Raw genomic sequence first — 57,423 nt, forward strand, 5'->3', positions numbered from 1 at the left:
AAGATTGATTTTCCAACATTTCAGGCCGACTTGATATGGTTCTATATTTTGTTCAAAGTGCTTAATAATATTGAGTGCTTCTTGGATTTCTGATTTTTTCTTTTTTAAAAAAACAAAATGAATGATTCCCGTCACGTAATTACAGATATTCAGCGTAAAATAATCCGAAAAGTTTACCGAGAGTTGCTTAGCTTCTGCCAGAATCTACCTTATGAATAATATTCGTACTATCTTTAAGAAGTAATTTAAAATATGAGCAGTGAGAAAAGGGAAAAGTCTTGTTACAGCTTAGTGACGAAAAATAGATTGAGACCAGAGTCTGGTTGAATTGTCAGTAAAAATATTAAAGTACACAGAGACTCTAGAGAATAAAAAACTAGTGCAGTATTATAAATTAAATAATCAAAATATACTACTCCGCCGAGCACTGTTATAAGAAAAGCAAAGATGAACCAGAATCGAACGCCGATGATGATTTTAAATGATGACGTATTAGTGGGATTTTTTGTTTACATGTTTTTGATGGTTCTAAAACATTCGGTGGGAAACAGAGTGATGTTTTACTTAAAGCACTTTCAATAGATGATAGCTATAAAAGATTAGGTATGGCTCTTGCGGCTATGAATCAAGTGCCAAGTTATGTGAGAAAAAAATTTTGCTTTGCTACTCGGATAATCTTGGTGGTAAATCATGCTAATTTTGCGGCTCAAGCATTATACCGCCGAGCTGGTTATCGGGATATTGGTCCACGAAGACAAGGAAAATCAGGAACACAGTTCATCTATGAATTTACACTGAAAGAGTTCAAAGTATTAGACGCCGATTGTTCCCGTTAAATTGTTAACTTCTTTTTTTACGTTTTGGGTAAAGGTCAAAAAAGAGTCTTTTTAAACACAAAGCTCCACGAAGATTAATTTAAACTTTAATTAATTTTCGCTCCAGGTAGCTGTTGACAGCGGCATCGATGGTCTTTGTAATCGAATATTTAGGCTGGTAATCAAGCAGTTGTTCAGCGTTGGTCAAACTATAATTACCACTGCGAGCAATATGGTAGTAAGTTTTTTCAATATCCGCAGGACTAGCAATCAGCTCTTTCCACTCAGGCCAAGGTAGAAATTGGATTTTAGCTTCAGTTCCGAAAAATTGATACATATGCTGGGCGTAGCCATAGAGGGTGATCGATTGTTTGCCAACAGCATGAAAGCTTTCGCCCAGGGCTTGATTACGGTGGGTGATCGCTGCCAAAAACATTTGGGCAACATCATCCGCATGAACGTGATGGAGGGTTTCCATCCCAAAATTAGGCAAGTGAATTGCTTGACCGCTAGCAATTAACTGGAAAGGTTGGAGACGTTCATTACCTTCAGGATTAATAATTGTCCATCCCGGTCCGGAAATTTGTCCGGGCATGATAATGGTGGCCGGAAAATCATGTTGACGATATTCTTCTTTTAGAAATAATTCACTGGCGTATTTTTCTTTGCCGTAATCGTCTAGAGGTTCTTTAATTGTATTTGGTTTGACTGGAAGGACGTCTGCGCGACCATGAGCCCAGATGGAAGAACAGAATAGATAGTGAGAACAATTAGTTTTTTTTAGAGTTTGGACTAGGGAAACTGTATTTTGCTTGGTAAAGCTAATTAAATCGACGACCACATCAGCATTAACGGCTGCGACTTTTTGGTTAAAATCAGCCTGCGAGCGATCCGCGGTGAGATGGACGACCTGCTTCCAAGCAAGACTAGTGGTGTAGGGATGTTGTGAACCGCGACTGACAGCGGTAACTTCCCAACCTTGTTGAATTAGTTTGGGAACCAAATAAGAACCAATATGACCATAGCCACCAAGGACAAGAATTTTCATGCTAGTAATCTCCTTACTTTTTGCATACGCTTTCTAAAAAGACCTCAAACAGCAGTGATATCGAAAATCAAATACCATTGCTGGGACGAAAAATATTAAAATTATTGGCAAAATATCTGGGAGACTAATCTTCTTCAGCCCACCAAAGCTTGATCAAGGCTTGGGTGCCGTCGTTGCCGCCATGATAATCTTTGACGAGTTTTTTATAAAGTTTCTTCGCTGTTTCGGTAGCGGGAAGATCAAGATCCATTTCGTCAGCAGAATCTAAAGCAATTCGCAGATCCTTTAAGAAGTGCTTGCTGAAAAAGCCCGGTTGCCAATCTTCTTTGAGGATCCGCGGACCATAATTAGCCAAACTCCAATTGGCGGCACTACCGGCCGAGATGGTGTCTAAAGTTTCTTGTAAATCTAAACCGGCCTTTTGCGCGTAGGCTAAAGATTCACACATTCCCGTCATGGTGCCCGCAATCATAATTTGGTTGGCCATTTTCGCGTTTTGTCCGGAACCAGCCGGCCCAAAGTAATTAGTTTTCGAACCAATGATTGCAAAAATTGGCTGGAGTTTTTCATAACTTGCTTGATCGCCGCCGACCATGATTGTCAGGCTGGCGTTTTTGGCACCCACATCGCCGCCAGAAACTGGGGCATCGACAACTTGAGCCCCCACTTCTTGGCCTTTTTGAAAAATCTGTTGGGCGAGTTTGGGCTTAGAAGTTGTCATATCAACTAGAATCTTATTTTGGACGTCAGCTGCAAAAATTCCGTGATCGTCGAAGTAGACTTCTTCAACATCTTTAGGGAAGCCGAGCATCGTAAAGACAAGATCACTGGCTTCGGCTACGGCTTGAGGATTTGGTTGCCATTGAGCACCTTGCGCGACTAAATTATCTGCTTTTTCAGGGGTCCGATTGTAGACTACCAGATCATATTCAGCGTTGATCAGGTTTTGCGCGATTGCGTTACCCATTACACCCGTGCCAATAAAACCAATTTTTACCATTATTTTTGCCTCCTCGAGAAGGACTCCCAACCACAATTGGCCAGGAGCTGGAAGATGCTTTCTTTTCCTAAGCTGAGGATACAACATTAAAAATCGAAATTAAAGTTTAATTTGCCGGTGTGGCCCGTTTTTGTAAATTGCTAATGACGAGAACGAGGATAATTAGGACGCTAACCACAATCATAGCGATGAAAGTTCCGGTCAGGGAGTTGGAGCTGAACAGTGGCGCCGTATATTTGAAAAACCAAGCGGAGAAGGCAAAACCCAGACTGGTGAGCGCGGAAAAACTGCCCATCACGATGGGATAAACGGTGGCCGAGGCCAAGTTAGAAAGCAGAAAAGGAATGGTGATCAAAGCGACGGAGCCGCCACTACCGATTAGAAAGGCTCCCAGAGCACTGGACCAAAAAGTATGGACACTTAAAAATAAACTTGCTCCCAGAACAATAGAGACAAACCCGGCCGCTAAAAGATAATTACCCAAGGCTTTACGATAGAAGCTAATCAAAACGCCCGCGACAATTGAGGCCGCACGAACAAAGAGCAGAGCTTGGCCCGCGGTGCTGGGACCACCAATTTGATATTGGTTTAAATAGAGGGCCATTTTGTTGGACATCACGGCAACCAGAACTTCGACGAAGAAAGAAATCAAAATTAAACTGATAATTAGCCACCAATGGTTAGCTTGATCTTGCTTACTTGTGGTCGCGGAATGGTCACTGGGTTTAACATTAGGCACAAAGAGGAGGGCCAAAAGCAGGGCGACCAAGGTGATTAAATAAACCAAGTAATTTTGGACCCAGCTGATGCTGGCCAGGAAACCACCAACGACAATCCAGACCATCGCAAAGCCGTCTTCTAAAGCAACGTTGAGACCAAATTGATTGGAGCGGCGGTTACCTTGGTAAAAGGCCGCTGATAAACTCGGTAAAACGGTTGTAATCGCCCCACTCCCTAAGCCAACGACTAGGGCAAAGAAGATCAACTGGCTAACACTTTGATGAATGAAAAGCGGCAATAGCCCCCCAGCCGCCAAAAGACTCAAACCAATAGTTGCTGCTTGCTTATAAGTCATTTTGGTCAAGAGAAAGCCAAAAATAAAGGAAGCAATCATCGAAGCGACATCCCCAATCGAAGCGATGGATTCAACTTGAGTCGGGTCGGCGTGGGGAAAAGATTGTTGAATTTTAACGATGGACGGGGCCATGACGGAGTCGAGGCGGGTTACCGTAGTTAAAGCAATAATTCCTACTAAAATTGTTAAATTCTGTTTTTTTTGCAAATTTCTAACCTCTTTTGCATCAAAAAAGGCCACCCCTCAAGGATAGCCTTTTTGGTGTTTCTTAATTATTATTATTACCAAAAATTGAAAGGATGCTAATTAAAATATTGATGAAATCTAAAATTAGATTGATTGAAGCCACTAGAGCGACCGCTCCTAAACTAGTAGCCGGAACATTTTGATAAATGCGCTTCAAGTTCTGAGAGTCAAAAGCGATATAACCCATGAAAATAATCACACTCAAAACGTTCATGATCAAAACCGCAACTGCGCTCTTGAAGAAGAACAAATTCAAGATAGAAACCGCAATGATGGCTATCAAACCAAGCATCAAAGTTTTACTCCAGCGCATCAAGTCGGACTTGGTCAGGTAACCGTAGCCCGCCATCACGATAAAAATTACCGAAGTTGTGGCCAAAGCTTGGACAATATTTTGAGTCGAATACATGTAGAACAACGGAATCCCTAATAAAGAGAAAGTAGCCAAAAAGGCTAAATAACATGCAAAGGTCAAAAAGTAGGAACGTTGGGCCAAAGAATTACATAGGTTAATTAAAATAATAGGAATTACTAACGCTACAATCAAGGCTAGGAAGGGATGACGGCTAGCAGCTCGTAACAAAGGCATCGAGAAAGCCTGATTCTTGGCTAAGGCCCAAGCACACAAAGTCCAAAAGGCAACTCCTAAACCGGTATATAAATAAACCAAAGCTGAAAAACGGGCTAAACCATTAGCGTCAGTTCGTTCGATGGTATTGTTCATTATTAATCATCTCCATATCTGTTAAAATTTTCTACTTCCCCTTAGCCTACAAGAAAAGTTTCCGAAACGCAAATTTGAAAATTAACCCCGCGAGATAAATTTTTTTCTAAAAGCACTTTTTCTAACGCTTAAGTACGCTAAAATAATTGTTTGGTGTTGCTTAGACGCCAACTCCAGTCGGAAGTAGGAAAAATGATTTTGAAGAAAAAAGTTTTGAGTTTACTAATCTTATTCAGTTCGGTAATTTTGTTACTGCTGTTTCCCATTTTACAAACGCAGCAGCACTCAGTTTCACCACAAGAATTGATGAATAGTAGTGCTCCCAAATAGATTTTGGAGCTGAGATTAGTTGAGTTCGGGGAATCATTATTGGTAAAATAAAAATTAAAGTTTCTAAGGACTAGCGTTTTTAGTCTTAAGAAAAATAATCGGGGGAGAATAATGCGGAAGCAAATTTTACGGGGTGGAATAAGCGCCCTCCTTTTAATTTTGGGGTTCCAAGTTAGTTTGTTTACTAGCCAAGCCGCAGTCGTTCATCCGCAAGTAGCCGCCCGGGCCGCCGTTTTGGTTGACCTTCAAACCGGGCAGGTAGTGGCCAGTCAAAATGACCGTCAGCGTTTGCCCATTGCTTCTTTGGCCAAGTTAGTCGTGATTTATTTAACGGAAGAAGCGATTGCGCAACAAAAATTGGCGCGGCAAAAAGCAGTCTCCATTCCGCCGGCTTTAGTGCAATTCAGTCAGGACCAAACGATTGCCAATGTTCCTTTAAATAGTAATCAAAAATACACAATTGAACAATTGGAGCAGGCTGCTTTACTAGCTTCCTCTAATTCTGCGGCCATGGTCTTAGCCCAGTTGGTGTCTGGTTCCCAAACGGCTTATTGTCAGCAGGCTGAAAAGTTATTAGCTGCTTGGGGAATCAAACAGGCTCATTTTTATTCGGCTTCGGGTTTAGAAAATGGCGCTTTGAAGAATTTTAAAAATCAACAAGTTCCTAGTCAAGCCCAGACCGAATTATCGGCCCGGGAAATCGCCTTGGTGGCGCGAAAATTAGTCCGGCGTTTTCCTCAGATTTTAAATCTGACTAGTCAACGCCAAGCCTTATTTCCCCAAGCGGGGACGACCGGGCAAAAGATCGTCAATACGAATGAATTACTAACTAATACCCAATATCACTTTCAGGGTCTAAAGACTGGAACCACCAGCAATCAGGGCCAAAATTTTATTGGCTATACCACTTTAAAAAATCGTCCGGTGCTCACCGTGGTTTTAAATACGCCTGATAAACAAACTTTTGCGGCGACGCTGCAACTTTTGCGCCAGACTGACCGACAAACCCAAGTGCTGGCAGTCCCGGCAGTTAAGCAAGCCAAGATTCTGCGAGCCAAGACACTTAATAGCCAAGTAGCCTTACGGAGAAAAGTGGTTCCTGAAGTTTTTGCCAGTCCCGAACAAACGGTGACCTTAGTGGGGACTTTACAAACGCGTTCGGCTCCGCTAGCACGCGAGGCAGTGGCCGCCACCCAAAAATTAGTCTTTCGCCAGACCGAGTTAAATGATTACCTTGACCTTCGGCCAACGGTCCGTTACTATCCACAAAAAGATATTGCTCGTTTATCTTTTTGGGACAGTTGCTGGCAGAAGATCAGTTCCTTGTGGCGCCGAAACTAAGAACTAAAATTAATTCAAAAAGGAGTTCTGCAATTTTTGCAGAACTCCTTTTTGAATTAATTTTAATATTTTTCTCCCGAAACGTCGATTTCTTCCAGGGGAATAATCTTCGTATGATGCTTCCATTTATAGCCGAGGTAGAGAATCAAGACTAGTGGTAAACCGATGTAGGTAACTCCGATTTGTTGCCAATCCCAATGAATGAAGGCATCGATATTTTGTCCCCCGATCACCACGATACATAAAATTAAAGCAATAATTGGACCCAAGGGGAAGAGCTTGGCGTGATATTTTAATTCGCTCAAATCGTGCCCCTGTTTAACAAAGGCCCGGCGAAAACGGTAATGACTCAAGGCAATTCCCACCCAAGCAATAAAGCCGGTTAAACCAGAAGCGGCAACTAACCACATGTAGATTTTTTGTCCAAAGATACTGGTGGCAAACGCTGCTAAGGAAACTAAGGTGGTGGCAATTAAAGAAAAGAGGGGAATCCCCTGCTTAGTAGTTCGCGCGAAGATTTTGGGAGCCCAGTGATCTTGGGCGAGAGCATAAAGCATGCGCGTTGAAGCATAGGCTCCGGAGTTGGCCGCGGATAAAACAGCGGTCAAGACAATGGCGTTCATCAAGCTGGCCGCAAAGGCTAGACCGGCGCGCTTAAAGACTAAAGTGAAAGGAGAAACAGCAATATTTCCAGCAGCAGCCCGTAATAAATTGGGACTGGTATAAGGAATCAAGGCGGCAATCACAAAAATCGATAAGATATAGAACAGCAAAATTCGCCAGAAAACATCGTTGATGGCTTTGGGAACGGCTTTTTCGGGATGACTGGATTCACCGGCAGTAACCCCGATCAATTCAGTCCCTTGGAAGGAAAAACCGGCAATCAAGAAAACGTTGATAATGGCCGGAATTCCGCCGACAAAAGGCGCTTGTTTAATGGTAAAGTTTTTCAAACCAACTGCCGGACCATTGAGGATTCCGAAAATCATGGCTAAACCAACGATTAAGAAAATAATAACGGTGACCACTTTAATAATCGAAAGCCAGTATTCAGTTTCGCCAAAAGTAGCGACCGTTAAAGCATTGATTAAAAAGATTAAGACTAAAATCAAGAGACTCCAGACCCAGCCGGGACTATCGGGGAGCCAAAATTTGATTAGTAAAGCGGCGGTAGAAATATCAACGGCCACGGTGATGGCCCAGTTGAACCAGTAGTTCCAGCCCATCGCGAAGCCTAAGGCTGGATCGACATAACGCCCATTGTAGGTCGCAAAAGAACCAGAAACGGGTAGATTAGTGGCCAGTTCGCCTAAGCTGGTCATTAAGAAATAAACCATTAATCCCATGGCGATGTAGGCGACCAGACCCCCACCAGGACCGGCAGTGGCAATGGTTGACCCAGAAGTCATGAATAGTCCAGTTCCAATACAGCCACCCAAAGCAATCATGGTAACATGGCGGGTTTTGAGCTTGCGCTGGACTTGATTTTTTTGGTTCGTCAAAACTTGTTCCTCCTCAAAATCGCAAGAAGAACTCTATGAACGATTAAAGGCCCCTTTAGCGTGATAATGTCCAAAGAGACCTACTAGGATTATTAATCGTAGATAGCGCCCCGTAGCTAAATTTTTGCTACGACAGTTCTAGACTTATGCAATCTAGACCCAATCACGACCTTTTGTAGTAGGAAGTAATTTCGGCTAAAGCTCTGTTTAACGCTGGTTAAAATTGCTACAACAACTCGCAACGTTGACTAGTAGATTTAGCAACCTCTTCTTTGATTGATATACTAAATGTTATTTTAAGTAAAATTTGCGTAAAGTCAATAGATGATGATCGCAGGAGCTTTAAAATCTTAACTACTTTGTAGTATAATTTAAATATAATTAGAATAATTCGAGGTTAAGGTTATGAAAAAAGCTCGACCCTATCGTTTGGCGATTCGAGCCCTCTTAATTGCTTTAGTTTTAGTTCAATCTGCCGTCCCTTTTTTGGGTTTTATTCCCTTGGGTGTGATCAATATTACAATTGTCCATTTGACTGTGATTGTCGCGGCCGTAGTCTTGGGTCCCAATGACGGAGCTTTACTGGGCTTAATTTGGGGTTTGGGAATTTGGTTTCGTTCTTTGGCGGCGCCAACAAGTTTGTTAGATACCTTAGTTTTTATCAATCCGGTAATTTCGGTTTTTCCCCGAATTCTAGTCGGCTATCTGGCCGGTTGGGTCAATCGGGTAATTAAAGAACACTTTTCTTGGCCACCAAGCATTCGCTTAATGCTGGCTGCTGCGGTCGGCTCTTTGTTAGATACTACGGTGGTTTTAGCTTTAATGCGCCTTTTAGCACCTGGTGGTTTAATGCGGGCTTATCATGTGTCCGCGGATTTATTGAATCAGGTGCTCTTAACAATTGTGGCGACCAATGGTTTGGCCGAACTGTTGCTGGCAGTTATTTTGGTTCCGATGATCAGTTTGGCGCTTTTACGGGCCAATAAATTTTTAGATAATTAAACTTTTTGCTAAAGGGGGCTTTTTGTGGAAATATTTTTAAATACGCTACTTTTAGTGACGGCAACAGTTGTCGCTAATATTGTCCATTCCCTTTATCCGAGTATTCCCTTAGCCTTTGATCAGATTGCGGCGGGTTTTGCTTTATCATGGTTTCCCCAATTTGATCATTTTCAATTAGATCCGGAATTATTCTTTTTAATGATTTTAGCACCCTTGATGTTTAATGAGGGTCAACAAACCAATTATACGAGTTTACGTAAAAATTTTCGTTCCACCCTTTCTTTGGCGGTGGTTTTAGCGGTCGTAACTATTGTGGCTAGTGGGCTGATGGCGCACTGGTTTTGGCCGGTCCTACCGGTTGCTTTACTCTTTTGTTTAGCCGCCATTGTCACGCCGACGGACGCCGTAGCGGTATCTTCAATCACTTCCAATATTGAAATGCCGGAACTTCTCATGGAAACCTTGGAAAATGAATCCTTATTTAATGATGCTTCGGGTTTAGTTGCCTTGAGTGTCGCTTTAACTGCCTTTCGAACGGGTCATTTTTCGCTATCTTTAGGTTTGGAAAGTTTCTTCGTTAGTTTTGTCGGGGGAGTTTGTTTAGGGGTCATTTTAGGTTTCTTATTTGTCCTAATTCAGATTTTCTTTCAGCGACGCTTATTTAACGCGGCCGCGATTATTTTACCCTTTAACTTGATTGCGCCTTTTTTGGCTTATTGGTTAGCAGAAGAATTCCACTTATCAGGAATTTTAGCCGTGGTCGCTTTAGGAATTGTTCATGGAATTTATCAAAAACGGCTCCGTTTGACTTCGACTTCTAATCAAGTCGTCTTGACGACCAGTTGGGAAATTTTATCCAGTCTTTTGAACGGCTTCGTTTTCGTCTTGTTGGGCGTAACCTTACCGCGAAATATGATCGAATTGTCGCAATCAAGTCAACTTCATTTATCGGTCCTTTTGGAACTTTCGATTGGTTTGTATGTTTTGATGTTTGTCTTTCGTTTTTTATGGACTTGGTTTGGTTTGGTCAAGATTCCTTTCCGGCATCAACGCGAGCGAGGAAAAAATGGCTTAATCGTTGCTTTGAGTGGGATGCACGGAACGATTAATTTAGCGATGGCTTTCTCCTTACCTCTAGTAGTCAAAAAGAATCTCTTACCTTTTCGGACGGATATGATCTTTATTTCTGAAGTGGTGATTGTTTTGAGTTTAGTGATTCCGACAATTTTTTTGCCGCGGATTTTGAAACCGAAACAGCGCTCTTTTACGATGCGCGAATTCAACCGAAATTTGGTGAAGATGGTAGATTACGCGACCCAGGAATTGCAAACTAATGACTATGATGACTATTTGGCCGCCAGTCGGGTGATTACCCTGCTTAATAGTCAGAGGGGACACCACGAACAGGCCAGTTTCAAACAAGTGGCGCAGATGTTAGAGCGGACGCAAAACTTGGAAGTGGCGATTATCAATGATTACGCCCGTAACGGTCAGATCAGTTACGAAAATGCGCGCCGTTACAACTGGAAACAATGGTCTTATCTCAAACACGCCAGTGTTAATCCCATCATTCGCTTGCGGGTGGGTTGGAAAATGATGCGGATGACTTTTTCCCACAAGAAACCAGCTCCCAAAAATCCGGGCTGGATTCCCCGGTATTTGCCGACGGCGATTGATCAAGTTGATGTCGATCAACACCAAATTTTTCGGCGGATGGAAAGTTGGGGCTATCGGGCAATTATGACTTATCTCCGCCGGATGCAGCGGCCAGAAAATAAGGCCGCAACTCGAGTTGTCCGCCATTACTATGAGATTCGTCACCAACGGATGAATCAAAAGCACACGAGCAGCGCGGTAGAAGAAGAGTTATTAATGAAGTCTTTTCAGTACGAGTATTCTTACATTCAACAAGCAGCGAAGACGGGCAAAATTACGCCCGAATTAGCCACCGCTTTGAATGAAAAAGTTTCGACCGATCAGTTCGTTTACCTGACTTCAGATGATTAGAATTATAAAGCTAGTAATCTACTTTTTTGGGAAAGTAGATTTTTTTAATTAAAAAACTAAGCTAAAAGGTAAGTTCATCGCCCACCGCTCTCCGACAAATCGACGTTATTATACGGAAGATCAGTATCAGACCTATCTTGATGATCAGCCTACGGCTAAGAAAGTTGTGGCGTATGCTCGTGTTTCAACGAGTGGATAGCAAGATAATCTGAGAGATCAAATTAAGTTCATTCAAACTTATGCTAATGCCAAGGGAATCCTAAGCCTGAGACGGGCAAGTATTCCGCCGTTGACGTCAATGTCGGTCATTTAAATTACACCGCCGGGGTCATTAATATCTTGCCTGAGTATTTAAAAAAGCTTTACCAACGCATTAAGTTTTATCAAAAGGTTGCTAATCTTCAGCACGATATTATGCAAAAATTCACAACGAAACTGGTGACGAATTACAACAAAATCGTGATCGAAGACTTAGCAGTTAAGGACATGCAAATGAGCCACGTTGCTTCAAAAGGACTCCAGCGGTCAATGTTTGGTTATTTCCAGCAAGTATTGTGTTATAAATGTGCATGGTACGGCAAAGAACTGATTCTTGCGGATAGATATTATCCATCAACTCAGCATTGCTCCAAATGCGGTCAGATTAAGTCTGGCAACGATAAAATCACCCTCCAAGGAAACGCCAAACACCAGATGAAGCATAAGGAATACGTTTGTTAGGCCTGTGGAACATTCCTCGATCGGGACGAGAACGCCGCGGCTAACTTGTTAGCCTTAATCTAAAAAACTCAAGGGGGCTGGCTAAGCCCTGATGCTGTCATAGTTGGTCAATGAGATTACTCCTTGATGGAATATCGGAATACTGGCGTCATAACGGCAGTAAGTAAAATAAAGAAAGGAAATATGCAACCTTTTTAAATATAGAAATCATTCGTGATTTACTATATTTCTCCATATTTTGCATAGCAGGTTCTTAATTTGTCTGTGGAAGCTGTGCGTCAATATTTAAAACCCTTTGGCTTAGAAGATCGGGTCCAAGAACATGAACAGCCAATTGATACGGTAACTCATGCGGCTCAAGTTTTGGCTTGCCAGGAGCGTCAGATTTTGAAATCAATGACCTTTTTGGTTCGTGAACAGCCAATCCTGATTGCCCTCGCCGGAGATGCTCGGGTAGATAATCGGAAGTTTAAGAACTGTTTTCAAAGTCGTGTGAAGATGATTCCTTTTGACCAAGTGGAAACCTCTATCGGTCATGCTCCAGGAGGAGTGACTCCTTTTGCGGTGAATTCGGGGGTTCAAGTCTATTTGGATGAATCTTTGCGCCGCTTTACGACCGTTTATGCTGCGGGAGGAAGTTTGCAGAGCACAATTGCGCGTTCAATTCCGGAACTAGAACAAGCAACTCAAGCTCAAGGTTGGGTTGATGTTGGCAAAGGCTGGCAGTTAGAAAATTCTAAATAAAAATAAGACTTATTTTGCCAATTAAAAAAGCGTAATTTCTAAACTGGAAATTACGCTTTTTGGTTAGAATTTAAATTTTAAGCGGCGTGCTTTTTTTGCCAAGTCATACCCAAGTAGAAAGGAATGGCAACTATCAGGGCTCCCAGACCGAAGAGTAGTTGGATCAGCGGAACCTGAATTAGCAACCAGCAACTAACTAAAATGGCAACTACCGGAATTACCGGACCCCAAGGAAGATGGAACTTTTGGGAGTCACGAGATTTTTGTCGGGCAAAAACTAAAATTGCCAAACAGGTTGGAATATATTGTGCAAAACGAGAGATAGCGCTAATTTGCGCCAAGAAACTGAAGGTTCCCGACCAAGCAATGGCGAGCGTTAAAACCATACTGGTCAAGATTGCCACCCAGGGAGCGTGATGTTGATTTCGCCAAGCTAAGATTTGCGGCATCATCTTATTTTCTGCCAAAGCGACCCCCGATCGAGGAGTAATATAACTGGAAGCGACCAATAAGCCCCCGGTGGAAAGCAAAGTTCCTGAAGCGACGACCGCGTTTCCTAAACGACCGCCAATTTGCGTAAAGGCGGCTTGAATCGGGGCGTTGCTGCTCCCTAATTTATTCCCCAAAATGCCGATACAAACAACTTGAATCAGGATGTAAAAACTAACGACAGTCAACATGATTAAAAGGAGCGCGCGGGGGAGATTCTTGGGAGCATCCTTGATATCTCCAGCAGCAACGACAATTCCTTCAAAACCGGTAAAGGCGTAGAAGAGAGTAATTGCTGCTTGGGCGAAATTACCGGAGTGATAACTGCCTCCGGGAAATAAAGGGGTAAAGTTTTGCGGTTGAATCCAAAAAATTCCAATAGCGATGAAGAGAACTAAAGGAATTAATTTGGAAATAGTAATAATATTGTTGACCACTTTCGCCAAACGGACGCCCGCAATATTCATCAAGGCTAGGCCAACAATCAAGCAAGTAATAACACTTACTTTGGCAGTTGCATTTTTAAGAGCGGGAAAAGTGGCCCCAAGGGCAGTGGTAAAAGCAACGGCCATTGTTGCTTCCGCGATAATCCGAACCGCCCAAGTTACAAAACCAACTTCAAAGCCGACAAATTTGCCAAAGGCAGCTTGCGCATAAAGATAAGGCCCACCATCGCGGTCGAAAAAGCTGGCAGCTTGGGCAAAAGAAAGGGCAATCGTAATCACTAAGAAAGCATCGAAGAGGAGAACGAAAATACTGGCCGGTCCCATTAATTTGGCCGCAGCTCCGGGAAGTAAGAAAATTCCCGAACCAATAATCCCGTTAATTCCGAACAAAAGAACACTAGCGAAGCCTAACTTATCTTTATTATTCATGGGGTTAATCCTTTTCTCTAAACACTTGCGCTCGATCAACTAATTTTTGAAAGGGAGCTAATTGCTGTCGATCTTGTGGCCACATATTTTCTGGATGCCATTGCAGGGCCAAAATTTGTTGCTGAGCTTGGTCCTCGACGGCTTCCACAATCCCATCGCTAGCTTGGGCAACAACCTTCAGTCCGGGTGCCAATTGCCGCACGGCTTGGTGATGGCGGGAATTAACATAAGCGCTGGAACCCATTAATTGCTCCAAGGTTGAACCCGCTTTAATTTGAATATGGTGGGTAGGATATTGTCCGGGAGCAGTTTGGGCGTGTTGGAGCTGCTCTGCCGGTCCTTGGGTCGCTAAGTCTTGGTAAAGACTACCGCCTAAAGTAACATTGAGAATTTGTAAACCGCGACAAATCGCGAGAATGGGTTTCCCCGCAGCAAGAGTGGCTTTGATTAAAGCTTGCTCAAATAAGTCTTTAGGGTAAGTAGTCCGACCTAAATGAGGTCGCGGTTCTTCATGGTAGAGAGTTGGATCGATATCAGGCCCTCCAGGAAGAACTAAACCGGAAAAGAGGGGCAGGACACTTTGGACCACGGCGGGAATTTGGCTCGGATCCTCGGGAAAGGGAACAATAATCGGAGTTCCCCCAACTTGTAAAAGAGCATTTTTAATCATTTGGGGAGCCATATCAGCGTAGTTCAAATTGATAATTGGTGATGGATCGACGAGGGAATCGCCGGTGACTGCAATAATTGGCCGCAAGCAGCGCAACTCCTTTCTAAATTAAAATTAGTTATTAATTCTAATTTTTTGATCATTAAACGTCAAGGAAAAATGATTAATATATTTTAGTTATTCTTACAGAAAGCATGATAAAGGGACGCGCGGATTTATAAATAGGCAGAAATAAGTTTGGCGATCGCCAAACAGCCGAGTGAGAGTTTTGAGTCTCATTCGGCTGCTGCTGGATGGCTAATTAGTTTTCGATTGTTGTTTTAAAAGGGTTTGCAGAGAAGGTTGCTGCTTTTCATCTACTTGATACTGCTGGCGATATTGAGCAATCTTTTCGGCCGGGAGAGTATCTTCGTTGACCGCGACAAAGCTAGTATCAATTGGATCAATATTTTGAATTTGGGCATCAATGACTACGGGGAGGGGATCATTTTGACTTTGGAATTTTTGAACTTGTTCAAAAGCTTGCCGGAGTTCAGATAGATTATGCACAGTAAAGCCATGAGCTCCCATATTTTGGGCGATTTGGCCCCAGTCGGCTTGATTTAAGGGGATACCATACATTGATTGGCCATTGACCAATTTTTCATGTTGAATGTAGCCAAAAGATTGATTGTCTAAGACGATATTCACGACAGGAAGTTGGTACTTCACTTCGGTGATTAAATCCGGCATGACCATCGCGAAACCACCATCACCAGAAATAGTCCAAACTTGCCGCTCAGGATAGCTTAATTGGGCAGCTAATCCGGCGGGCAAACCAAAGCCCATCGTTCCATACCAAGGAGACATGGCAAACTTTTGTTGCTGGTCAAAGGGCAGTTGGCGAATCGACCACTCGGTATTATTTCCAACGTCTAAACCATAAATCGCGTCTTTGTGGCTGTAATCTTTAACGGCTTGAATGACACCTTCAGCCCGGAGACCATCTTGGTCATCTTGAGCGCAAGTTTTTAACCACTGATCCCAATTAGCCTTATCTTTTTTAGCAGCTTGGAAGAAAGCTGTTGCGGGAATTTGGTCCGGAACTTGGGTTAAGGCTTCAAGGAAGGCCGAGGCATCAGCTAGGATCGCCTCTTGGGCCGAGAATTGCTTGCCTAAGTCGGCACCATTATTGTTTACTTGAATAAATTTCACCCCCTCAGGCAAGAAACGAGCGAAGGGATAGTTAGAACCAATCGATAAAATTAAATCACTAATTTGACTGACTTCAAAAGCGGGTTTAGTTCCCAGTCGGCCTCGCGAACCCATGAAGGCCGGGTGATTAGTGGGAAAGACTCCGGTTGCCGGAACGGTACTTAAAACTGGCAGGCTGAATTTTTCAGCGACGGCCACCGCGGCCTTTTGCGCTCCTTGAGCGCCCCGTCCCAGCCACATGATCGGTCTTTGGGCTTGTTTCAAAGCTTGAACAACGGTTTGAATTTGGTCGGCAGTCGCTTGAGGCTTGGGTTGCATAGTTGCGGCGGTTAAATTAGGGGTTGAAGCTAGGGTAAAATCAATCTCTTGTCCGGCTAAATCATCGGGGATAATTACGGCAGCGACGGTTTGGTGTTGGTAAGCGTAGCGAATCGCTTGGTCGATTACGTAAGGAATTTGATCGGCGGTGGTTACTTGTTGGTGGAAAGCAGCAACATCAGCCACAATCGGATCTTCATTCATTTCTTGGAAGAAGTTAGTGTTAATTAAGCCTGAAGCCACTTGACCGACAATGGCCAAAACGGGCACGTGATCCATTTTAGCTTCGTATAAACCATTGAGAAGATGAACCGCTCCCGGGCCAGCGGAGCCAAAGCAGACGCCAATTTGCTGAGTTAATTTGGCATCAGCAGCAGCGGCTAAAGCGCCGACTTCTTCATGGCGGACTTGAATATAACGCAAGTGTTCTCGTTCGTGATAGAGGCCTTCGACAGTATTGTTAATCGAATCCGCGGTAATTCCGTAGAGATGATCAACTTGCCAGTTAACTAAAACTTGGGCCAAGGCTTGGCCAGCAGTAATTTTTGCCATAATAAACACTCCTATTCTTGAAATAATTTAAAGATTTCTACCCTTATTGTAAAACTATTGTAAAACGAAAGTAAAAAAAACAACCGCAACTAGCTTGGGTCGGCGGTTGTTGAAGCTAAAATTTGTTTAACTAGTTCTTGAGCAATATTGAGATTTTTGAGCAACGGACCATGGGAATAGCTCCCAATTGTCTGCTTATATTGCAAACCTTCAACCCCATCTTGGGGATTGTTTCCGTAACCGGTAATCATTTTGCCAAAGGGCTGTAATTTTTGGGGATCATCAAAGAAAGTTTGGCCACTGTGGTTTTCGAAGGCGTGAACTTCTCCGAATTCGGTTTGGTAGTGGGTATCACCGATCATTCTTTTTTCGGGGTTAAAGATGGTATGCAATGGTAAAATGCCTAAACATTTGATAGTTTCCCCACCACTGGTCTGATAGTAATCCCCCAAAAATTGATAACCGCCGCAGATGCAAAGCATCGGCCGGCCCGCTTCAATATAAGCCGTTAAAGTTTCTTTGTGGCGCATAATATCTCGAGCGACGACCGACTGCTCGAAATCTTGTCCTCCGCCGAAGAACAAGAAATCATAATCGAAAGCTGTGAAATCATCGCCAAGACTGATGTTGTCAACGGTGCTGCTGTATCCTTCTTGCGCTAAGAGGTAACGAATGATTTTTACGTCGCCAGCATCACCGTAGGTGTTCATTAAGTCTTCATATAAATAAGCAATACGGATCGTCGTCATATTAAAATTTCCTCATGATTTATTTACTATTAGTCTTAAATAGTTTAGACTGTTTGATAATAAAAGTCTAGAGGAGTGACAAAAGTGACGCAAGCGATTGATTTTCAACAAATTAAGCAATTTCAAACCCAATTTCACGCCCAATCTGAGTACCAAACGGTAGCCCAAGCGGTTCAAAATAATGGGATTCATCAAACTAGCCAAGACCCCCAAGCTCAAGTAGCTTTGAATCCGGTCTTTTCCGTGGAAATTCCGACTGGAGCAGTTGGGAACCAGAAACATTCTGGTCGTTGTTGGCTCTTTTCAGCATTGACTACTTTGCGGACCCAATTTGCGCAAAAGTATCAGGTGAAAGATTTTGAGTTGTCGCAAAGTTATTCTTTTTTCTACGACCGTTTGGAAAAAGCCAATTGGTTTTATCAAGAAGTTGTGGCTACCGCTCAAGCAGCTTTAACTGATCGCCGGGTCCATCTACTTTTGACTCAAGCTACAGGCGATGGGGGTCAATGGAAGTTTGCCATTAATTTAATTCAGAAATACGGGGTCGTTCCCAAGTCGGTAATGCCGGAAACCAAGAGTTCCGAAGATACGACAGAATTTAATCAAGTCCTCAATCATAAATTACGCCAAGATGCGCAACAATTACGCCAATTAGTTCAAGATCAGGCGACATCAGACCAAATCCAAACTTGGATTGAGCAACGTTTAGCAGAAGTTTATCGGATTTGTGTTTATAGCTTTGGCCAACCGCCGCGGGAATTTTCTTGGTCCCAACGTAATGACCAAGAAAAGTTATTACAGGAGACCGCAATCACGCCCCAAGATTTCTACGCTCAGTATTTCAGTTTACCGCTCGCCGATTACTACCAAATTTTGAATATTCCCCAAAAAGGTAAACCTTTGGGTCGGACTTACCGGGCTGAAGGTGACGGTAATGTCGTGGGGGCTAGTTTAGATAAGGGCTTAAATTTGCCGATCCAGCGTTTAAAGCAATTGACTATTAAGCAATTGCAAGCCGGTGATCCGGTTTGGTTTGGGAATGATGTTCTCGCTCAATCCCAACGGCAACAGGGTCTTTTGGCCGGAAATTTGTATGACTACGGTCAACTCTTTGATTTAGATTTGAAGCTGACTAAAGGGGAACGTTTCGATGTTCAAGAAGCTGATATTTCCCACGCCATGGTCTTTACCGGCGTTGATTTAAATGACCAAGGAGAACCTTTGCGTTGGAAAGTCGAAAATTCCTGGGGCGCCAAAATTGGTAGTAAGGGCTATTTTGTGATGGATGATGCTTGGTTTGACGATTACGTCTACGAAGTCATTATTAATAAGCAACATCTTAGTGCGACTGAAGAAGCCGAATTTCAACAAGAACCAATCGTTCTGCCAGCTTGGGATGTCTTGTAGACAGAAGTTAAAAAATTATTTTTTAGCTAAAAGAAAAGTGATCTCCCGAAGTAATTTCGGCGAGACCACTTTTTTTGACCTTAATTTTGGGTTAAATAAGCCTGTAAAACAACGGCTTGATTGTGTTGTTCGTCTTTGGCTCCGTAAAGTAAAACAATATCTTGGGTTTGGAGATGAGCGGTAATGCTTTCTTTAGCCTCCGCAACGGCTGGATTTTCGTCTAATTCACGGCGATAGCGCTCTTGAAACTCGGGAAATTTAGCCGGATCATGTTGAAACCAGCGGCGCAATTCCGGGGAGGGCGCTAACTCTTTGGCCCACCAGTCGATTTGGGCTTTAGCTTTCGCAATTCCCCGCGGCCAAATCCGATCAACTAAAATTCGGTAACTAGCCGGATCGGGAAGTGAATGATAGACACGTTCGATTCTTAATTGGGTCATTTTCACCATCTTCTTTGTTCTTTTGGCTCCATTGTATACCGTTTCGAACCTTTGAGACACTCTCAACTAGCGTCGGTGACTAGACCATAAGTGACAACAAGCCTCGATAAACATGCCTATTGCCATAAAATACATCGCCAACATATGCTTTTGGCAAAGAGTTAACACGAGGGTCACCAGATAAAAAGCGGCCATCAGCCAGCTAAAAAGCCAGTTTCTACTACGCAATTAGTCCACCGCCTCAATCTGGCCGGTCGCAATCGGCAAAGTAACGTGTTGATCATAGGGACCGACAACCCCAGCGACGGTTGCGGGTAGTTGTAAGTCTTGAGGAACACCGTGGATATAAATAACGCGCTTGTCTAATTCTAAATCTGGGGTACCAAAAACTTCTTGGAATTTAGCTTTTAAAGCTTCTAAAGGAACCTTAATTTCGTAAGCAAAGTGACCTTGGGCATCAGCAACCGGGTAATTATCGTTAGGAACGCACATTTCGTGAGGTGCATTGTCAAAAGGCACCATCGTGGTTCCGGAAACAGCTTCGGTTTCGGGTAGGTCGATGACTCCATCGTGGTTAACGTCTTGCGCGCTAGTAGCGATTTTAGCAGCTTGGCCGTTAGGAAAGCCGTGGAAATGTTCCCAGTGTTGGATATTAGCCGGAGTATCGAACATTTCAATTTTAATTTGTAATTCGGTAGCAGTTTCAATAAATTCCGCGTGGCCGTGAGCGGCAGTCTGAATGACTTCAGCGTTCAAGGGCACAATTTCAGCTTGATATTTTTTCATTAAAAAACCTCCCAGTTAAAATTTTCTACAAGCATAGTGTATGCTATAATGATTGCAAAAAAATTGATTTAGATCAAGAAAAGAGGCGATTTATGCATTCTCCGCGTCAGTGTGTGGACCGCGCCCCCTTATTTCATAATTTAGCGCCCCAAGTCAAAGCTAAACTGAGTCAGATTTCTTCCCATCGAGTTTATTACGCCAAGGGAAGTTTAATTCGCCAACCTCACGATCAACAGGCAGGGATGCTAGTTTTGGATCAAGGACAAGCCAAAGTCTACTACTTAACAGCTGCCGGCCAAGAACAAATCACCGAAATTTTATCCACGGGCAGTATTCGGGGGCAGCAACAATTATTTCAAGAACAACCATCAGAACAATTTATCCAAGCCTTGACTGATTCTTGGGTCTGTTCAATTACCCAAACGGCTTTTCAAAATCTCCTACAAGCTTCTCCCGATTTAGCCCAGCTGATGGTTAATAGCTTGGGTCAACAATTGTGGGCCAGTGAACAAAAAAATTTGCGGCATGAATTATTGGATGCGCAGGGGCTAGTTTGGGATTATTTACAAAATCTAGCTGAACAAAAACAGACTTTAACTTTTGATTTGCCGATTAAGAAAAAAGAATTAGCCAATTTATTGGGAATTACCCCGGAAACTTTAAGTCGCCGATTACATCAGTTAGTTCGCGCTGGGAAGTTAGAGATGCAGGGAGCCCACTTTCACTTACAAGCTACAGCCAGTAGTCGGGATTAAAAAAATAAAATTTTCTCAGAGTTAGGGAGCTAGTTTTTCCTCCGAGAATTCGGCGGTCAATGATTGCGTTGAACTAGAGATTAAGATAGGATAGTTGTGAAACAGTTTTAATGTTTCACGATAGGAGTAAGTAATGAGTCCACAAGAATTACAAGCCCAATTGCGGCCGTATGAAATTGAATTAAGCAGTAAACAATTACAACAATTAGCCAGCTATTACCAACTGTTAGTAGAAACCAACCGGGTTATGAACTTGACGAGTATCACGGAAAGTGGGGAAGTCTACTTAAAACACTTCTATGATTCATTGACCCCCATGTTTGTCGATCCAGTTTTGCGGACCCAAGAAGTTCAAATTGCCGATATTGGTTCGGGGGCCGGTTTTCCCGGACTCGTATTAAAAATTGTTAATCCGCAATTACAGTTAACAATTGTTGATTCTTTAAATAAGCGAATTAAATTTTTACAAACTGTCGTGGATCAATTACAGCTAAAAAATGTGACGCTCGTCCATGCTCGCGCTGAAGAATTTGGTCGGCAAAAAGCAATGCGGGCCCACTTTGATTATGTTACGGCCCGAGCCGTGGCCAATTTACCAGTTTTATTAGAGTTATGTTTACCCTTAGTTCGGTTGCAAGGCCAATTTATTGCTTTAAAAGGGGCCCAAGGAAAAGAAGAACTGACTGCGGCCCAACACGCTTTGCAAATTTTAGGTGGGGATGTAGCTGAAGTCCAAACTTTGGACTTACCAGAAGCAGCCGGCAAGCGAGAATTAGTCTGGATAAAAAAAGTGCGAACTACGCCCAATAAGTATCCACGGAAACCCGGCACGCCTGCGCGGGAACCCTTGTAGGAGGATGAGGATGTCGTTTTTAGACAAATTTCGAGATAAAAAACAAACAGCGGTTTCCGATCAAGTTCAACAAATTCCGTTAACTCAAATTGAAGCTAATACTTACCAACCACGAACGCAATTTACCGCCGAGCAAATTACCGAATTGGCCCAATCAATTGCGGCTCATGGATTGTTGCAACCCATTATCGTGCGCCAGCAGTCACCTGAGCACTACGAGATTATTGCTGGTGAACGGCGTTTTCGGGCTGTGAGCCAGTTACAATGGACTCAAATTCCCGCGCTCGTGCGGACTTATAGTGATCAACAAAGTGCTGCCTTGGCTTTAATTGAGAATTTACAACGGCAAGACTTAAATCCGATTGAAGAAGCTCAAGCGTATGTGCATCTGAAAGAACTGAACCACTTGCAGCAACAAGAATTGGCGCAACAATTAGGAAAAAGTCAGTCTTACGTGGCCAATAAAATTCGGCTTTTAAAGTTGGCCGCTCCCGTCCAAGCGGCAATCGCGGCGGGAAAAATTTCTCAGCGGCATGGTCGTGCCTTATTGGGACTTTCTCAAGCGGAGCAGGAGGCTTTGTTGCCAAAGATTCAAGAGCGCCAACTCACAGTGACGGCCACGGAAAAGTTGGTTCAAGCCAAGAAACGTCCCCCAGTTTCCCCACGAAAGAAAATTAAAGCTTTGACTTCGCACAGCTCGCGCCTGACTTTAAATACTCTCTATGATTCTTTGAAGTTGGCCGAAAAAAGCGGGGCCCAGTTTGCTTATCAAGAAGTTGACAGTCCCACAGAATATCAGATTATTATTACGGTGTCTAAGGAGGATCAAAATGGTTAGAGTCATTTCATTAGCGAATCAAAAAGGGGGCGTGGGCAAAACCACCACGACCATCAATCTTGGCGCTTGTTTGGCGGAATTAGGTCAAAAGGTCCTCGTCATTGATATTGATCCCCAAGGAAACACCACGAGTGGATTGGGCGTGAAAAAAGTCGATGTCACCGAAGATATCTATGATGTCATCATTAATGAAATGCCCCTAGCCGAAACTATCCTTCATACCAAACGAGAACGGTTAGATATAGTTCCAACTACGATTCAATTGGCGGGCGCCGAAATGGAATTAACCTCGATGATGGCTCGAGAAACTCGGCTCAAAGAAGCTATCAGCACGGTCTCAGCCAATTATGACTACATTTTGATTGACTGTCCGCCCTCACTAGGCCAACTGTCAATTAATGCCTTCACTGCCAGCAACTCGATTATTATTCCCGTCCAAAGTGAATATTATGCTTTGGAAGGTTTGAGCCAATTATTGAATACGATTCGCCTAGTTCAAAAGCATTTCAATCCTGATTTGGCAATTGAAGGGGTTCTCTTGACCATGTATGATGCCCGCACTAATCTAGGCACTCAGGTGGTCAATGAAGTGCAAAATTATTTTGGCGATCACGTTTATCAAACGATTATTCCGCGCAATACCCGTTTAGCAGAAGCTCCTAGCTATGGCTTACCAATTATTGACTTTGACCGCAAATCGCGGGGAGCGGAAGTCTATTTAGAGTTAGCGAAGGAGGTCATGAAGAACAATGCCTGAAAAGAAACGCAGTGGTTTAGGTCGGGGAATTGGGGCCTTGTTTTCTGATTTTGAAAGTGAAGAATTAAATTCGGAAAATGTCGTGGAATTACCATTGAGTGAAATTCGTCCTAATCCTTACCAACCGCGCAAATCCTTTGATCAAGCTGCTTTGGAAGAATTATCCCAATCCATTTTGGAGAACGGAGTTTTTCAACCAATTGTGGTCCGAAAAAGTGTCTCGGGTTTTCAAATTGTGGTTGGTGAACGGCGTTTTCGTGCCAGCAAGTTGGCTAAAAAGACTAGTATTCCAGTGATTATTCGGGACTTAGATGAAAGTCAAATGATGGAAATCGGGGTCTTGGAAAACTTGCAGCGCGAGGACTTGAATCCGATTGAAGAAGCTCAAGCCTATCAAACTTTGATTGAAAAATTACATTTAACTCAGGAACAAATTTCTGAAAAATTGGGCAAGAGTCGGCCTTACATTGCCAATTACTTGCGTTTGTTGAGTTTACCATCCAAGACCAAGAATTATTTAATGACCGGCAAGTTAACTATGGCACAAGCGCGAACTTTACTGATGTTTAAAGACCCGGCCCGAATTGATGCCATTGCTCAAAAAACGGTTCAGGAAGGTTTAACCGTGCGCCAACTCGAACAGCTGGTCAGTCGAACTCCAGCTCCGAAAAAGGCGGTTTTCGCCGCGCAACCCTCCCCATTTTTACAAGCCAGCCAGGAACAGTTGATTGATAAATTGGGAACTAAGGTTCAAATTACCGATAATAAGCAAGGTAAAGGGAAGATCCAAATCGACTTTGCTTCAACGGAAGATTTAAATCGAATCTTGGAACTTTTGGATATTTCACTAAACTAACAAGGGGGAGCCATGTATAATTTAGGTGACATCATAATGATGAAGAAACAGCACGCTTGTGGCGTTAACCGTTGGGAAGTGGTCCGGGTCGGAGCCGATATTAAGATTCGTTGTCTCGGTTGTGGCCACCAAGTGATGTTGACCCGGGCTTATTTTAATAAGAAATTTAAAAAAATTATTACTCAAGTTCATGAAGTACAGCCCGAGCAAGAGGAATTTTATCTCTTGCCCGCCAAGTTACAACTACCGAACCTGAAATAAGGAGTTTAATCATGGCATTAACAGCAGGAATTGTGGGCTTGCCGAACGTCGGGAAGTCCACCTTATTTAACGCGATCACTAAGGCAGGCGCCGAAATGGCGAACTACCCTTTTGCAACAATTGATCCCAATGTCGGGATGGTGGAAGTTCCCGATCACCGCTTACAACGGATCGATGAATTAATCCCCGCTAAGAAAATTGTGCATACGACCTTTGAATTCACCGATATCGCGGGAATCGTAAAAGGAGCCAGCAAGGGTGAAGGTCTCGGTAATAAATTTTTGGAAAATATTCGCCAAGTGGACGCAATTGTGCACGTTGTGCGGGCTTTTGAAGATCCCAATGTGACCCATGTTAGTGGAAAAGTGGATCCAATTGAAGATATTGAAACTATTAATTTGGAATTAGGGATTGCCGATTTAGATAGCGTTAATAAACGCTATGCCAAAGTAGAAAAGGTGGCTCGGACCAAAGATAAAGCCGCCGTGGCTGAATTAGCCGTCCTCCAAAAAATTAAACCGGCTTTAGAAGTTGGTCAACCAGTGCGGAGCTTGGAGTTTGATGAAGCGGAAGAAAAGATCGTCCGGGGGCTCTTTTTACTGACTTCTAAGCCCGTTTTATACGTCGCTAATATTGCGGAAGAAGATATGAGTGATCCTGCAGCTGCAAAATATTACCAGCAAATCCGAGACTTCGCTGCCCAAGAAAATGCTGAAGTTATCGGCATTTCCGCTAAGACTGAAGAAGAAATCGCTGAGTTACCAGATAGCGATCGCCAAGATTTCTTAGAAGCGGAAGGAGTCACGGAATCGGGCTTAGATCGTTTGATTCGGGCCAGCTACCACTTATTAGGTCTAGCCACCTTCTTTACTGCTGGCGGTCCGGAAACGCGAGCTTGGACTTTCAAGCAAGGCATGACTGCCCCGCAAGCTGCGGGAGTAATCCATTCAGATTTTGAAAGAGGCTTCATTAAAGCCGAGACGGTTTCTTTTGCGGACTTAGATCAATACGGCAGTATGCAAGCAGTTAAAGAAGCTGGTAAGTATCGGCTTGAAGGTAAGGACTATCAAGTTCAAGATGGCGATATTATCGAATTTCGCTTTAATGTGTAGGAGGCTTAAATGGATCCCAGAGCAAAAAACGAAACTGCGCAAAATAAGCAACAAGAGCGCGTAGCTAAAAAGGCCGAGCAAGAAGAGGTTCAAGCAGCCATTGCGGCTGAAGAGCCTGCCCAATTGCGTGCCCGTCTAAGTAACAAAAACGAAGATTATGTTTTTAAACTCCAGAAGTCTTTACAAGAAAATGGAAAAACTGCAGCCCAAGCCCAAACTTTGGTTGAACAATTGTTAACTGAAATTGTTCAAAACCAGATTAAGGGAATTCCTGCCCGCCAATTGTACGGTCCAGTAAATCAAAAAGTGGCCGATTTGTTGGAACAAAAACAGCGGCAAGCTAAAAATCGCCGTCCAGAATTTTGGCAGATGTGTGTCGATAATGGTCTTTTGTTTGCGGCTTTATTTGGAGCAATGTACGGAATTATTGGTTTTACCACTAAAAATCCCAGTCGCAACAACCAAAGTGGAATTTTCACGATTATCTTATTAGCTCTCTTATGGGGAATCTTGATTACTTGGTTTACGACCAAGATGCAAGTTGCCCGCAAAGATCGGGAGCCAATTTGGAAAATTGCCTTAGTTTTAATCGTTGGCTTGTTATTAATGTATGCCATCTTAGGAATCACAATGATAATTCCCGCGGCCTTCAATCCGATTTTGCCGCCAATTTGGTATCTGGTCTTGGCCGTTATCTTTTACGGTGGGCGTTGGCTCTTTCGGCGCTACTACCATATTCGCTACAATTCCTTTACCGGTCAATAAGTTGAAGTTTTGGGTCCTGCAAAAATGCAGGGCTCATTTTTTGTTTAAAAAACTTTGCAGCAGAAATAGGGCCAGCCAATGAAGCAGCTAAAGCTAGGAGAAGCCAGGGACCTCGACCCTGAGTTTTAATTCCTAAGCTGATTACGAGGACTAACCAAATTAAGAGTCGAAGATATTTACAATTTGGCCCTAATTTGACCCGAATTCGGGGAATGATTAGGCCTTCAAGAATAAGAGTGATAATTAAAGCGCCAATAATTAGCAGCATAATTTTTAAAACACCTTTCTGGGTGAAGGGGAAATTTTAGTCTCAGCGGAAAACTTATTGATCGAAAACGTTTTGACCAGCATACCATTTTTAAGCAAAAAAAGTGCTGCCGGATAATTTGGGAGGATTATCCGACAGCACTAAAGTTGCGGGGAAAAGGATATTTTCTTAGTTGGCATTTAAGTTAATAATGGGGTCAAAATAGGCTAATTTCGGGTAATCGACGTTGCCCCCATCGGTAATTGCCAGGTCAGGAATGGCGGTAATTGGTAAGAAAGAGAGATAGAAGAGGGGATCGGGTAATTGGCAACCTAACTTTTGGGCGGCAGCTTTTAATTCCTGTTCTTTTTGGGCCAATTCAACCGGAGCTAAATCGCTAGTAATCCCGGCTAAAGGTAGGGGAAGTAAAGCTTGGACTTGACCTTGGGCAACAACAACTTGCCCACCACCACATTCAATTAAGGTGTTGGCCGCCAAAGCCATGTCTTCTAAATTAACGCCAGCAACGACTAGATTGTTGTCATCAGGAGCGGCAGAAGTCGCAATGGCGCCAGCTTGTAAATTCCAGCCGGAAATAAAGCCGTGGGCATGATTGTGATTGCGACCATAACGTTCTAAGACGGAGACCAAGGCAACATCTTTTTGCGGATCCACTTGGACTTGGCCGTGAGTAACCGTTAGTTGAACTTCGCGCCGCTTGCGAATAAAAGGACCAACGCTGTGAATTGCGGCAACTGTAGCTTGACCTTCTTCTAGGTCAACCGCATAAGCAAAATCTTCGGCGCTTGTGGGAGCTAGCTTTAACTGGCCCTGCAACTGTGGACTGCGGTGTGGTGGTTGAAAGGCAACTTTAACTTCTTGTTTTTCTTGGATGATTTGACCTTTGCTGATCACTGTTTCCACGTTAAAGCTTCCGGGATGATCAACTAATAAAATATCAGCATCTTTGCCGGGAGCAATGGAGCCGACTTGTTGGTCAATTTGGTAGGCTTCAGCATTATTTAAAGTAGCCATTTGAATGGCAGTCATCGGGGCGACACCTTCTTGGATCGCCAAACGAACCAGATGGTCTAAGTGACCGTGGTCGAGTAAGTCTGAAGTAGTCACGTCATCGGTGCAAAAGCTAGCGTGACGGGCAACTCCCGGAGCTCCTTCAGTTAAGGCCCGAATATTTTCGTGGAGGAATTTGGTAACGGAAGATTCCCGAATTACCACGTGAACTCCTTTACGGGCTTTTTCCAAAAATTCTTCCGGACTGTAGCTTTCATGATCAACGCGGACGCCACTCATCAAAAATTGATTCAAATCCTGACCAGTGGCCATCGGTGAACAACCCCAAATTGGTTTGTGGGCTGCTTGGGCGGCCAGCAAAGCTTGCAAGGTATCGGGATCTTTAATTTGGATAGCTTCGCGAACGGTTTCCCAGACGCCATAGCAGTTAGCCTGGGCTTGATATTTGCGGTGATCAGCGGCGGTCACATTGTAAGCGATGGTTGATTCGGGAATTGTATAAGGCGTTTTGTAAGGTAGGCCCCAGAAGACTTTCAAGGGAAGGGGCTCAATTTCCTCGAAAATTTCGGAGAGACCATCTAAACCTAAAACCGAAATATATTCGTCCAGTCCAGAAATAATGCTGGTGGTTCCGTGAGGAACAACTGCTTGAGCAAAGCGCGTCAGACTCAACTTGCTACATTCTACATGGAGGTGGCCGTCAATTAAGCCCGGAACCAAATATTTGCCTTGGGCATTGAGATGGCGCGTTTTCGGACCAATGTAGGCAGTTAAGTCTTGATCGACGGCGACAATTCGTCCGTGATAGATGGCAACATTGCTGGGATAATATTCACTCGTATTGACATTCACGAGAGTTCCATTTTCAATAACGAGATCGGCGGGGATTTTTGCTCCCCCAGCATCGAGATAGTTTTCTAGTTCACTAATTGTTGTCATATTAACGTCCTTTTTTAATTACTTCGCGGCATGATATTTAATACATACAATAAGATAATAAAGACAAATAGTAAGGCCCACATAATGGCATTAACCTCTTTGCGTCGACCAGCGGCCGTCATCAAAAGGGGATAGGTGAGAAAGCCAAAGGCGATTCCATAGGAGATGTTATAAGTCAAAGGCATCCCAATAATGATGAGAAAGGCGGGAAAGGCGACTTCGAATTGGTCCCAATGAATGTCTTTGAGGGAGGAGACCATGAGGACTCCCACCACAATTAAAGCGGGAGCCGTGACTTGATTTGTGACGACGGTTAATAGCGGTGAAAAAAGTAAACTGAGGGCGAATAAGCCACCAGTTGTCAAAGCAGTTAAGCCGGTTTTTCCCCCGACTGCAATTCCGGCAGAAGATTCGACATAGGCGGCAGTCGGGGTTGTCCCCAAAACAGCGCCCGCTAACATCGAGATGGAATCGGCAACTAGGGCTTGACCAATTCGGGGCATCCGGTTATTTTTCATGATCCCAGCTTGTTGAGCTAAACCAATTAAGGTTCCAGCAGTATCGAAGAAAGCAACTAAGAGAAAGATGAGGACCACGGCCCACATCCGCGGATCAGTCAAAATTGATAAGTGTTGTAAGCCGACGCCCCAAGTTGGTTTTAAGCTGGGAGCAGGAGCCAAAAAATGTGCTGGAGCTTTAATTAATCCGGTAACTAAACCTAAAAGAGCCGTGGCAACTAAACCTAGAAAAATAGATCCGGGAATGCGCCGGGCCATTAAGATTCCGATCAGCAAAACTCCAAAAATTGTTAGCCAAGTGGTGGGAACGGTGAGCGAACCCAAGGCAACTAGAGATGACTTGCTGGCAACAACCAAACCGCCCCCTTGGAGACCGACAAAGGCAATGAATAGACCAATTCCGGCGGCCATCGCCAGTTTCAGATCTTGAGGGATGGCGTTGATTACCAACTCACGAACTTTGAAAAGAGATAAGAGAGTAAAACCAATAGCAGCAACGAAAACTCCCGTCATTGCTTGGGGCCAAGGAATTCCGAGACCAAGAACGACAGAATAAGTAAAGAAGGCATTATCGCCGAGGCCGGGGGCAATGGCAATCGGATAATTGGCTAGAAAAGCCATTAAAACACAGCCGACGATTGCCGAAACGGCGGTTGCCGTGAAAACGGCGCCTTTATTCATCCCGGCATCTCCTAAAATACTGGGATTGACGAATAAAATATAAGCCATGGAGACAAAGGTGGTTAGTCCGGCCAACATTTCTTGACGGACGCTGGTTGCTTGAGCAGTGAGCTGAAATTTCCGGTCCCACCAGCTCATTGATTCCTTATCGGTTATCAAAACCAAAACTCCCTTCCATTAATCAACTTCCATGAACATTATTCCATACATTTATTAAAAATAAAAGTAAATTATTCGTATTTTTATGTTGATTTAAAAAAACGTTATGCTACACTAAGCGCTGTAAGTTATAGAAAAATATTCATAGTGGAGGGCTTTAGATGACAACTAACGTAACTAAGGAATTCACCCAAGGATTACCAAAATCCGAACTACATTTGCATATTGAAGGAACTTTGGAACCCGATTTAAAATTAAAATTAGCGCAACGAAATCAGATTGATATTGGTCAAACAACAATTGCCGAAGTTCAAAAAACCTATCAATATGATGATTTAGCCTCCTTTTTAGAGGTCTACTATCCAGCCATGAATGTTCTCCAAAAAGAATGTGACTTTTATGATTTAGCGATGGCCTATTTTCGGCGGGCAGCCCAAAATAATGTTCGTCATGTGGAAGTTTTCTTTGATCCACAGGCACACACTAGCCGTGGGGTAGCTTTTTCTACAGTAATTTCCGGTTTACACCGGGCGGTAGTTGATGCCCGGGCTTTAAATGTTGATGCTACCTTGATTATGTGTTTCTTACGTGATTTTTCCAAAGAGTCAGCCCGGCAGACTTTGGCTCAAGCTTTACCGTATAAAGATTGGTTGGTCGGAATTGGCTTAGATTCCGATGAACATAATAATCCACCTTTAAAATTTGCGCGCCAATTTGAAGATGCGGCGGCTGCTGGTCTGCATCTAACGACGCACTGTGATATTGACCAAAAAGATTCCTTAGAACATATTCGCCAAGCTTTGGAAATTATGGGTGTGGAACGTTTGGATCATGGAACCAATATTGTCGAAGATCCCGATTTGGTTGATTTTGTCGCCCAAAGGGGAATTGGTCTAACTTCTTGTCCCCTGTCAAATTCTTTTGTTAGCCCGGAGATGAAGGGTAAAGAAGTTTTACAACTTTTAGAAAAAAAGGCTCCAGTATCAATTCATTCTGATGACCCGGCCTACTTTGGCGGTTATATTAGTGATAATTATTATGCTCTAGCTGATAAATTTAATTTAAGTCGACAACAAGTTATTCAACTGGCCCGAAATTCTTTTACCACAGCTTGGATCAGCCCGGAAAAAAGAGATTTATATTTAGCGGAATTAGATCAATATGTAGCCGAGCATTAATTTTACGAGTAAAAAAGATTGAGCTTTGAGCTCAATCTTTTTTTGTGCACAATAATTTTAGATTTTAGAGTAATTTTAAGAAGACGTCAGCGATGACCACCGAGGCCACGGATACGGTAGCAAAGCCACCAACCAACATTTTAGGCATCGTATGATGTAAGACATATTTTTCTTCGTCTTCAGTCTTGGCGACGGTATTAGCTACTTCAGAAGTTAAGATGTAATCAGCGGGGAAACCGCAAAGAGCCGTTAAGGAACAGGCAAAGGCCATTTGCCAAGACATCCCGAAAGGCTTAGCTAAAATCCAGGAAGCTAGGAACATCCCTGAGAGGCCAAGGACAATCAGGACAACGATTTGGATGATGATATGACCAAAGATTGACGGAGTCGTAGCACTTAATTGACAGAAGATGTAAGCCAGAAGACCGTACATTAACCAGTTGAAAACGCCAGCCTTATTGAGAGCATTGTTTTCCAAGAAACCTAATTGGTGAGCGATAACCCCCATGATTAAGCAAATAACATTAGCGTTTAAGTCAAAGTGACAAACGGTTTTTAAGAAGATAGATAAACCGGTACTCAATAAAGCTACGAAAGCAATTCGGGCCATGATGAAGGCCGAAGTTTGAAATTTCGCCGGCAAATGAAGGACGCCAGGTTGACCACTGTCGTCAGCATCCATCGAACTTTCAAAAAGATCTTCGGGTAATTGATCACCGTTAGCGTGAAATTCTTTAATCAAGCGAGTATCTTCTTGTCGGAGCATGTAAGAAATTAGCGGGTAACCTAAAACTGAGTGAGTGACAAACATGGAAATCGGTAAGGCCACCAAAGCGGTTAAACCTTGAGCTTTCAAACCATTGGTAATTAAGAGCGCAGAAACCATTCCCCCGGTTAATGGTGGAACAGCAGCAATTACAGTATGCCAGTCAAAAATCATGGTTCCAATCGTTAAACAAAGAACAAAAGTTCCGGCAACTCCAAGTAAGGAAATACAGACCGCTTTCCATTGCTGAATTAATTCTTTCAGACTCATTAAAGTACCTAAGTGGACTAGTAAAATTGAAACGGCAATGCTAATGAATTGTGGACTATAAGAAGCCCGCACCCCGACGTCTTTGGGCATAATCGTCCAAAAACCGACTAAAAATAACGCAGCAGTGACAAAGACGGAGGGAATATAAGCATGAGAAGCTGACGAAACCCATTCGCCGATGAACATAAACAACATTACCAATAAGAAAGCACCAATAAATTCCATAACCTGTAACTCCTAACATTAAATTCTTCTGATGATAGTGAACTATATACTAATTTTTCGATTAGTCAAATTTAATCTTTCAATTTAACTATCTGCTAATTTAGAAAGTTAATCCAGAAAAACGTTTGACTTAATTAGCTTTGACCACTAGTCTTAAACTATATTAAGATTATTTTATTTTTTGAGGAGGATGACAAATGAAAGAGGTCACTTTTACTAATTTTTCGTTATTTGATGGGGCACAAGATAAAATTCAAACTCAGGCTTGGATGACTGTGGATACCCAGACTGGAAAAATTACGGCAGTAGGTCAAGGAACTGCCCCAGCTGAGGGAGAAAGTGTTGACTTGCAAGGTCAATATGTCATGCCTGGCCTCATTAACTGTCATACACATATTTGTATGGATCCCCAGGCGGGAGATGGCGGAACCAGCGCCAATGTTGTTGCAACCACCGTCCGGGCGATGGTTAATTTACATGCTTTATTGCGTTCTGGAGTGACCTATATTCGAGAATGTGGCTGTTCTTATGATGTTGATATCACTCTTCGCCAGTTACAAGAAAAAGGAGAATTACCGCAAACTCCCGATATTATGCCTTCTGGACGCCCATTTTCGATGACTGGAGGTCATGGAGACTTTCCTAATTTTGGTCACCTAGTTGATTCTCCGGATGAAATGCGTAAGGCGGTTCGTCAAGGTTTAAAGATTGGAGCCCAAGCCGTCAAAATGATGGCCACTGGTGGAGTAATGACCCCGGGTGACTTCATGGATGATCCGCAGTTGAGTGTCGCGGAAATGCAGACGGCGGTTGAAGAAGTTCACCATAAAGGAAAAATTATCGCTGCCCATGCCGAAGGTAATCCGGGAATTTACAATGCCATCAAGGCCGGAGTTGATTCGATTGAACATGGTTTTTATGTTAACGATGAAGAAATTGACATGATGCTAGCTCAAGGAACCTATTTGACTCCAACTTTAGTTGCTGCTTGGGCAATTCCTGAATGGGGTCCTGGTAAATTACCTGATTGGGAAATTAAAAAGGCCGCTGACGCTTGGGAAGACCTATGCCGTAATGTGGCTCATGCTTGGGAACGTGGCGTGAAGATTACTTTGGGAACTGATGCTGGAACCCCTTTTAATGATTTTTCAATGACCCCAGTTGAATTAGAATTGATGGTTGAACAAGGAGCCGGCAGCTTTGCAGCTTTGCAAACTTCCTGTCAAAATTCGGCCCAATTAATGCGGATTGCCGGAGATTATGGAACTTTGGAAGTTGGTAAACAAGCCGACTTTTTGACCCTACAAAATGATCCCTTAGCTGATGTTAAGGCCGTCCAACAAGCGGACAAGGGTGTTTATAAAGCTGGAGTTCAAGTTTATTAATGAGAGGTTAAAAAAATGACGCTTTTTTACAACGCCCGTTTATTCGATGGGATCCGAACACAAATTCAAACCGCTAGCTGGTTGCAAGTCGAAGCTGGAAAGATCACCGCGATGGGCCAAGGAACGCCGCCAAACGCTGCTGAGGCAGTTGATTTACAAAATAAATATGTTATCCCGGGATTAATTAATGCGCACACGCATATGATGATGAACCCGGTTACTAATAAGTTAGAGTATTTATCGGAAACTGAAGTTACCGCTACGGCGATTGATAATTTAGCAACCCTCTTACATTCTGGGGTAACGACGATTCGTGATTGTGGTTGCGCTTTTAACACCGATATTAAATTACGGGAATATGCTCGTGAACATCAACTGACGGCTCCAAGAATTGTTGCCTCTGGTCGCCCCATGTCGATGACTGGCGGCCATGGCGATTTTCCAGAGGGCAAAGCCGGAGAAGTTAACTGGTCTTACTTAACTGATTCCCCCGACGAGATGCGCCAAGCAGTCCGTCAGGCCTTAAAGCAGGGGGCTGACAATATTAAAGTGATGGCTACTGGAGGAGTAATGTCTCCAGGAGATAACATTACCGACACGGCTTTGACCCCGGCGGAAATGCATGTCGCCGTTGAAGAAGCCCATCATAAAGGCAAGACAGTTGCCGCCCATGCTCAAGGAAATGCCGGGATTCAAAATGCGCTCGAAGCCGGCGTCGATTCGATTGAACACGGAATTTACGTTGATGAGCGGCAGGCCGACTATATGGCCCAAAAGCAAATTTACTTGGTTCCGACCTTGAATGCCTGTGCCAGCATCAGTAAGTATGGTCGAGAGCAATTACCAGACTATATGATTCGTAAAAATGACCAAGTCAAAGATGACTTTTTCAAAAATATTGCCCGCGCTTTCGCCTTAGGAGTCCCCGTATTGGTAGGAACCGATGCTGGAACACCTTACAATAGTTTGGCAACCGGAACTTTTGAAGAAATGGAACTTTTAGTAAACGAAGTTCAAATAACTCCCGTCCAAGTATTACAGGCCGCAGGAATTAAGGCAGCTCAACTCTTACAAGTTGATGAACTTTGCGGGAGTTTAGAAGTTGGTAAGCAAGCTGATTTCTTAGTCTTGGATCAAGATCCAACTCAAGATATTACCGCAGTGGCGCAAAATGATAAGCAAGTTTATCAAGCCGGAAGCTTAGTTGATGGTTAGTTAAAAAGTGGGAGGTTGCTTTTGGACTCTAATTGGATTTTGCAACGTCTGCAAGAACAACAGGCGTATCTAGAAATTCCCAGCGTTGCTGGTAATCCTGCGGCCGTCACCCAAGCAGTAGCTTGGATTAGTGCCCGCTTTCAAAGCTTGGGAGCGACTCAGGCGGTCCAATGGACCGAAAAAGGCGGCAATCCGGTGATTTTTGCGGAATTTGCGGGAAATAGTGCCCGGACGGTCTTGTTTTATAATCATTATGACGTCCAGCCAGCAAATCTGCTTTCGGAATGGCGGAGTGATCCCTTTAAACCAAAATTTACGGCAGATTACCTGATTGGTCGGGGAGTCGCCGACGATAAAGGCGATTTGTTAAGCCGCCTCACGGTCTTGGAATACTGGCAAAATCACGGTGGTCTGCCGGTCAAAGTTAAATTTATGGTTGAGGGCGAAGAAGAGATTGGCAGCCCGCATGTAGCTAGTTATGTTCAAGCTCACCAAAAGGAATTAGCTGCTGACTTATGTATTTGGGAGGGCGGCAACCGTGACGAAGCCGATAATTTTGAAATTATTTGTGGCGCCAAAGGGGTCGTAAGTTTTCAAGCTCAAGTTCAAACGGCAGCCCAAGATCTGCATTCTTCTCTTGCTTGTTATGCGGATAATGCCGCCTGGCGTCTTTTGCAAGCCTTGAATTCCTTACGTTCAACTACTGGGGAAATTCAAGTAGACGGTTTTTTCGAAGGAGTGCAAGCCTTGACTCCTGCTGAAGAGGCGACCGTACAGGCGATGGAGTTTGATCCGATAACTGTGCGAAAAAATTACGGCTTGTGGCGGCCTCTAATGACCAAGAATCCTAAGGAAGTGCTAATTAATGGGCCAACTTTAAATATTAGTGCTCTTACGGCCGGAGATGCGCGGGCTAGCTTAAAGACCGTTGTTCCTAGCCAAGCGCGGGCTCTGCTGGATTGCCGCTTGGTTCCGGGACAAGATCCGCACCATGTCGTCCAACTGGTAGCTCGCCAATTGGAACGAAATGGCTATGGGGATGTTGAGATTCAATATTTGCAAGGGGAAGCTGCTGGACGCAGTGATCTCAACGATCCTCAAATTCAATTGAGCTATCAAATCGCTCAACAAATTTATGGTCAGCAAAAGGTCCGGATAATTTTAAATATGGCCGGTGGTGGTCCGGTGACACCGTTTTTAAAGCAATTAAAATTGCCCCTAGTCATGATCGGAGTTCGTTCGGCGGAAAGTAAAATTCATGCCCCCAATGAGAATCTTCGGTTACAAGCTTATCAACAAGCAACAGTTTATTTGAGTACCTATTTGGAAACTTTAGCCCGGCTTTAAATTATTCAGACTTGTTTTTTAAAGCAAATTAGCATACAGTATGGATATCATTAATAACAATAAGGAGGTTTTCCCATGTCATCAGTTGTCAAAGTTAACATCATGCAAAATGGTTGTTGTCAATCTGGACGATTAGTGGCTAGGAGAACTTCAGTCTAGTTTTTTTCTGCTAGATTAAATCTGAATTTCGACTAAAAAAGCCGCTAATCCTGTGAAAATTTCGGGATTAGCGGTTTTTTCGATTGTTGAAGTTAGATTGTGGTTGTGAAGTAGGTGTTCAATTGAAGGAGGATAAGATGAATTTTTTGCAGAAGCAAGTTAAACGACCGCGATGGGAATTATTATTATTGCTCATGGGCCTTATTTTGGGCGGATTCTTGGTGAAAAATACACCAGTTCAAGCCCAAAGCCGTCAAGTGTTGCACTTGAGTGCGACAGCTCCTTTAGATACGATCGACTTAGCGAAGGCTAGTGGCTATGGTCAAACCGGAAATGTGTTTGAAGGTTTGTATCGTTTGGGAAAGAAGGGCCAAGTAACTGCGGGCTTGGCCCAAAAAAGTACGAAGTCTGCTGACGGCTTAACTTGGACCTTTAAGCTTCGTCCGGCCCGTTGGAGTAACGGCGATAAAATTACTGCCCAGGATTTTGTTTACTCCTGGCGCCGAACGATCAATCCCAAAACCAAAGCCCAGTATGCTTATTTATTTGCGGGAATTAAAAATGCGGAAGCGATTAGTTTGGGTAAGACTCGTCCGCAAACTTTAGGAATTAAAGCTCTTGATGACCAGACTCTCGAAGTCCAATTAGATCGGCCAATTGCTTACTTTAAAATCTTAATGGCTTATCCTTTGTTTGCTCCCCAAAATCAACGGGTAGTTAAAAAGTATGGCAGTAAGTTTGCCTTAACTTCAAGTAAGCAAGTCTATTCTGGGCCTTTTAAGATTACAGGTTGGAGTGGTAACAATAACACTTGGCAGTTCACCAAAAATCCCTATTATTGGGATCGTAAAAAAGTAAAACTTCAAAAAATTAAGTACAGCGTTGTTCCTGATAGCAGCACCAGTTACAATCTTTATCAAACGGGAAAATTAGATTTAATCTTATTGTCGAGTGATCAAGTCAGAAACTTAAAGTCTAGTCCTGATATGCGACACTATCCCTACTCGATGATGTATTTCATCAAGTATAATTTCCAAAATTCTAATTCCAAAAAGAAGAAGATTTTGAATAATAAGCAATTGCGTTTAGCCATTGCGCAAGCAGTTAACCGACGCGAATTAACCCAAAAAGTCTTAGGGGATGGTTCTCTAATCCCGCACGGTTTTGTTCCACAAGGTCTAGCCAATGATCCCCAATCCGGCAAGGATTTTGCTCAACAACAAAAACGACCTATCTGGAGTAAATATAACGCCAAACAAGCGCGAAGTCATTGGCGCAAGGGACTGCGCCAAACAGGCTATCACAAAGTTCAGTTAACTTTATTGGCAAGTAGTGATGAGGCTGATAATAAGATGGTGACTCAATATCTCAAGGCCCAGTTAGAAAAAACTTTACCCGGTTTGACGATCAATCTTCGACAAATGCCGAGTCATTCTGTTGAGCAAGCGCAACAGGCGGGACGTTTTGATTTAGCTTTGGCTGCTTGGGGCGCGGACTTTAATGATCCGATTTCTTTCTTACAGATTCCGTTAAGAAAAACCGCCTATAATACCGGAAAGTATGCCAATTCCCAGTATGACCATTTGATTAATCAGGCCCAAAATGCCGATGCTAATGATCCTCACAAACGTTGGCAAGACTTGTTGGCCGCTAACAAGTTACTCAGTGCTGATCAAGGGTTCACGCCGCTCTATCAAAATAATGCTAACTATTTACAGAAGAAAAAAATTCACGGGATTATCCATAATACCGCCGGAACCCAATGGAATTACAAAACGGCTTATCTCAAGTAAGAAGTGTTTCTTTTGACAAGTTTCAGCCAGATGCTTAGGATAAAAGTAATTAGACCTGTCAACCGAACTCTTTTAAGTTACAAGTTCGCCTTCAGCTGTTAGGCAGAATTTGTAACTTTTTTAGTTGTCTAGGCTAAAAAGTTTCAAAAAATTAGAATTATCTTAGCTTTGAGAAAAGTAAATTCAGCTTGGAAGACTAATCTGCTAGTGTTTGTGGCTAATGTAAAATAATTAACATCTATTTGTAATACTTTTGTTACGTTAGTGGTCTATACTATAGCACATATAAATAAATGTGGACTAAGGGGTTTTCGCAATGAATCATAAAAAATTAGGATATTTATCATCAGGATTTGTCGGCTTAGCAAGTTTAACTTTATTAAGCCTCAATAACAGCAACCAATCACAGGCTGCTACTCAGGGAACGGTTAATTACAAGGCCGGTGCTACAACCGTCTGGAATAGCCCGAACCATGGCCAAAGTGTGAAGCGTTACATGGCTGCCGGTGAGAAGGTTACAATCCAATCTGCTAAGAAAGTTTATAGTGAAGTTTGGTATAACTTAGGTAACGACGAATGGGTTTCCAGCAAGTATATTGATGGTCAAGCTCCAGCCGTAGCTAAAGAAGTTAAAGTAAATACTGATACAGTAACTGCTAACTTTAAATCTGGTGTAACAACAGTTTGGGCTGATGCTCAATCCGCTAAACCAACAGGTGAATACTTACCTTATGGAACTACTCGCAAAGTTGTTAGCCACAAAGTCTTGAACGGTGCAACTTGGTACCAAATTGACAGCAAAGGCTGGGTTCCAGCTAAATATGTTGTTATCAATAACCCAAGCTTAACCAATGTTGATCCTGTTGATGCACCAGCAGTTCAAGTTCAACCAGCTGTCCAAACAACAGCAGCTCCACAAGCTCAAGAACAAGCAGCAGCAACTGAACAACCGGCTGCAACTAATGAAAATCAAAACCAAGATAATAATCAAGAACAAGCAGCAACAACCAATAATGATCAAGCTGCTGCTAGCCAAGCAACAACTCAAGCACCAGTTCAACAACAACAAACTCAAGCACCTACCCAAACAACAACTCAGGCTCCAGCTCAACAGCCACAAGCTCAAGCTCCACAACAACAATCAACACCAGCTCCAGTTCACTCTGGTAATGCTCAAACCGTTGTTAATGCTGCTTTATCTCAAGTAGGTGTGCCTTATGTTTGGGGTGGTAGTACTCCAGGAGTAGGTCTTGACTGTTCTGGTTTAACTCAATATGCTTATTCTCAAGCAGGAGTTTCCTTAGGTCATTACACTGTTTCTCAAGAAGGTGCTGGTCGGCAAGTTTCTCTTAGCGCCTTACAACCAGGAGACTTACTCTTCTGGGGTAGCCGTGGAGCAACTTATCACTGTGCAATTTATATTGGTGGTAACCAATATGTTGCTGCACCACAACCAGGCCAAAGCGTTAGTGTTCAAAGTATCTCCGGTTACTTCATGCCATCATTTGGTGTTCGGGTATTCTAATTTAAATAAATTAAAACAAAGTCATTTTCGGATTTTTCCGGAGATGGCTTTTTTGTTGTTCTTAGCTAAGTGGGGCAGTGCGAAGAATTTTATATTTTAAGCTAGTTTGGCGTATCGGAACAGGTTGGTGAGCGATAGTAGCTTCTTTTATTGTTGATTAGCTAAATTTTAGAGGAGGGTTTTCTAAGGGCTTGCTAGCTTAAATGAATAAGCCGTCGGAGTTTAGGTTAAGCTAGATTTTAAAAGGGCGGGAAAAGAAAGCGGGTAGTGGAAGAAGAGCCAATGAAAAAGCCAGATGGCTTTCCTGGGGGAGGAAAGGATCTGACTTTAAGGGGAAGGAGTATTTAGGGGTTAGCGCAAAGAATAATTAGTGGACGCGATCAGGTTGGGAATTAGCTTTCTTTTCTTTCTTTTCCTTTTTCTGATCTTCTTCGTCGTTATTGCCAGTGAGACGATCTTGTAAGCTGACAGAGTCTTTTTCGTGTTCCTTTTTGGTCTTAATATCGGAAACATTGACATTAACTTCGACAACTTCCAGATTGGTCATCGCTTTTACCTTGCTGGAGATCTTTTCTTTAATATCGTCGTATAATTTAGAAATGTCGGTCCCATATTCGGCAATAATATCAATATCAACAGCAACTTGTTTTTTCCCGACTTCCACGTCGACGCCATCAGTTACATCATCATTATTAACAATCTTATCGGTCAAGTTGGAGAAGAAGCCGCCATCAACGGTCAATAAACCATCAATGTGAGATAAAGCGATCCCAATAATTTTTTGTAAAACTCTATCTTCATAAGTTAATTCGCCCTTGATCTTTTGGACCTCTGAGTTTTGTTTACTGTTTCGTTCTAATGCCATTTCAGTTCCTCCTTTGAGTAATCAAGTTACGTAAATTAGGCCAGTAGATTCCCAAGCCCACGCCGATAATTATCAATAGAATTAAAAAGAGACTTTGCCAAATACCAAAAATCAAGATGCTGATCCCCAACAACAAACCGATCAGACCACCAATGATTGCCCTAGGGTGTTGTTGATAGAATGTGCTCATAAGTTATCCCCTCCTTACTGAACTCGGGGAGCGTTATTGCGCTCGGGCCGCTGGTAATTTTGAAACTGGATATTGATTTTTGGTTTTTGTTCAAGGCCGAGATAATCTTGGAGACCAGTATGCAGTTCTTGCAGATATTGATCGAACTTACCTTGGAGTTGTTCTCCTGGAAGCAACTCGCCTCTGATCTTAATTTTAATTTTGTGCTGGGTAAGACGAGAAGTCACTTTACAATTGTGAATATAAGGTTCGTCTTTTAGAGATGTTAAAACAAAATTATTGATTGCTTTCGTAGTCACCAAGACGCGTCCGGTGTCCTTGTGAATCAAGTTAAACTTTCGATTCGTTGGTCGGAAAATAGTGACTAAGAAAAAAACCAACCCAACAATCAACATCACGCCCGCACTCAGACTTAAATAGATCTCTAGGTAAGTGGGAATCTCAGTTAATGCTGGTAAGTGCCACGGCAGCCAAGGATTGAGACTAGCTAAAGTTTCACCCAAGGTATAAAGCGGAATCGGGGCACTCAACAGTAAAATTAAAACCAGAAACCATTTACTAGTTTTCCGCAAGTTATCACCTCCTCTTGAACTTAAATTTATCGTATCATGTTCAGGGGCTAATAAGATAATAATTTGTTTTTAAAAACAAATTATTCCTTAAATTTAGTAAAAAATAGTACAATAAAAATGGTTCTAGGGGCTAATTTATTTTTAAAAAAATTTAATCTTTTAAGTGTGATTTTGATATATTTATTTATTATTTTCTAGAAGTGGAAAATGTATTTTAATCTTTGATTTTCTCTCCCAATCTGGCGCAATCATTTTGCATAATTGTTGCCAGATTTTTTTGCGGATTAGAAATTTTAATTGAAAGGCAAAAGCTTTGATGTTCTAAGTAATTTCAACTTTTTATTCAAGAACTAAAATCCCATTCTGTTGGGGTTTTAGAGGTGAAAGCTAACCAGAAGAGTTGACATTTCCCGAAATTTGCAATATCATACTGCCAACAAACAGTTTGATGTTTGAAATAAATTAAGAAGGAGATGTAACCTGCAAATGCAATTAAGCTCTAGTGAAATTCGGGAATTGATTCCTAACCGTCAGCCGATCTTTTTTATGGATGGGGTTCAGGATATTCAAACTGATCGTTCGATTTGTGCTCTGAAAAATGTGGCAGCTGATGAATGGTTTGTCGATGGTTATCTGCCAGGACAGTATGTTATGCCAGCAACCTTGATTATCGAAACTTTAGCCCAAGCGGCCTCCATTTTTATTTTAAAATCACCGATGTTTCAAAACAAAACTGCTTATTTAGGCGGGATCCCTAAGGCGGAATTTTTGAAATCTGTTCATGCCGGAGATCAATTAACTTTAAAAGTAAATTTAAAAAAACAACGTCAAAATGTCGGTTTGGTTACTTGTGTAGCTTTGGTTGAAGATCAACCTGCGGTAGAAGCAGAACTAATGTTTATTGTGGAACCCAACGATCATTGATCGAAGCACGCTTGATTGCTACTATTTTGAGGTTCAAAATAGGCGGTGAATTTAATGGATCAATCCTATATTAATCAAATCAATGATCTTTTGACGACTGTGTACAACGATATTACTCGGGTGGAAGAACGTGAGTTGCGAAAAAGTCAGTTCAAGGATATTTCCCTGCGGGAAGTTCATGCTATTGATGCCATGACCATGTATGAACATAAGACTAGTTCTCAGATCGCCCGGGACCTCAAGGTAACTCCAGGAACTGTGACTTCGATGGTTAGTAATTTAGTGCGTAAAGGCTATGTTGTTCGGATGCGCGGTAATGATGACCGGCGCTTAGTGCGTTTGGGCTTAACCCGCCGAGGACGTTTAGTCTATCGCACTCATGATTATTTTCATCGGCATATGGTCCAAAGTTTTATCCAAGGCTTTGAAAGTGACCAAGTTCAAATGATTGAAAAGGCTCTTTTGAACTTACAGGCTTTTTTGGAATTTCCGGTAACTAAGACCAAGAAAAAGGAGTAGTCCGGATGGGACTCAGAATTACACAAACGGCGTATTACGTACCACCGAAGGTGGTTACTAACGACGATTTAAGTCAGTTAATGGATACTTCTGATGCTTGGATTAAAAGTCGTACTCGCATTGAACAACGTCATGTTTCGACGGGTGAGCAGACTTCTGATCTTAGTCTCCAAGTAGCTCAGAAACTGCTAGCGGAGTCTGGTTGGACCGCTGATAGCTTGGATTTTATTATTGTGGCCACCATGTCACCAGATTATTTAACTCCAGCGACCGCGGCGATTGTTCAAGGACAGATTGGGGCTACTAAAGCGATGGCTTTCGATATTAATGCTGCTTGTTCAGGATTTATTTACGCTTTGGTTCAAGCTAATCACCTTCTCCAAGGCTCTTATCAAAGAGGTATGGTGATTGGGGCAGAAACTTTGTCTAAACTAGTTGATTGGCACGAACGTTCTACTGCCGTTTTGTTTGGTGATGGAGCGGGTGGAGTGCTGGTTGAAAGTAGTCCCAATCCACAAGTGGGAATTCTGGCGGAGGACTTACGAGCTTTCGGCCAAGATCAGCAGTATTTAACTGCTGGCTATCAGCCTGTCCAAAATATTTTTATGTCTTCTAAGCCGGCTGGAAATCCCTACTTTGCGATGGATGGTCGACGAGTTTATTATTTTGCGACCCATGAAGTTCCTAACTCGGTTCAGCGAGCCTTGAAAAAAGCTCCGTTAACCGGAGAACAAGTTGATTGGTGGCTTTTACATCAGGCTAATGGTCGGATTGTGGAAGCAATCGCTAATCACCTGCATCAACCGCAAGAACGCTTTTTAACAAATGTGGCTTCTTACGGAAATACGTCGGCTGCTAGCATTCCGATTTTATTAGCGGAAACAGTAGCCCAAGAAAAATTACAGCGCGGACAACGCGTAGTTTTAAGCGGTTTTGGCGGGGGCCTGACCGTAGGTTCAGTAGTTTTAACATATTAAAATAAAATTATTTAGGGAGTAGATATTATGTCTCAAGCAGAAATTTTTAACAAAGTAAAAGAAATTATTGTGGATCAAACTGGTGAAGATGAAGATAAGGTGACTATGGAAGCAAATATCAAGGATGACTTGAACGCCGATAGCTTGGATATCTTTGAAGTAATTAACGAATTAGAAGACGAATTTGATATCAAGATTGAAAATGAAGATGGTATTCAAACCGTTTCCGATTTAGTTTCCTTTGTTGAAAAACAAGTTGCTGCGAAAGAAGGTTAGATAGATGCAATTAAGCTCATTTATGCAGAGCTTGGGTCTGAAATATCCTTTGTTTCAAGGTGGGATGGCCTGGGTTGCTGATGGCAAGTTAGCAGCTGCGGTCTCCAATGCTGGTGGTTTAGGAATTATCGGTGGCGGTAATGCCCCTGGAGAAGCGGTTGCTGCAGAAATTAAGACGGCTAGTTCTTTAACGGATCGCCCGTTTGGGGTTAATGTGATGTTGTTATCCCCGCATGTTGATGAAGTGGTAGCTGAAGTTTTAAAGGCTAAAGATAAAATTGCAGTCGTAACGACTGGTGCCGGTAATCCTGCTAAGTATTTGGAACAATTTCGGGCAGCCAATATTAAAGTGATTCCCGTAGTGGGTTCTGTGGCTTTAGCTCGCATGATGGAGCGTTCTGGAGTCGATGCCGTGATTGCTGAAGGAATGGAGTCTGGCGGACATATTGGCCGTTTGACAACTATGACTTTGGTGCCTCAAGTGGTTGATGCGGTAAAGATTCCCGTGATTGCAGCGGGAGGAATCGGTGATGGTCGTGGAATGGCCGCCGCCTTCATGTTAGGTGCTCAAGGTGTTCAAATGGGAACCCGCTTTTTAGTAGCTGAAGAATCTAAAGTTCATCCAACTTATAAAAAGGCTGTTTTAAAAGCTAAAGATATTGATACGATGGTCACCGGAGATTATGCTGGTCATCCATCTCGAGTAATCAAGAACCCGATGGCTCGTGAATATATCAAGTTTGAAAAAGCCGAAGCAGCTAAAGATCACCCGAATTATGAAGCTTTGGCTGAACTGGGGAACGGTAGCTTACGGAAGGCCGTTTTGACTGGTGATCCGAAGAAGGGTGCTTATATGGCTGGAGAAATTTCCGGCATGATTAAAAAAGAACAAACCGCTGCTGAAATTGTCCACGAGGTTTGTGGGCAAGCAGAACAATTGCTAGGTGGTGGCCACTAGTTATGTTGGGATTGCTTTTTAGTGGTCAAGGAGCCCAAAAAACAGGGGTCACCCAAGATTTGTACGAGCAGATGCCCGTTTATCGGCAGACCTTAGATCAAGCCAGCACGATTCTCGGCTATGACTTACCCAAACTTTTATTTGATCCGGAGCAGGCCGATCGTTTAGCCCAAACGCGTTACGCGCAACCGGTCATTTTGACGATTAGTTGGGGTTTATATAACCTTCTACAGCCACATCTCAATCAGGATGTGATTGGTTTAGGACTCAGTCTAGGTGAATACAGCGCCTTGGCTTGTGGAGGTTACTTTGATTTTCCGACCGCTTTAGAAGTTATCAAAAAGCGGGGCGAATTGATGCAAGAAGCTAGTGATGAGAATCCGAGCAAAATGGTTGCTTTGATGAGAGCCCCTTTATCTGCGGTTGAAGAAATAGTCGCCCAGGCCCAAGGGCAAGGTCTCGTCGTGGGGGTTGCTAATGTGAATACGCCGCAACAAACGGTTCTCGGAGGTGAACTGGCCGCCGTGGATCAAGTTGTGGCTACTTTGCAGGCTCAAGTTCAATGTCGCGCTATTGAATTAAAGGTCAGTGGCGCTTTTCATACGCCAGTCATGCAGCCAATCCAAGCACGGTTAGCGGCGAAGTTAAAGACTGTTTCTTGGCAAGCAGGACAATTTCCAGTCTGGAGTACGACGACCAAGCAGCCTTTTGTTCCCGCAGAGTTGACGACCACTTTGACTGATCAATTAGTTTCGACCACTTATTTTGCAGCGACTTTAGGCCAATTAGCTCCGCAATTAAGTGGAGTAATTGAAGTTGGTCCGGGAAAGACCTTGCTAGGTTTTGCTCGAAAAATCCAATCTGGGATTGCTACCCATCAGATTGATAGTGTTGACCGCTTAGAAGCCACGATCGCAGCGATAGGAGATTAAAATGGAACTTCAAGAAAAAGTAGTTTTAGTGACTGGTAGTTCGCGAGGAATCGGTTTGGCAGTTGCCCAAGCCTTTGCTCAAGCTGGAGCGACCGTCGTTTTGAATGCCCGCAAGCCGATTGCGGTTGAAGTCATGGATCAAGTAGCTCAATATGGCCATCGAGTAGCAGATATCAGTGCAGATGTGACCGACGCTGATTCCGTGAAAAATCTGATCACTAAAATTTATGATCAATTTGGTCAACTAGATGTGATCGTTAATAATGCCGGAATTGTCAAAGATGGTCTTTTAAATCGCATGTCGACAGCCGATTTTGATGCTGTTATACAGACTAATTTAGTCGGAACTTTTAATGTCATTCGTCAAGCTTTGCGGCCAATGTATAAACAGCGTTCCGGTTGTTTTATCAACATGGCTAGTGTAATTGGTTTGACCGGAAATATTGGACAAGCTAACTACGCTGCTAGTAAGGCCGGGATTATTGGCTTGACCAAGTCGGTAGCTAAAGAAGTGGCCCTGCGGGGTTTACGTTGTAATGCTATTGCTCCGGGGATGATTGATACCCAGATGACGCAAGCTTTGAGTCCGAAGATGCAAGAAGAGATTCTTACCCAGATTCCTTTGAAACGTCTTGGTCAAATTCAAGAAGTTGCCCAGACAGCAGTTTTTCTAGCGCAAAATGAATATATCACCGGTCAGACCATTACGGTTGACGGTGGTTTAACCATGCAGTAAGGAGAAAAAAATATGTCCAGAGTTGTAATTACCGGGATGGGGGCCTTGACGCCCATTGGGAACAATGTTGCCAGCTTTCAAGAAGGTTTATTTAGCCAAAAGTTAGGTTTTGAACCCATCTCTTACTTCGATGCTACCAAAACCGGAGTCACTTTAGCCGGCCAGCTTGATGATTTTGACCCTTTGAATCACCTCACCAAAAAAGATACTAAGCGGATGGATAAATATACCCAATACGCTATCTATGCAGCTGATGAAGCAATGGAACAAGCTCAAATTACGGCTGAGAATACCGATAGTAACCGTTTTGGGGTGATCTTTGGTTCCGGAATTGGGGGTTTAACCACAATTCAAGAACAAGTAATCAAGATGCATGATAAGGGGGCCGATCGGGTTTCGCCAATGTTTGTACCGACGGCAATTTCCAACATGGCTTCCGGAAATATTGCGATGCGTTACCAAGCTCATGGAATCTGTACTACCATTGTGACCGCTTGTGCTTCCGGAACTAATGCGATTGGCGAAGCTTACCGCCAGATTAAAGATGATCGCTGTGACGTGATGATTACTGGTGGTTCGGAAGCGGCCATTAATGAAATCGGAATTGCCGGCTTTGCGGCCTTGTCGACTTTAGCTACTGCAACCGATCCGGCACAAGCTAGCTTGCCTTTTGATGCTCACCGTTCTGGTTTTGTGATGGGTGAGGGGGCCGGAGTTTTGGTCTTAGAATCATTGGAACATGCCCAAGAACGAGGCGCTAAAATTCTCGGGGAAGTTGTCGGTTACGGAGTTTCCGCTGATGCTTATCATATTACTTCACCAGATCCTGCCGGAAAGCAAGCCGCTCGAGCAATGAAATTAGCGATTGAAGAAGCGGGTGTTAAACCTGAAGCAATCGACTATATTAATGCTCATGGAACTGGAACCATGGGGAATGACTCGGGTGAATCTAAGGCAATTAACCAATTGTTTGGAGCTCACCGACCATTAGTTTCCAGTACCAAGAGTATGACCGGCCACTTATTAGGAGGCGCGGGCGCCATTGAAGCCGTTGCTTCAGTAATTTCCCTCCAAGCCCAACAATTGCCAGTTAATGTTGGAATTACCGAACAAGATCCTGCCTGTGACGTTGATTTGGTAACCAGTGACAATTGCCAACAATCCGTCGATTACGTTCTCAGCAATTCCTTTGGTTTTGGTGGCCATAATGCTGTATTAGCTTTAAAGAGGTGGACAGATTAATGAATTTTGAACAAATTCAAACTTTAATTCAACAAGTTAATGCTAGTGACTTGCGCGAATTTAAACTTGATTTTGAAGGTAACAGCTTATATTTAAGTAAGAACCAAACTGCACTAGCACCCGCTCCAACTCCGGCTGTCGAAACAACCCCAGCCCCTGCTGCCAATGTGCCCGCAGTCGAAACAAAGACTCCAGCGCCGGCTCCAGTTGCAGTGGGAAAACCCCAAGCGGCGGCTGGAACCGCAATTAAAGCTCCTTTAGTGGGGATTGTTTACTTGCAGCCTTCTCCTGATCAACCGGCTTATAAAAAAGTGGGCGATCATGTAGCTAAAGGGGATGTTGTCTGTGTCATCGAAGCGATGAAGATGATGACGGAAGTCAAGAGTGAAATTAGCGGGACCGTCCAAGAAATATTAGTTTCTAACGAAGAAGTGGTGGAATACGACCAACCACTGTTAACAGTAGTTTCAGGAGAGGAAGATTAAAGACTATGGCGACAGAGAAACAAACTTTGGATTCCACGCAAATTCAAGCCATTTTACCGCACCGCTATCCGATGTTATTGGTTGATCGAATTGAAGATTACCAACCGGGCGAATATGCGATTGGCCGGAAGAATGTGACCATCAATGAGAACTTTTTCCAAGGTCACTTTCCTGGTAATCCCGTAATGCCTGGGGCCTTAATTATGGAAGCTTTGGCCCAAACCGGAGCTTTAGCTTTGTTAAGTATGCCGGAATTTCAAGGAAAGACAGCTTACTTTGGCGGCGTTCGGAAGATTAAATTTCGCCACATGGTTCGTCCCGGAGATAGTTTGCGGCTAGAAGTTCAATTGGATAAATTACATGGGAACGCCGGAATTGGTCATGCGACGGCCTATGTTGACGATGAAGTAGCTTGTAGCGGTGATTTAATTTTTGCGATTCAGTAGGTGAAATAGATGTTTGAAAAAGTACTCATCGCTAACCGGGGTGAAATTGCGCTGCGAATTATTCGGGCCTTAAAAGAATTAGAGGTTAGTTCGGTAGCGGTTTATTCAACCGCTGATCGTAAAGCTCGCTATGTGCAAGAAGCGGATGAGGCGATTTGTATCGGAGGTCCGCAGCCGGCTAGTTCTTATTTAAATATGGAAAATATTATTAGTGCGGCCGTCTTGACCGGAGCGCAAGCTATTCATCCCGGTTACGGTTTTTTATCGGAAAGTGCCGAATTTGCCCAATTATGTGTCGAGTGTAATTTGAAATTTATTGGTCCGGATCCCAAGACTATTTCTCTAATGGGTGATAAGGCCAATGCTCGGCAAACAATGCAACAAAATAAAATTCCGGTCATTCCTGGAAGTAACGGTTTTGTGGAAGATTTGACCGAAATTCAAACTATTGCCCAAGAAGTTGGTCTACCAGTAATGCTCAAAGCTGCTGCTGGTGGTGGAGGCAAAGGGATTCGTAAAGTAACGGAATTTGATCAACTAGCACCAGCTTTGGCTGCTGCTCAAAAAGAAGCGCAGATTTCTTTTGGTGATCAACGGATGTACTTGGAAAAAGTTGTTTCCCCAGCTAAGCATATCGAAGTGCAAGTAATTGCTGACCAATTTCATCAGGTAGTGGCTTTTCCAGAACGAGATTGTTCCTTGCAGCGTAAGCAACAAAAGGTTTTGGAAGAAAGCCCGTGTGCGCTATTGACACCAGCGGAACGCCAGCAGTTACAAAAATTGGCGGTCCAAGCAATGAAGGCTATTAATTATGAAAATGCGGGAACTTTAGAGTTTCTCATGGATCAGCAACATAATTTTTATTTCATGGAAATGAATACTCGAATTCAAGTTGAACATCCGATTACGGAAGAAGTCTCGGGCGTTGATTTGATTAAAGAACAGATTCGAGTTGCGGCGGGTGAGAAATTGGCCTTTAAGCAGTCCGAGATTACGGTTCATGGAGCGGCGATTGAAGCGCGGATTAATGCCGAAGATCCAGCCCACGGTTTTCGTCCCCAAGCTGGTTTGGTTCGGAAGATGAACTTGCCTGGTGGCTTGGGAATTCGAATTGAGAGTGGGATCGTCGCGGGTGATCAGGTTTCGCCTTTTTATGACTCAATGATTATTAAGATTATTGCCCATGCTGATCAACGTCCTGTGGCTATTCGGCGGCTTGAGAATGCGCTACAAGAATTTGAAGTTGACGATTTAGTCACTAATCAGCGCTTTTTAGCTGAATTGTTGGAACAGCCTGAGGTCCAAAAGGGAACATATTTGACAACTTATATTGATCAAAAGTTTGGGGCCCAGTTTGAACGTGAGCAAGAAGCGAAGGAAGAGCAGACGCATGAAGATTAATGAACCAGTTCGTAATTTTGTCCGCCATCCGGAAAAAGCGCTCAAACATTATCAAAACAGTATTCCCAAAGGGATCTTTCGTTACTGTCCGCAATGTAAGAGTAAGTTTTATTTTCGGCGGGTGGGCCGTTTTCAAGTCTGTCCGGAATGCGGTTATAACTTTCGAGTTCCGGCTTATCAACGTTTGAAAATGTTAACAAAGAAGTATGAAGAGTGGGATGCGGAAGTTGTGACGCAAGATCCCCTGCAGTTTCCTGATTATGAGGAAAAGTTACAAAAAGCCCAGAGTGCTACTAAATTGAAGGATGCTGTTTGGACTGGGAAAGCCCAACTGGGTGATTTTTCAGTTGCTTTAGGAATTATGGATCCTTATTTTATTATGGGAAGCTTGGGGACTGCTAACGGTGAACGAATTACTCGTTTATTTGAGCGGGCTACGACCGAGCAATTGCCGGTTGTTTTGTTAACCGCTTCGGGTGGGGCCCGGATGCAGGAGGGGATTCTTTCCTTAATGCAGATGGCTAAAATCTCCCAAGCGGTCAACCAACATCATCAGGCGGGTTTGTTATATCTGACAATTTTGATGGGTCCGACTACTGGTGGGGTGACAGCTAGTTTTGCTTCGCAAGCCGATTTAATTTGGGCAGAACCTAAGGCTCTGATTGGGTTTGCGGGCCGACGAGTGATTGAACAAACAATTAATAAGAAGCTTCCAGCCGACTTTCAGTCAGCCGAGAATGCTTTTAAAAACGGTTTTTTGGATGCCATTGTGCCCCGAGATCAACAATTGGCGGCCCTCGAACAGGTTTTGACTGTCTTTAATGCCCAAAAATGGGGAGGGTCTCAAGATGAGTAAAACTGAAATTCAAAAAATTATGAACGACGCGCGCAGCGATACCAAAGCAGATATGAATGCGCTCGTCGACCATTTGTTTACTAATTTCGTCAATTGCAAGGGTGACCGAGTTAGTGGTGACAATGCAGCAATTATTGCCGGCTTTGCCACGATAGCTGACCGAGCGGTTGCGGTTATTTCAACCAATAAGGGTCAGGAGTTAAAAGAACGGCTCCAAACTAATTTTGGTAGTCCGACGCCTGCCGGTTATCGTAAGGCCTTGCGCGTGATGGAAACGGCTAGTGAATTACACTTACCGATTATTACATTAATTAACACACCGGGAGCTTATCCGGGAGCTGATGCCGAAGCCGCTGGTCAGGGGCAAGTGATTGCGCATAGTATTCAAAAGATGCTCACTTTACCCGTGCCTATTTTGACAATCATTGTCGGTGAAGCCGGCTCAGGTGGTGCTCTAGCTTTGGCTTGTTCGGATCAAATCTGGATGTTTGCCCACAGTATGTATACAGTTTTGTCTCCTGAGGGTTTTGCTTCTATTATGTGGAAAGATGCTCAACTAGCTCCTAAAGCAGCGGAAGTAATGCATATTGAACCAGAATGGCTTCAAGAGCATCAAGTTGTTGATCAGATTTTGCCGGAAGAGTGGCTGGATTTTACCGATCAGCAATTGCAAGAGAAGATTTTGCAACAATTAGCTCAGTTTGACCAGTTATCAGTTACAGAATTGCTCCAGCAACGGCAAGCACGTTTTCGTCAATTTTAATTGCACTCGAATAAGTCACAGCGTCTTAGTTTGTCTCTAAGCACGGCTGTGATTTTTTGAATACTTAGCTCTACCCAGAAAAATATGGGGTAGGGAAATATTTAACACCGGATATAGTATCCCAATTGATTTTGGGCTATACTTTAGTTTCAACCAGACGCTTATAATGAACTTAACATCAGAAAGTTCTCAACAAGGAAGGTGCAAAAATGAATTATTGTCCCAACTGTGGTCAAAAGTTGACTTCGGATTACGAAAATTGTCCTTATTGTGGTTACCAATTACCCCAAAAGAAAAAACGGCGGGCTTCGGAAACCAAGTCCCAAACAGCTGCTTCAGTAACTGCTTCTAAAGGACAACAGCTCGCTAATTTTCTTCGTTGTTTACGGGTTAAATGGCCCCTAACTTTGGCGGCAATTGTCTTAGTAATTTTGACTTATTTTTACATTGGAAAATTGATTAGTGTAATTGTGGCAATTTCTCTTGCAATTTGGGGTTTTCTCGCCACAAATGCGGCACCTGTCCCAGCAAGACTATGGCGGAAAAAAAGAGCTACTCCGCCGGTTGATCCCCAACCAGAGCCCAGATCGAAGCCGACCCCAGATTCATCAGCCAACCAGCCTTCAACCACCGCGCAACCGATAGAAGATGGCGATCCGGTAATGACCCGTAGGCGCCGTTCAGAAGTGCCACTGCGAGATCCAATTACTAGTGATCTGGGAATGCATCCACGTTTTCGCTTGTCTTGGGTGATTCTTGCTTTGGCAATTTTGACCTTGAGCACCACTTATTGGCCGAGTTTTTTTGGGAATAATACCCTGCAAATTGCTAATTTAAATTTGAATACGACTCCCTCATTAGCAGCAGTTTGTCAGCAAGGAATTATTTTACTGGGAAATTGGCTTAACTTTCCTCTTAATACGCACTTGGGAGCTTGGATTTTAGCTATTGGTCCTTTAATTGTAATTATTGGAAGTCTGATTCCTAAAAATTGGGGCCGCCGTTTAACAACTAAGGGAGCCCAGTGGACCTTAGCCTTTTATATCCTCGGTTTGATTGCTTTAAAAGTCGGTTTAGGAATTGGGGCTAATTATGGTTGGACGACAAATCTCCAATTAGGACTTGGGGGATATGTGGCTCTAATTGGGAGTCTGGCAATGTTTATTTTGTCTGAATATGAATTGCACAAGCACTGGCCTGGACACTAATTAAATTGGCAGAAGTCGCAATAAAGCGTACTATATAAATTAATGAGTCCACTAAACTAGTTGTGATGAGAGAACCGAAGGAGATTTCATAATGACCTTAATTTTGCACGGCTGTACGTTGTTATTACGAGAACATGATTTGTTGAAAAAGGCAGAAATTGTCTTTGATAATGACATTACCGCAGTAACCTATAATTCAAAGCAGGCGCAAAAAGACGGAATGTTTTTTTGTAAGGGCACGCACTTTAAAGTGGAGTATTTAAAACAGGCTCAAGAATTAGGAGCTTCCACTTATGTTTCTGAAGTCGAATATCCCGAAATTAAAGGGATGAATGCTTTAATCGTTACGGATGTTCAAAAAGCAATGGCCTTATTAGGGGCCGCTTTTTATGAATACCCGCAAAATGATCTATTTATTGTCGCTTTTACCGGAACCAAAGGAAAGACCACCTCGGCTTACTTTACGCGGGGAATTTTACAAAATTACACGAATAAAAAGACTGCTTTATTTTCGACCATTGATCGAATCTTAGGACCCAAACCAGAGCAAGGGTTTAAATCTGATTTGACAACTCCGGAATCTTTAGATTTATTCCATGATATGCGCGCAGCAGTCAATAATGGGATGACGCACTTGGTGATGGAGGTTTCCTCACAAGCTTACAAACGCAATCGGGTCTATGGCTTACAATACGATGTCGGTTTCTTTTTGAATATTACCCCCGATCATATTGGTCCTAATGAACACCCTAATTTTGCCGATTATTTACATTGTAAATTACAATTACTGGTCAATTCCCGGGCTTGTGTTTTAAACGGTGATAGTGCGCATTTTACGGAAATTTATCAAGCTGCTAAAGCCACCACTCCCCCAGAAAAAGTTTATGTTTTTTCTCGGCAGAATAGTCCGCAAGCCGCAATGGCCGATGTCACTTATCAAAACTTGGAAACTACTTTAACGGAAAGTGAGTTTCAGTTAACAGCTGCTTCTGCTAAGGCTCAAGCGCTAGATATTGCTGGTGACTACAAGTTGGGTTTAGTCGGTGACTTCAATGAAGAAGACGCCACGGCCGCTATTTTGGGGGCTGGCTTAGCTGGGGCTCCTTATCAATTGGCCAAGAATTCTTTGGTTGATGTTCATGTACCCGGCAGAATGGAATCAATCACCACGCAAGACCATGGTATAATTTACATCGACTATGCCCATAATTATGCCAGTTTGAAGGCCTTACTAAGCTTTTTGCGGCAACAAAATCCAGCTGCTCAGGTAACCGTAGTTGTTGGAAGCCCGGGAAATAAAGGCGTTTCTCGCCGGCATGATTTTGCGCGGGTTCTTAATGAATTTGCGGATCAAGCCTATTTAACAACGGATGATCCGGGTTATGAAGATCCGACAAAAATTGCTGCCGAAATTGCTGCTAAGATTGATCCTCAAAAAGTAGCCGTAACGACAATTTTAGATCGACAAGCAGCAATTAAAGCCGCGATTGAACACAATCAGGCTCCAGATATCGTGGTTTTAGCAGCCAAGGGTGCGGATGCTTACCAGAAGGTTCAGGGAGTCGATACCCCCTACCCTAATGATATTAATGTTGCTCGCAAAGTAATCCAAGAATTGGAAGCTTGAGGTTAAAATATGCAAAAGTTTTTTACAGTTATTGGGGGTATGGGAACCGCGGCAACGGAAAGTTATTTGCGGTTGTTAAATGCTCGAACTCCCGTGCATTGTGATCAAGACTATTTGAACTATATTTTAGTTAACCATGCGACGGTTCCTGATCGAACGCGCTATATTTTGGATCATACTGCCCCCAGCTTTTATCCAGCCTTACTGGAAGATATCAAACAACAAAGTCTCTTACAGCCAGCATTTATGGTAATTATTTGTAATACGGCCCACTATTTTTACGATCAGTTACAAGCAGCGACCACAATCCCCTTACTGCACATGCCTCGAGTGGCAATTGCGACCTTGAAGAAACAGTATCCGCAGGTGCGTAAAGTAGGCTTGATTGCCACCAAGGGAACTTTAGCTGATGGTATTTATCAAGGTGAATTGCGTCGGCAAGGTTTGGAGTATACAGAAGGCGATGCTCAGCTGCAAGAAGATGTAATGACTTTAATTTACGACCATATTAAAGAAAAAAATCAAGTTCCACCAACTTTGTATCATCATATTTTAGAGCAAATGAAAACTAAATTTGGGGCGGAAGTGATTATTTTGGGTTGTACGGAACTATCTTTGGCCCAAGAAAAAGCTCCGACGCCTGAATATGCCGTAATTGATGCGCAAAGTATTATTGTGGATCAAAGTATTCGCTTAGCTCAAAGACTCCGGGGAGGTCAAGCTCTTGAAATTGATTCCTGTTATTATTAGTGACCATCTAGTAGTGCTAGATGGTCTAATTAATTTGTGTTAGGATAGAAGCATTAAAAATTTCGAGGTTAGTGAATGAGTAAGCATGATCAACCAAATAAGTTACTTCGTCGTAATCATCGACTTTACTTGGGGAGTAATCATGAACTTCAGACCCGACCATGGTTAAAGAAATTCCTAGTTGTGGCACTGATGTTGGTCTTTATCGTTGGCGCTTATGGATTTCGTCTGTATTCTCAAGCCAGTCATGCTTGGAACAATTCTTATGTCGGCAACGGTAAACCTTCTGCTGCAATCGCGGCGCGCAAGCCAGTGACAATTTTATTGTTAGGAATTGATACGGGTGGTTTAGGACGAAAGGATCGGGGCAATTCCGATACAATTATCGTTGCAACCATCAATCCTCAAACTAAGAAAACGCTTCTCATGAGTGTTCCCAGAGATACTTTAGCGAAAATTTATCGGGCCGAAGATGGCACGCATACTACTCAAAAAGTTAATGCCGCTTATCGTTTAGGTAGGGCTCCGGGAGCTAAAGCGACGGTTCAAAAACTCCTAAATATTTCAATTGATCATTATTTGACTGTGGATTTTCACTCCTTACCAAAAGTTGTTGATGCGGTGGGAGGAATTGAAGTAGATTCGCCCTTTAAGTTCCGCTGTGCGGGAATTGATTTCAAAAAAGGTAAGCAACAGATTAATGGAAAACAGAGTCTAGCTTATGCTCGAATGCGCTATAATGACCCCCGAGGGGACTATGGACGGCAATATCGGCAGCGGCAAGTTATTACGGCCATTGTGAAAAAGGCCCTCTCTTTGAATACCTTACCGAATATTTCTCAAGTAATGGGCAGCCTTTCGTCTTCGATGAGTACAGACTTATCGATGACTGATATTCTCGCCTTGGCTCAGTCTTATCAGGATGCAGCTAAGAAAATCACTTCCGATCACTTGCAGGGACACAGTCTAACGATTGATCAAGCAGCTTATGAAGTTATGGCTACCAAGGAATTACAGCGGGCTTCGGATAAAGTTCGAACTTATGCTGGTTCTGAGCCTGAAACTTTAGAAAATGCCGAGACAGAGTTGAATTATCTCAATAAAATGCGGAATAATTTCAGTTTTGCTAATGGTGATAATCAAAATTATACGATTTATAATCAAGAAGGAATGCAATATAACCCTACGCAAAAGGCCGATGCGGCTTTGGAGAGTGGGACAATTTCTAATTACTAATAAAAGTTAGGTGCAATAGCCTAACTTTTTTGCTAAGAAAAATTGGCAATTAAGGAGATTAATGTGAGTATTTTAAAAGTTGAGCATTTGAGTCAACGTTATCTGGATAAAATTTTATACTTGGATGAAACTTTCCAAGTCAATGATCACGATCATCTAGGAATTATTGGTCAAAATGGAGTTGGTAAAAGTACGCTCATTCGGATTTTGACTGGACAAGTGGAAGCTGACTCGGCCCAAATTACTTGGAAGAAAAATTTACATGTCGGCTATTTGGATCAGTATGTTAACTTGCATCCGGGCCAAACGATCCGGGAATTTTTGCGGACCGCCTTTCAAGATCTATTTGATCAGGAGAAAAAGTTAGAGAACCTTTATGAACAAATGATTCAGGATTCCAATCCAGAATTATTGGAGCAAGCTGGACAGTTACAGGCTAATTTGGAAGCTCATGATTTTTACGATTTAGATACGAAAATTGATGTAGTTGCCGCCGGACTGGGAGTTGATGTTTTAGGGTTTGATCACGATGTGGCTCAACTCAGCGGTGGCCAACGGTCGAAGTTGATTTTGACTAAATTGTTACTGGAGCAACCAGATTTATTGCTTTTGGATGAACCGACTAACTATTTGGATAAACAATATATAGCTTGGCTAGCGACTTATTTACAAAAGTTCCCTGGCGCCTTTGTCGTTGTTTCTCATGATGATCACTTTTTAGGGCAAATTGTGAACGTGGTTTGTGACTTAGAATTGGGGCATTTGACCCGTTATACGGGAACTTTGCAAC

At 43.1% G+C, this 57,423-nt stretch carries 57 protein-coding genes, 2 pseudogenes and 1 riboswitch (1 of these 60 running past the window's edge); of the genes and pseudogenes, 41 read left to right on the forward strand and 18 right to left on the reverse strand.

Annotated features, from left to right (window positions below; genetic code table 11):
* Positions 1–500 precede the first annotated feature (500 nt).
* Positions 501–836 (forward strand): GNAT family N-acetyltransferase, encoded by a 336-nt coding sequence (locus HU830_RS09205; protein ID WP_407647493.1) that lies wholly within the window; start codon positions 501–503, stop codon positions 834–836.
* A gap of 79 nt (positions 837–915) precedes the next feature.
* Here HU830_RS09205 and HU830_RS05635 read toward each other — a convergent pair whose 3' ends face one another.
* The 4 genes from HU830_RS05635 to HU830_RS05650 all read right to left on the reverse strand — a co-directional run bounded on the left by HU830_RS05635 (position 916) and on the right by HU830_RS05650 (position 4,908).
* Positions 916–1,863 carry an NAD-dependent epimerase/dehydratase family protein gene (locus HU830_RS05635; RefSeq protein WP_176942802.1) on the reverse strand — a complete coding sequence of 316 codons (948 nt, stop codon included), beginning with the start codon at positions 1,861–1,863 and terminating at the stop codon, positions 916–918.
* A 124-nt stretch (positions 1,864–1,987) separates the two neighbouring features.
* Positions 1,988–2,863 (reverse strand): NAD(P)-dependent oxidoreductase, encoded by an 876-nt coding sequence (locus HU830_RS05640; protein WP_176942803.1) that lies wholly within the window; start codon positions 2,861–2,863, stop codon positions 1,988–1,990.
* A 106-nt stretch (positions 2,864–2,969) separates the two neighbouring features.
* Positions 2,970–4,145, reverse strand: a complete 1,176-nt coding sequence (locus tag HU830_RS05645; RefSeq protein WP_176942804.1) for an MFS transporter — start codon at positions 4,143–4,145, stop codon at positions 2,970–2,972.
* A 61-nt stretch (positions 4,146–4,206) separates the two neighbouring features.
* Complete coding sequence (locus HU830_RS05650) at positions 4,207–4,908, reverse strand: Bax inhibitor-1 family protein (RefSeq protein ID WP_176942805.1); 702 nt, start codon at positions 4,906–4,908, stop codon at positions 4,207–4,209.
* 198 nt (positions 4,909–5,106) lie between these two features.
* On the opposite strand from HU830_RS05650, the gene HU830_RS09030 reads away from it, so the two are divergent.
* Both HU830_RS09030 and HU830_RS05655 read left to right on the forward strand, forming a co-directional pair.
* On the forward strand, positions 5,107–5,238 hold the full coding sequence (locus HU830_RS09030) for a hypothetical protein (RefSeq protein WP_267463545.1): 132 nt from the start codon (positions 5,107–5,109) through the stop codon (positions 5,236–5,238).
* Positions 5,239–5,349: 111 nt separating this feature from the next.
* A complete protein-coding gene (locus HU830_RS05655) occupies positions 5,350–6,579 on the forward strand; it encodes a D-alanyl-D-alanine carboxypeptidase family protein (protein WP_176942806.1) in 1,230 nt (409 codons plus the stop codon).
* A 62-nt stretch (positions 6,580–6,641) separates the two neighbouring features.
* Here HU830_RS05655 and HU830_RS05660 read toward each other — a convergent pair whose 3' ends face one another.
* Positions 6,642–8,081, reverse strand: coding sequence for an amino acid permease (locus HU830_RS05660; RefSeq protein ID WP_267463546.1), 1,440 nt, complete (start codon positions 8,079–8,081; stop codon positions 6,642–6,644).
* A gap of 95 nt (positions 8,082–8,176) precedes the next feature.
* A riboswitch (Lysine riboswitch) is annotated at positions 8,177–8,359 on the reverse strand.
* Between the two features lie 127 nt (positions 8,360–8,486).
* Between HU830_RS05660 and HU830_RS05665 the strand changes: the two genes are divergently transcribed.
* The 5 genes and pseudogenes from HU830_RS05665 (at position 8,487) to HU830_RS05680 (ending at position 12,554) form a co-directional block, all read left to right on the forward strand.
* A complete protein-coding gene (locus tag HU830_RS05665; protein ID WP_176942807.1) occupies positions 8,487–9,083 on the forward strand; it encodes an ECF transporter S component in 597 nt (198 codons plus the stop codon).
* Positions 9,084–9,107: 24 nt separating this feature from the next.
* A complete protein-coding gene (locus HU830_RS05670; protein ID WP_176942808.1) occupies positions 9,108–11,090 on the forward strand; it encodes a cation:proton antiporter in 1,983 nt (660 codons plus the stop codon).
* A 64-nt stretch (positions 11,091–11,154) separates the two neighbouring features.
* Positions 11,155–11,352 (forward strand): annotated as a pseudogene (locus HU830_RS09265) (IS607 family transposase); the annotation flags it as partial.
* A pseudogene (locus HU830_RS05675) lies at positions 11,352–11,873 on the forward strand (RNA-guided endonuclease InsQ/TnpB family protein); the annotation flags it as partial. The pseudogenes HU830_RS09265 and HU830_RS05675, both read left to right, overlap by 1 nt.
* Before the next feature lie 201 nt (positions 11,874–12,074).
* Complete coding sequence (locus tag HU830_RS05680; RefSeq protein WP_324196332.1) at positions 12,075–12,554, forward strand: YbaK/EbsC family protein; 480 nt, start codon at positions 12,075–12,077, stop codon at positions 12,552–12,554.
* Between the two features lie 77 nt (positions 12,555–12,631).
* On the opposite strand, the gene HU830_RS05685 is transcribed toward HU830_RS05680, so the two are convergent.
* The 4 genes from HU830_RS05685 to HU830_RS05700 all read right to left on the reverse strand — a co-directional run bounded on the left by HU830_RS05685 (position 12,632) and on the right by HU830_RS05700 (position 17,401).
* Positions 12,632–13,918 carry an APC family permease gene (locus HU830_RS05685; protein WP_176942810.1) on the reverse strand — a complete coding sequence of 429 codons (1,287 nt, stop codon included), beginning with the start codon at positions 13,916–13,918 and terminating at the stop codon, positions 12,632–12,634.
* A 4-nt stretch (positions 13,919–13,922) separates the two neighbouring features.
* Positions 13,923–14,675, reverse strand: coding sequence for a gamma-glutamyl-gamma-aminobutyrate hydrolase family protein (locus tag HU830_RS05690; protein WP_176942811.1), 753 nt, complete (start codon positions 14,673–14,675; stop codon positions 13,923–13,925).
* 210 nt (positions 14,676–14,885) lie between these two features.
* Positions 14,886–16,652 carry a thiamine pyrophosphate-dependent enzyme gene (locus HU830_RS05695; protein WP_176942812.1) on the reverse strand — a complete coding sequence of 589 codons (1,767 nt, stop codon included), beginning with the start codon at positions 16,650–16,652 and terminating at the stop codon, positions 14,886–14,888.
* 89 nt (positions 16,653–16,741) lie between these two features.
* A complete protein-coding gene (locus HU830_RS05700; protein WP_176942813.1) occupies positions 16,742–17,401 on the reverse strand; it encodes a type 1 glutamine amidotransferase in 660 nt (219 codons plus the stop codon).
* 84 nt (positions 17,402–17,485) lie between these two features.
* Here HU830_RS05700 and HU830_RS05705 point away from each other — a divergent pair, with 84 nt between their 5' ends.
* Positions 17,486–18,808, forward strand: coding sequence for a C1 family peptidase (locus HU830_RS05705; RefSeq protein WP_176942814.1), 1,323 nt, complete (start codon positions 17,486–17,488; stop codon positions 18,806–18,808).
* A gap of 80 nt (positions 18,809–18,888) precedes the next feature.
* Here HU830_RS05705 and HU830_RS05710 read toward each other — a convergent pair whose 3' ends face one another.
* The 3 genes from HU830_RS05710 to HU830_RS05720 all read right to left on the reverse strand — a co-directional run bounded on the left by HU830_RS05710 (position 18,889) and on the right by HU830_RS05720 (position 20,034).
* Positions 18,889–19,248 (reverse strand): DUF488 domain-containing protein, encoded by a 360-nt coding sequence (locus HU830_RS05710; RefSeq protein ID WP_176942815.1) that lies wholly within the window; start codon positions 19,246–19,248, stop codon positions 18,889–18,891.
* A 66-nt stretch (positions 19,249–19,314) separates the two neighbouring features.
* On the reverse strand, positions 19,315–19,476 hold the full coding sequence (locus HU830_RS05715) for a hypothetical protein (protein WP_176942816.1): 162 nt from the start codon (positions 19,474–19,476) through the stop codon (positions 19,315–19,317).
* A complete protein-coding gene (locus HU830_RS05720) occupies positions 19,477–20,034 on the reverse strand; it encodes a hypothetical protein (RefSeq protein WP_176942817.1) in 558 nt (185 codons plus the stop codon). It abuts the gene before it with no gap.
* Between the two features lie 92 nt (positions 20,035–20,126).
* Here HU830_RS05720 and HU830_RS05725 point away from each other — a divergent pair, with 92 nt between their 5' ends.
* The 8 genes from HU830_RS05725 to HU830_RS05760 all read left to right on the forward strand — a co-directional run bounded on the left by HU830_RS05725 (position 20,127) and on the right by HU830_RS05760 (position 26,231).
* The gene (locus tag HU830_RS05725) at positions 20,127–20,789 is read left to right on the forward strand and encodes a Crp/Fnr family transcriptional regulator (RefSeq protein ID WP_176942818.1); all 663 of its coding nucleotides are present in this window, start codon (positions 20,127–20,129) and stop codon (positions 20,787–20,789) included.
* 133 nt (positions 20,790–20,922) lie between these two features.
* Positions 20,923–21,642 carry a 16S rRNA (guanine(527)-N(7))-methyltransferase RsmG gene (rsmG, locus tag HU830_RS05730; RefSeq protein ID WP_176942819.1) on the forward strand — a complete coding sequence of 240 codons (720 nt, stop codon included), beginning with the start codon at positions 20,923–20,925 and terminating at the stop codon, positions 21,640–21,642.
* Between the two features lie 4 nt (positions 21,643–21,646).
* Positions 21,647–22,480 (forward strand): ParB/RepB/Spo0J family partition protein, encoded by an 834-nt coding sequence (locus tag HU830_RS05735; protein WP_407647491.1) that lies wholly within the window; start codon positions 21,647–21,649, stop codon positions 22,478–22,480.
* Entirely contained in the window at positions 22,473–23,237 is a 765-nt protein-coding gene (locus HU830_RS05740) for a ParA family protein (protein ID WP_176942821.1), read from the forward strand. Before HU830_RS05735 ends, HU830_RS05740 begins: the two co-directional genes overlap by 8 nt.
* Positions 23,230–24,093 (forward strand): ParB/RepB/Spo0J family partition protein, encoded by an 864-nt coding sequence (locus tag HU830_RS05745; RefSeq protein ID WP_176942822.1) that lies wholly within the window; start codon positions 23,230–23,232, stop codon positions 24,091–24,093. Before HU830_RS05740 ends, HU830_RS05745 begins: the two co-directional genes overlap by 8 nt.
* Before the next feature lie 12 nt (positions 24,094–24,105).
* The gene (locus HU830_RS05750; RefSeq protein WP_176942823.1) at positions 24,106–24,354 is read left to right on the forward strand and encodes a DUF951 domain-containing protein; all 249 of its coding nucleotides are present in this window, start codon (positions 24,106–24,108) and stop codon (positions 24,352–24,354) included.
* A gap of 11 nt (positions 24,355–24,365) precedes the next feature.
* Positions 24,366–25,466 carry a redox-regulated ATPase YchF gene (ychF, locus tag HU830_RS05755; RefSeq protein WP_176942824.1) on the forward strand — a complete coding sequence of 367 codons (1,101 nt, stop codon included), beginning with the start codon at positions 24,366–24,368 and terminating at the stop codon, positions 25,464–25,466.
* Positions 25,467–25,475: 9 nt separating this feature from the next.
* Positions 25,476–26,231, forward strand: a complete 756-nt coding sequence (locus HU830_RS05760) for a DUF1129 family protein (RefSeq protein WP_176942825.1) — start codon at positions 25,476–25,478, stop codon at positions 26,229–26,231.
* Between the two features lie 436 nt (positions 26,232–26,667).
* On the opposite strand, the gene HU830_RS05765 is transcribed toward HU830_RS05760, so the two are convergent.
* Positions 26,668–28,449 carry an adenine deaminase C-terminal domain-containing protein gene (locus tag HU830_RS05765; protein ID WP_176942826.1) on the reverse strand — a complete coding sequence of 594 codons (1,782 nt, stop codon included), beginning with the start codon at positions 28,447–28,449 and terminating at the stop codon, positions 26,668–26,670.
* A 14-nt stretch (positions 28,450–28,463) separates the two neighbouring features.
* The gene (locus HU830_RS05770; protein WP_176942864.1) at positions 28,464–29,786 is read right to left on the reverse strand and encodes an NCS2 family permease; all 1,323 of its coding nucleotides are present in this window, start codon (positions 29,784–29,786) and stop codon (positions 28,464–28,466) included.
* A 182-nt stretch (positions 29,787–29,968) separates the two neighbouring features.
* On the opposite strand from HU830_RS05770, the gene add reads away from it, so the two are divergent.
* A complete protein-coding gene (gene add / locus HU830_RS05775; protein WP_176942827.1) occupies positions 29,969–30,985 on the forward strand; it encodes an adenosine deaminase in 1,017 nt (338 codons plus the stop codon).
* A 64-nt stretch (positions 30,986–31,049) separates the two neighbouring features.
* Here the strand turns inward: add and HU830_RS05780 are convergent, their stop codons facing one another.
* A complete protein-coding gene (locus tag HU830_RS05780; RefSeq protein WP_176942828.1) occupies positions 31,050–32,246 on the reverse strand; it encodes a hypothetical protein in 1,197 nt (398 codons plus the stop codon).
* A gap of 197 nt (positions 32,247–32,443) precedes the next feature.
* Here HU830_RS05780 and HU830_RS05785 point away from each other — a divergent pair, with 197 nt between their 5' ends.
* The 5 genes from HU830_RS05785 (at position 32,444) to HU830_RS05805 (ending at position 39,670) form a co-directional block, all read left to right on the forward strand.
* A complete protein-coding gene (locus HU830_RS05785; protein ID WP_176942829.1) occupies positions 32,444–33,631 on the forward strand; it encodes a metal-dependent hydrolase family protein in 1,188 nt (395 codons plus the stop codon).
* Between the two features lie 15 nt (positions 33,632–33,646).
* Complete coding sequence (locus tag HU830_RS05790) at positions 33,647–34,846, forward strand: metal-dependent hydrolase family protein (RefSeq protein ID WP_176942830.1); 1,200 nt, start codon at positions 33,647–33,649, stop codon at positions 34,844–34,846.
* 21 nt (positions 34,847–34,867) lie between these two features.
* Positions 34,868–36,193: a M20/M25/M40 family metallo-hydrolase gene (locus HU830_RS05795; protein WP_176942831.1), complete on the forward strand. Its 1,326-nt coding sequence runs from the start codon at positions 34,868–34,870 to the stop codon at positions 36,191–36,193.
* A gap of 296 nt (positions 36,194–36,489) precedes the next feature.
* Positions 36,490–38,145, forward strand: a complete 1,656-nt coding sequence (locus HU830_RS05800) for a peptide ABC transporter substrate-binding protein (RefSeq protein ID WP_176942832.1) — start codon at positions 36,490–36,492, stop codon at positions 38,143–38,145.
* Between the two features lie 316 nt (positions 38,146–38,461).
* Positions 38,462–39,670: a C40 family peptidase gene (locus tag HU830_RS05805; protein ID WP_176942833.1), complete on the forward strand. Its 1,209-nt coding sequence runs from the start codon at positions 38,462–38,464 to the stop codon at positions 39,668–39,670.
* A gap of 367 nt (positions 39,671–40,037) precedes the next feature.
* Here the strand turns inward: HU830_RS05805 and HU830_RS05810 are convergent, their stop codons facing one another.
* From HU830_RS05810 to amaP, 3 genes are read right to left on the reverse strand one after another with little or no spacing between them, the layout of a single operon-like run.
* A complete protein-coding gene (locus HU830_RS05810; RefSeq protein WP_176942834.1) occupies positions 40,038–40,535 on the reverse strand; it encodes an Asp23/Gls24 family envelope stress response protein in 498 nt (165 codons plus the stop codon).
* A gap of 1 nt (position 40,536) precedes the next feature.
* Positions 40,537–40,725 (reverse strand): DUF2273 domain-containing protein, encoded by a 189-nt coding sequence (locus HU830_RS05815; RefSeq protein WP_176942835.1) that lies wholly within the window; start codon positions 40,723–40,725, stop codon positions 40,537–40,539.
* A 14-nt stretch (positions 40,726–40,739) separates the two neighbouring features.
* Positions 40,740–41,297 carry an alkaline shock response membrane anchor protein AmaP gene (gene amaP, locus HU830_RS05820; protein WP_176942836.1) on the reverse strand — a complete coding sequence of 186 codons (558 nt, stop codon included), beginning with the start codon at positions 41,295–41,297 and terminating at the stop codon, positions 40,740–40,742.
* Positions 41,298–41,783: 486 nt separating this feature from the next.
* Here amaP and fabZ (HU830_RS05825) point away from each other — a divergent pair, with 486 nt between their 5' ends.
* From fabZ (HU830_RS05825) to HU830_RS05910, 18 genes are all read left to right on the forward strand, one after another.
* Complete coding sequence (fabZ, locus tag HU830_RS05825; protein WP_176942837.1) at positions 41,784–42,221, forward strand: 3-hydroxyacyl-ACP dehydratase FabZ; 438 nt, start codon at positions 41,784–41,786, stop codon at positions 42,219–42,221.
* A gap of 54 nt (positions 42,222–42,275) precedes the next feature.
* Positions 42,276–42,740 (forward strand): MarR family winged helix-turn-helix transcriptional regulator, encoded by a 465-nt coding sequence (locus tag HU830_RS05830; RefSeq protein WP_176942838.1) that lies wholly within the window; start codon positions 42,276–42,278, stop codon positions 42,738–42,740.
* A gap of 5 nt (positions 42,741–42,745) precedes the next feature.
* Positions 42,746–43,717, forward strand: coding sequence for a beta-ketoacyl-ACP synthase III (locus HU830_RS05835; protein ID WP_176942839.1), 972 nt, complete (start codon positions 42,746–42,748; stop codon positions 43,715–43,717).
* Between the two features lie 27 nt (positions 43,718–43,744).
* On the forward strand, positions 43,745–43,993 hold the full coding sequence (locus HU830_RS05840; protein ID WP_176942840.1) for an acyl carrier protein: 249 nt from the start codon (positions 43,745–43,747) through the stop codon (positions 43,991–43,993).
* A 4-nt stretch (positions 43,994–43,997) separates the two neighbouring features.
* Positions 43,998–44,951 (forward strand): nitronate monooxygenase, encoded by a 954-nt coding sequence (locus HU830_RS05845; protein WP_176942841.1) that lies wholly within the window; start codon positions 43,998–44,000, stop codon positions 44,949–44,951.
* Between the two features lie 2 nt (positions 44,952–44,953).
* Complete coding sequence (locus HU830_RS05850; RefSeq protein ID WP_176942842.1) at positions 44,954–45,883, forward strand: ACP S-malonyltransferase; 930 nt, start codon at positions 44,954–44,956, stop codon at positions 45,881–45,883.
* A gap of 1 nt (position 45,884) precedes the next feature.
* Entirely contained in the window at positions 45,885–46,619 is a 735-nt protein-coding gene (gene fabG, locus HU830_RS05855) for a 3-oxoacyl-[acyl-carrier-protein] reductase (protein WP_176942843.1), read from the forward strand.
* Positions 46,620–46,631: 12 nt separating this feature from the next.
* Positions 46,632–47,861, forward strand: a complete 1,230-nt coding sequence (fabF, locus tag HU830_RS05860; RefSeq protein WP_176942844.1) for a beta-ketoacyl-ACP synthase II — start codon at positions 46,632–46,634, stop codon at positions 47,859–47,861.
* The gene (gene accB / locus HU830_RS05865) at positions 47,861–48,346 is read left to right on the forward strand and encodes an acetyl-CoA carboxylase biotin carboxyl carrier protein (protein WP_176942845.1); all 486 of its coding nucleotides are present in this window, start codon (positions 47,861–47,863) and stop codon (positions 48,344–48,346) included. The genes fabF and accB overlap by 1 nt, the downstream gene beginning before the upstream one ends.
* A gap of 5 nt (positions 48,347–48,351) precedes the next feature.
* Positions 48,352–48,792: a 3-hydroxyacyl-ACP dehydratase FabZ gene (gene fabZ / locus HU830_RS05870; protein ID WP_176942846.1), complete on the forward strand. Its 441-nt coding sequence runs from the start codon at positions 48,352–48,354 to the stop codon at positions 48,790–48,792.
* 9 nt (positions 48,793–48,801) lie between these two features.
* Entirely contained in the window at positions 48,802–50,193 is a 1,392-nt protein-coding gene (locus tag HU830_RS05875) for an acetyl-CoA carboxylase biotin carboxylase subunit (protein ID WP_176942847.1), read from the forward strand.
* Positions 50,183–51,049, forward strand: coding sequence for an acetyl-CoA carboxylase carboxyltransferase subunit beta (locus HU830_RS05880; protein ID WP_176942848.1), 867 nt, complete (start codon positions 50,183–50,185; stop codon positions 51,047–51,049). Before HU830_RS05875 ends, HU830_RS05880 begins: the two co-directional genes overlap by 11 nt.
* Positions 51,042–51,812 carry an acetyl-CoA carboxylase carboxyltransferase subunit alpha gene (locus tag HU830_RS05885; protein ID WP_176942849.1) on the forward strand — a complete coding sequence of 257 codons (771 nt, stop codon included), beginning with the start codon at positions 51,042–51,044 and terminating at the stop codon, positions 51,810–51,812. Before HU830_RS05880 ends, HU830_RS05885 begins: the two co-directional genes overlap by 8 nt.
* Positions 51,813–52,021: 209 nt before the next feature.
* A complete protein-coding gene (locus HU830_RS05890; protein WP_176942850.1) occupies positions 52,022–53,020 on the forward strand; it encodes a zinc ribbon domain-containing protein in 999 nt (332 codons plus the stop codon).
* Positions 53,021–53,111: 91 nt separating this feature from the next.
* On the forward strand, positions 53,112–54,647 hold the full coding sequence (locus tag HU830_RS05895; protein ID WP_176942851.1) for a UDP-N-acetylmuramoyl-L-alanyl-D-glutamate--2,6-diaminopimelate ligase: 1,536 nt from the start codon (positions 53,112–53,114) through the stop codon (positions 54,645–54,647).
* A 9-nt stretch (positions 54,648–54,656) separates the two neighbouring features.
* Positions 54,657–55,397 carry an aspartate/glutamate racemase family protein gene (locus HU830_RS05900; protein WP_176942852.1) on the forward strand — a complete coding sequence of 247 codons (741 nt, stop codon included), beginning with the start codon at positions 54,657–54,659 and terminating at the stop codon, positions 55,395–55,397.
* A 75-nt stretch (positions 55,398–55,472) separates the two neighbouring features.
* Positions 55,473–56,633 carry an LCP family protein gene (locus HU830_RS05905; protein WP_176942853.1) on the forward strand — a complete coding sequence of 387 codons (1,161 nt, stop codon included), beginning with the start codon at positions 55,473–55,475 and terminating at the stop codon, positions 56,631–56,633.
* A gap of 63 nt (positions 56,634–56,696) precedes the next feature.
* On the forward strand, positions 56,697–57,423 hold the beginning of the coding sequence (locus HU830_RS05910; protein ID WP_176942854.1) for an ABC-F family ATP-binding cassette domain-containing protein. 836 nt of this gene lie beyond the right edge of the window; 727 of the gene's 1,563 nt are visible here — the first part of the coding sequence; its start codon is at positions 56,697–56,699; the stop codon falls past the right edge of the window.

Source organism: Bombilactobacillus apium, from assembly GCF_013385145.1.
GTDB classification, from domain to species: Bacteria; Bacillota; Bacilli; order Lactobacillales; family Lactobacillaceae; genus Bombilactobacillus; species Bombilactobacillus apium.

What these genes read in the sequence shown, in the direction of transcription:
- HU830_RS05685 (WP_176942810.1), bottom strand. Translation starts at nt 13,918, where the DNA reads ATGAATAATAAAGATAAGTTAGGCTTCGCTAGTGTTCTTTTGTTCGGA.
- HU830_RS05665 (WP_176942807.1), top strand. Translation starts at nt 8,487, where the DNA reads ATGAAAAAAGCTCGACCCTATCGTTTGGCGATTCGAGCCCTCTTAATT.
- HU830_RS05695 (WP_176942812.1), bottom strand. Translation starts at nt 16,652, where the DNA reads ATGGCAAAAATTACTGCTGGCCAAGCCTTGGCCCAAGTTTTAGTTAAC.
- HU830_RS05875 (WP_176942847.1), top strand. Translation starts at nt 48,802, where the DNA reads ATGTTTGAAAAAGTACTCATCGCTAACCGGGGTGAAATTGCGCTGCGA.
- HU830_RS05840 (WP_176942840.1), top strand. Translation starts at nt 43,745, where the DNA reads ATGTCTCAAGCAGAAATTTTTAACAAAGTAAAAGAAATTATTGTGGAT.
- HU830_RS05720 (WP_176942817.1), bottom strand. Translation starts at nt 20,034, where the DNA reads ATGAAAAAATATCAAGCTGAAATTGTGCCCTTGAACGCTGAAGTCATT.
- HU830_RS05850 (WP_176942842.1), top strand. Translation starts at nt 44,954, where the DNA reads ATGTTGGGATTGCTTTTTAGTGGTCAAGGAGCCCAAAAAACAGGGGTC.
- HU830_RS05895 (WP_176942851.1), top strand. Translation starts at nt 53,112, where the DNA reads ATGACCTTAATTTTGCACGGCTGTACGTTGTTATTACGAGAACATGAT.
- fabG (WP_176942843.1), top strand. Translation starts at nt 45,885, where the DNA reads ATGGAACTTCAAGAAAAAGTAGTTTTAGTGACTGGTAGTTCGCGAGGA.
- HU830_RS05655 (WP_176942806.1), top strand. Translation starts at nt 5,350, where the DNA reads ATGCGGAAGCAAATTTTACGGGGTGGAATAAGCGCCCTCCTTTTAATT.
- HU830_RS05745 (WP_176942822.1), top strand. Translation starts at nt 23,230, where the DNA reads ATGCCTGAAAAGAAACGCAGTGGTTTAGGTCGGGGAATTGGGGCCTTG.
- HU830_RS05845 (WP_176942841.1), top strand. Translation starts at nt 43,998, where the DNA reads ATGCAATTAAGCTCATTTATGCAGAGCTTGGGTCTGAAATATCCTTTG.
- HU830_RS05880 (WP_176942848.1), top strand. Translation starts at nt 50,183, where the DNA reads ATGAAGATTAATGAACCAGTTCGTAATTTTGTCCGCCATCCGGAAAAA.
- HU830_RS05740 (WP_176942821.1), top strand. Translation starts at nt 22,473, where the DNA reads ATGGTTAGAGTCATTTCATTAGCGAATCAAAAAGGGGGCGTGGGCAAA.
- HU830_RS05725 (WP_176942818.1), top strand. Translation starts at nt 20,127, where the DNA reads ATGCATTCTCCGCGTCAGTGTGTGGACCGCGCCCCCTTATTTCATAAT.
- HU830_RS05905 (WP_176942853.1), top strand. Translation starts at nt 55,473, where the DNA reads ATGAGTAAGCATGATCAACCAAATAAGTTACTTCGTCGTAATCATCGA.
- HU830_RS05765 (WP_176942826.1), bottom strand. Translation starts at nt 28,449, where the DNA reads ATGACAACAATTAGTGAACTAGAAAACTATCTCGATGCTGGGGGAGCA.
- HU830_RS05770 (WP_176942864.1), bottom strand. Translation starts at nt 29,786, where the DNA reads ATGAGCTGGTGGGACCGGAAATTTCAGCTCACTGCTCAAGCAACCAGC.
- accB (WP_176942845.1), top strand. Translation starts at nt 47,861, where the DNA reads ATGAATTTTGAACAAATTCAAACTTTAATTCAACAAGTTAATGCTAGT.
- HU830_RS05890 (WP_176942850.1), top strand. Translation starts at nt 52,022, where the DNA reads ATGAATTATTGTCCCAACTGTGGTCAAAAGTTGACTTCGGATTACGAA.
- HU830_RS05815 (WP_176942835.1), bottom strand. Translation starts at nt 40,725, where the DNA reads ATGAGCACATTCTATCAACAACACCCTAGGGCAATCATTGGTGGTCTG.
- HU830_RS05810 (WP_176942834.1), bottom strand. Translation starts at nt 40,535, where the DNA reads ATGGCATTAGAACGAAACAGTAAACAAAACTCAGAGGTCCAAAAGATC.
- add (WP_176942827.1), top strand. Translation starts at nt 29,969, where the DNA reads ATGACAACTAACGTAACTAAGGAATTCACCCAAGGATTACCAAAATCC.
- HU830_RS05885 (WP_176942849.1), top strand. Translation starts at nt 51,042, where the DNA reads ATGAGTAAAACTGAAATTCAAAAAATTATGAACGACGCGCGCAGCGAT.
- HU830_RS05635 (WP_176942802.1), bottom strand. Translation starts at nt 1,863, where the DNA reads ATGAAAATTCTTGTCCTTGGTGGCTATGGTCATATTGGTTCTTATTTG.
- HU830_RS05785 (WP_176942829.1), top strand. Translation starts at nt 32,444, where the DNA reads ATGAAAGAGGTCACTTTTACTAATTTTTCGTTATTTGATGGGGCACAA.
- HU830_RS05780 (WP_176942828.1), bottom strand. Translation starts at nt 32,246, where the DNA reads ATGGAATTTATTGGTGCTTTCTTATTGGTAATGTTGTTTATGTTCATC.
- rsmG (WP_176942819.1), top strand. Translation starts at nt 20,923, where the DNA reads ATGAGTCCACAAGAATTACAAGCCCAATTGCGGCCGTATGAAATTGAA.
- HU830_RS05805 (WP_176942833.1), top strand. Translation starts at nt 38,462, where the DNA reads ATGAATCATAAAAAATTAGGATATTTATCATCAGGATTTGTCGGCTTA.
- HU830_RS05735 (WP_407647491.1), top strand. Translation starts at nt 21,647, where the DNA reads ATGAGGATGTCGTTTTTAGACAAATTTCGAGATAAAAAACAAACAGCG.
- HU830_RS05760 (WP_176942825.1), top strand. Translation starts at nt 25,476, where the DNA reads ATGGATCCCAGAGCAAAAAACGAAACTGCGCAAAATAAGCAACAAGAG.
- HU830_RS05830 (WP_176942838.1), top strand. Translation starts at nt 42,276, where the DNA reads ATGGATCAATCCTATATTAATCAAATCAATGATCTTTTGACGACTGTG.
- HU830_RS05700 (WP_176942813.1), bottom strand. Translation starts at nt 17,401, where the DNA reads ATGACGACGATCCGTATTGCTTATTTATATGAAGACTTAATGAACACC.
- HU830_RS05640 (WP_176942803.1), bottom strand. Translation starts at nt 2,863, where the DNA reads ATGGTAAAAATTGGTTTTATTGGCACGGGTGTAATGGGTAACGCAATC.
- HU830_RS05835 (WP_176942839.1), top strand. Translation starts at nt 42,746, where the DNA reads ATGGGACTCAGAATTACACAAACGGCGTATTACGTACCACCGAAGGTG.
- HU830_RS05800 (WP_176942832.1), top strand. Translation starts at nt 36,490, where the DNA reads ATGAATTTTTTGCAGAAGCAAGTTAAACGACCGCGATGGGAATTATTA.
- fabZ (WP_176942846.1), top strand. Translation starts at nt 48,352, where the DNA reads ATGGCGACAGAGAAACAAACTTTGGATTCCACGCAAATTCAAGCCATT.
- HU830_RS05710 (WP_176942815.1), bottom strand. Translation starts at nt 19,248, where the DNA reads ATGACCCAATTAAGAATCGAACGTGTCTATCATTCACTTCCCGATCCG.
- HU830_RS05650 (WP_176942805.1), bottom strand. Translation starts at nt 4,908, where the DNA reads ATGAACAATACCATCGAACGAACTGACGCTAATGGTTTAGCCCGTTTT.
- fabZ (WP_176942837.1), top strand. Translation starts at nt 41,784, where the DNA reads ATGCAATTAAGCTCTAGTGAAATTCGGGAATTGATTCCTAACCGTCAG.
- HU830_RS05750 (WP_176942823.1), top strand. Translation starts at nt 24,106, where the DNA reads ATGTATAATTTAGGTGACATCATAATGATGAAGAAACAGCACGCTTGT.
- HU830_RS05900 (WP_176942852.1), top strand. Translation starts at nt 54,657, where the DNA reads ATGCAAAAGTTTTTTACAGTTATTGGGGGTATGGGAACCGCGGCAACG.
- HU830_RS05790 (WP_176942830.1), top strand. Translation starts at nt 33,647, where the DNA reads ATGACGCTTTTTTACAACGCCCGTTTATTCGATGGGATCCGAACACAA.
- fabF (WP_176942844.1), top strand. Translation starts at nt 46,632, where the DNA reads ATGTCCAGAGTTGTAATTACCGGGATGGGGGCCTTGACGCCCATTGGG.
- ychF (WP_176942824.1), top strand. Translation starts at nt 24,366, where the DNA reads ATGGCATTAACAGCAGGAATTGTGGGCTTGCCGAACGTCGGGAAGTCC.